The organism is uncultured Marixanthomonas sp., assembly GCF_963974425.1.
Taxonomy (GTDB): domain Bacteria; phylum Bacteroidota; class Bacteroidia; order Flavobacteriales; family Flavobacteriaceae; genus Marixanthomonas.
Genome location: NZ_CAXBCK010000022.1, coordinates 1 through 55,637 on the forward strand (window position 1 = coordinate 1; position 55,637 = coordinate 55,637).

A 55,637-nucleotide genomic window follows, 5' to 3' on the forward strand; every position below is an offset into this window, starting at 1 on the left:
GCAATGCGGAACGACCCTACGTAATGGGAGCATTGTACCACGGAAACCATAGGCCCAAGAGCTGGAAAACAGAAAAAAATGATATTAAAGCTATCCGTACACGGAGTGGGCATACTTTTGAAATGAATGATGCTAACGGCAGTGAGAGTATTACCATTACTGATAAAAACGGCAATGTAATTCGTATTGATACGGCCAATAACGATATTATGATTTCTGCTTTAGAAAACATGACGCTCAATGCCAAAAATATGCAGATTAACGTCGAAGAAAATATGGATGTTTCCGTAGGGAAAAATAAAACTGAAAGTATTACTGAAAATAGCTTTATTACAGCTAACAATGAAGATAAGCAAATTAGTGAGGAAATCAAGATTTTAAGCAGCACCTATAAGCAAGAAGCACAGGAAATTAAAACGGACGCCAGTGGCGAGATAAAAACCAACGCTGGCGGTAAAATCACCATTGCTAGTGCAGAAACCGTAAACTATGGTGAATAATCGTATCCTATCCATACAAAAAGCAATTGTATTTGTTTTCGCTATATTCTTGGGGACAACTTTGGGTATTTGCCAAGACAACAAAAAACAAGAAATACATATATCTGAAATAACAAACGGGAAAAAGTTTGAGTGGCGACCAACTGAAAGTGCCCCTAATCAATATCCTATCGAGATTCACCAAGGGATAATCACCTGCCAAGATGGAAGTATGGTTGAAATACCGAGTGGTGGCCGTACAGTACATAACGGATGGGGAGAAACAGGCTCTACCTATGTTGTAGGAGAAAACCTTAAGTCACTTCCAAAAAAATTAATGTTGAGCTGGCTGTCATTTACAGAAAGTACATTTTACAAAGGTGATTTTGAACTTCCCATAAATAAAATTAAAACCTTATTTGATAATGGATATGTAAATCATCTTGGTAGACAGGAAACATATTCAAATGTAGTTGTTGGTATGGCTCCAGGAGGCAATGTTTCCGTTTGGTTACTTGGTGCAGACAAATCGGTGGAAGTAGGTCATTACTTAGCCCATACAGCAGAAATTAGTATGGAAGAGTTTAATCCTAGCGGTATTCAGAATAGAAAAAAATACATAGCAGCAACTATAGACTATCTCCCTGAAAATATAAAAAATCAATTAAAGAAAGAAGGAGTAAATAAAGAGATATGGAATACTTACCGTAAACGATTTTCTTGGAAATTTAAAAATAAAAGTACTCCAGCAGAAATACGGACAAAATTTTACAATGGAGCACATTTTTATTTTAAAACTAACAATCCCGAAATAAGTGATTATGCTCAATTACCCATACCAAAACAAATAGGGTATAAATGGTACGACAAGGACAAAAATAAATTTGGTGCAGATATAATTTTTGATGAACAGGAGATTTTTCAAGCTTTTGAAGCTATTTTCAAAAATCCCAATAATAAAACAGTTAATCTTATTATCAAGGTCGGTGCATACAACAGTTCAGTGACTCTTTCCCTAGAATCGGAAAATGAAACCGTTGAACTTAATAAAGCAAAAGTTAACGTATATAAAACTTCAGATCAAATAAAATAGTTATGTTCAATACCGCATTAACATCTTCCCCTACAGGCGCAGAAAACTCCAAAAGTTTTCTCGATGAAATCGATTTGCAAACCGCACCCACCTTTGTGGAAGAATCCACCCATGAAAGCTTTGAAGAAACGGAATCAAAAAACGTGATGGTTGGTGTTTTTATAGATGGTACTTGGAACAACCGTAACAACACTGAAGCCCGTTTGGAATATGAGAAAGCTGATGATGATCCCTCAAAAAACTTTGAATTGGCCGCACGCTACATTAATGATGATGTGGCTAGTTTTGAAAATTATTACAGTAATATAGCTCGTATGGAGCCCTATTATGAAAACCTCAACACTGACAAACTTATAACGTTCAAGTTATACATAGAAGGCATCGGGACCGAAGATTTTGAAGAGGATTCTACACTTGGTGGAGGTTTTGGGACTGGAAGTACTGGGATTCGTGCTAAAGTAGAGAAAGCGTGTGAGCAAATCGTTAACATAACCAAAAAAAAGGGAGTCGAAAACATAAACACATTAACCATAGACGTTTTTGGTTTTAGCCGCGGTGCCGCCGCTGCAAGAAATTTGGTACATGAAGTAAGCAAACCTTTTCAAGCTGAAAAAGTAATGTACACTCACAATAGAACGGGAAGTGCTAGAAAAACCACCATTCCCGAAAAACCACGTCATGGCCATCTAGGAAAAGAATTAAAAAATAGTGGCATCCCTTTACGAATGTTAATCGTTCGTTTTGTAGGGATTTACGATACCGTTTCCTCACATGGTGCCGGGGTTGTCTTTAGTTATGACAACGATACCGAAGCTTTGGGGTTAGATGCCATTCGTAAAGCACAATTTACATTACACCTAACAGCAGCAGACGAACACCGAAAGAATTTTTCGCTTACTAATATACGTAGCGCATTACAATCCGGCAGAGGCAAAGAATTTTCACTGCCCGGCGTACATGGTGATTTAGGAGGTAGTTATAATAATGGAGAGGTAGAAAAACGAAGATTTGCGTATTATGAGCGTGACTTTGCTATTGATCAAGGTTGGTACAGCCCAGAGCAACTTGAAGTTGTACGATGGGATCGGAACGGAATGACCCCATCAGTTATTGAAGGTACGCGTACTTTACCAAATACTTATACGCATATCCCTCTTTCGGTCATGGCAAGTTTTACTGCACAAAAACATCTTCCTCTTAAAGCAGAACAATTAAAAAGTGCTTATGCGATTCCCCCTGCCCTTACTCCCTTAAAGAATAGGATTGATGAATATGTACTTAACAATGGAGAACCTTTGGATTTTGAAAATGATGAGGACAAGCTTCTACTGAAGCCTATACGCCATGATTTTTTACATTTTTCAGCACGATTTGGAAGTCTCACCATGGGACCACGTAGAAAATTTTGGAGCAGAGAACGTTACAGAAAAATAATTCCTGGATGAAAAATAAACTGAAAATAATACTTTTAATATGTTCTTGTTCCTTTCTTCAAGGTTCATGTCAACAAAAAAACACTGCTCAAATGAATAAATTTGAATGGCTACCAACTGAAACTGCGCCTAAAAACTACCCCGTTTATCTCTATAAAGCTTATTTTACTGCAGAAGATAACTCTTATATACGGATTCCAGATAAAAGAACTGTCTACTATGGATGGGGTGAAATCGGTTCTATACATATTTCTGGAGATGATTATAAAGCAGTACCCAAAAAGATGAATCTAATCTGGCTGGCTTATACTGAAAATAAATATTACAAAGCTGAAGTAGAACTTCCCTACAAGAAAATAGATAGCTTATTTCAACTGGAATTAAAAGATCCCAAAACTAAAAATATTCAGCATTTTGATTATATATCTGTTGGGATAGCTCCTGGTGGCATGATTACTTTATGGATGATTGGTACCGCCTATCAAATTGAAATAGGAACTTATTATGGCACTAAAACTGAAGTTGACTTTAAAGAAATGATACCCACAACAAATCTCAGCGAAAAGGAATTTATAAATTCCACACTGAAAGATGAAGTTTCAGATACCGTTTTAAAAGAAATAAAAACTGGAAATATACCTTTTGACCGTTGGAAGAATTACGGTAAAAAATACAATTGGAAAATAGTCTTGTCGCATAAAGAAGAATTTGTCCCCGGACAAGCAAAAATAACCATGGTCAATGGTGAACAGGACGTACAGTATTTTGACAATGACATCAAACCTATATTAGAGAGTTGGGCTTTACCAAGTTCTACTAGGATACAGTGGCAGGACAAAAATGGAAATCTTTTTGCCGCCAAGTTGTTATTCGATGAACAAGAAACCACCAAAGCTTTTAAAACTCTCCTTACAGAAAATAACAAAGAAGTTGTCTTAAAAGCCCATATAGGTACGTTTAATGATACTATTAAAACTACTTTAAGCAATAATGGAAATGAAATAGAACTAACGAAAACTCAAATAAAAGTATATTCTAAAACCGATTAATTTGTCAGAAAGCTATTCATATACAACCCCCAAACTAAAGCTTAACGGCCAGCTTGTTTCCCGTGACTACACGGTATTACTTAGTAATATAGAAACAAAGGGCAAGAAAATCATAGTCACAAAAATGGCTTGGGAGTTTAGTCTAGAGTTTTTTGGTCAAGATAACGAAGGTAACTTGCAATACACACTTACTAACCAACGCCGCTTTTTTTTAGATAAAAGAAACTTTCCTATAAAGAAGTTGAACAAAGCCCAAACCATTGCCTTGCAAGTAGCGAGTATTAATGATGAGCTAATGATAGTGGTAAGCAAGAATTACAAACTGTGTGAAGTAAAGAACACACAACAAATTCGCGATAAGTGGGAGGCAGTTAAAACAGAATTGTTAGACACCTACCCCGATCTAAAAGAAATGGCGGCCGATTTTGATTGGCAACTTCAGGAAAGTGAGATACAAAACGTGTTTTTAAACGATAATTTTTATAACTTTCTATTTGCCAATATCTTTTATCGGGAATTTGAAGGTGATTCTGCAATAAAAGATTCAAAAACACTGGCAAATGTGCTAGGGAATATAGATGTACCTATAAAAGAAGAAAAGAAAATCACCAAACAGGATATTACCTTTAGTGAAGTGACGATTGAGATTACCGGGGAATTGGACACCGAAGCAGATACGTTTCCCTTAGCAAAAATGAACGCTTTTTTGGGCAGCTTGCCTACCGAGCCTGGCTCACAGCACAATTTAGATTTTGAATACCACGGAAGCTATGAGCTACGTCCCGAATTGGGCTTGATTATTAATGGGAACTTAACTAACGCCATGAGTATAGGAAACCTTTATACAAAAGAAACAACGATAACCTTTAAACAGGAAGACGATGGGTAAAAAATATGTATTAGATGGAGCGATGCTACAATGCGATCAAGGTATGAAACCGGCAAAGCTTTTGGTCACGCAAAATAAAAAGGTGAAAATACAAGGCAAGTTCCAGGCGACCGATAAAGAAACCCAGGTTCCAGAAACTTTTGGACAGTGCAAACTAAAGCCTTCGGGCAGTAGTTATTTACCCTGTGTTCCTGCCTTACAACCATGGACCAAAACAGCCAAGAAATCTACCTTAGGCAGTAGCAAAAAGTTTTTGTTTGACGACAGTGAATGTATGTGTGCCACAGGCGGAAAAGTTACCGTGATACAACACGCCCAAATAAACAGTGCTGGTAGCGTAAAAGAAACCTTTAAAAACATTGCCATGATGATCCCCGGTGCTATGATGGGTAACGATAAAGCCCCAAAAGTAGTAGAGAGCTATTGGATGGATGAAGCTGGTAAAGAACGGATTGACAGTTCGGACTATGGAGATAAAACCCAGTTATTTGTGCTGACCGAAAATATGGATCCCGGAGAAACGGTGACTGTGAATGTAAAAGACAAAGACAAACAGGATTTTAAAGAAGGTGAAAAAAAGTTAAAATATACCGGTACCGTGCAGGCAGATGGCACCGCAGCAATGAAACTGGTAACCATAGACGAGAACTGGATAGAAACCGAAAAAGAAAAATAAATTATGGCACGTACGTTAGTAATTGATACCATTGAAGCTGCTGGACGGAGTTTTAGTTCTGGAGAAGAACTACTTATTGCTCCCCAGCTCAAGAAGTTCATGGTACATTTTAGGCGATCCACTGGTTATATGGGTGAGTATGGCTTCGACTGGTTACGTGATGAATATATACATCCTATAGTTACCGTAGTAAAAGATCATGATGGAAACCCTCATAATGCTAAGTTAGCACTCTGTGATGACGTCCCAGACTTAAAAAAAGAATACAAAACCACAGACGTCAAGAACCCTATTTCACCTTATGGTAAGGACTATTATCCTGCTTGGCTTACCATGTACCCAGATACGCCAGAAGCGCAGAACACTCATGGAAACCTAATTCAAACCTATGGCGTTAGTCTAAATTTAGAAATAGAAGAGCTTGAACCTTTGGTCGTAGATCCTACAGAACTCATATTCGAAGCAAGTAACCCAAATATTAAAATTGAACTAAAAACCCCTAAGTTATACCTGAAAAATATTATTTCCAACACTCCCACTGAAGTTAAATGGGATAGCAAAGTCCAAAAAAAAATATACACCGCCTCCTATATTCTCAAGATTAAATGCAAAGGAAATCTAACCCAACACGAAGAAATTAAAGTATTTGCTAAACTGAACGACCAAAAAGAAGAAGTGGGCAAGTTAATGGTATTTAAAAATGCCAATTACAAAGAACTGGAGTTTGATATCACCCCTGTACGAATCGTCCGGAAAGGTACGGTTGTTTCAGACCAGTCGGCCATAGAAAACTAGATGGACAAGGGTTTTGGCGATCCATCTAAGCCCATAACGGACGACCTTAAAAACCTCGAAACCTATTTAAACTCCCAAAGCTTAAACCAAGCACTCTTAAAAGCTAACATTGGCACTGTTTATGATGTTGAAATAGATGAAGCACAGTGGATTGCTGACGATTTAATCATTGCCGACACGAAAGTATTTAAAGGCAATCAACTCTTGGATAAATTCTATGAGGAGTTTAAAAAACAACATAAAAAGGCCGCCAACAAAAGAGGGATTATTGTCTATTTAGCACCGCTAAAGCATAGCAAAAGTGGTGGCCCCAAAGGTGCGGGCGGTTATGGAGATTTAGGCGATATCGATGCCAAACACTGTGTGATTTTTCAAACTAACCTGGACAACAAAGAAAGTTTTGCTCACGAAATTGCTCACGTAGCTGGATTAGAACACTCTTTTAAGGAGAAGGACGACTTGACTGATGAGCAAGTTTTTGGAATGAATGACTTTATTCTAAAAGTTGATGAACAAATGAACTATATGCTAAAAGGCAATTATTCAAAAGAAGAAATAGCTGAACTATGGATTCAATATAAAGATACTTATAAAAATTATAGAGAGCGTCTAAATATATATTATAGAAACTTACCAAAATTCATACAATCAGAAACAGAAAATTTTATGGATTATTACAACATCGAAAAATCATTTTGGAAGTTTCAATGGAGAGCATTACAAAATGATATTTTAAAATTTTATTCGAAATGATTATGAAACGTATTATAGTATTTTTGTTTGTAGTATTAATCAGCAACTTAGTGAACTCTCAGAAAAAAAAGATTGAGGCAATTACGATTCCAACAGAATCACATACCGTAGATATTGTTGTTGAACAAGGAAAATCTCGATTTCATAGAAAATCTGACAATCACTTTTTAGTTGGAGAACACATATTTATAAAAACCAAACTTAATAGGGATACTGATATTGCAAATAGTTATTATCCCACAGCTATCCGAAGCATAGGCACCTTCAAAGAGGGCTACAAAGACGGCCTTTGGAAAACCACCTACGAAAACAAACTGGTCAAGACCCAAAACTACAATAACGGCCTGGTGATAGGCCGTTACCGGGTATATAACACCAATGGCGATGTACTATACAATATAACTTTTGGTTCACAAGGAAACGGCAAATACAAGGATTATTATTACAATACGGGAACATTAAAAGAGGAAGGTCTATATGAAAACGGCAAAAAGCAAGGCGAATGGTGCCGTTTTGATGAAAAGGGCGATCTTGTGGAGACCATTCACTATGATGAGGGAATAGCTAAAGAAGAATAGGTGTCAACACATTCACTTCAAAGCAAAAAGATACTATCACTAAGAGTTGTTTGTCTTATATTTTTAGCGTTATTGATTGGGTGTAAGTCTAAATCACAAATAGAACCCCCAATTTTACAACCAGAGAATATAAAAATTGTAGTCAATTCACAAAAATATGATTCAGTTTTATACTGGTTCATAGATGATTATAAAATTGATGATAACGGTCTAGAATTTAAAAAAGAAAGACTATCGGATATAAAAAAATTATTTGATAAAACAAGGAAAAATATTCTATAGGAATACACTCTTGGACAGAGTGAAGGTAAACTATACAATTAATAAAGATCTGAATAAAAGCATTATCATAGAAAACGGACTGCCTTCATGTGATTATGAGTATAATATTGAGAGTATACCTCCGTATCTTTTTGATGATTCTGGAGGAACACTTTCGATGAACAATTTATTGAATATCTTTAAGAAGGGCAATGGAGATTGGATTGAATATTATTTAGTTGATTATTATAAAGATAAAAAATATGAAGTAGATGAAATAGCAGTTATCAAGGAAAAAGGCCAAGTAAAAAACAACTTTAAATATGGTAAATGGACTTATTATAATAAGCAAGGAAAAGTAGATAGCACCAAAATTTACAAGCTACAAGATTCAGTTGATATTCGGTTTCCACATTGTCTTTTTAATAAAAATGATCCGTGTTATTAAATACTTTTAGCTTTTAATATTTTTACAAATGGCAATGAGATATATTAAGAACTGATCGAAGTTTAACTCAATCATATTAATCATGAAAATACGTGTATTATTTTCAGCCATGCTGATACTATTTACTGCTTGCAAAAAAACGCTACAAAAGAGCGAAATAAGTATAGTGGCATCCGAGAAAACTTCAGTTGAACAAACCAAATATCTTATATTTGGTTTCACCGAAGCTTATCCTGAATTCTACTCCGAGGTTCTCTTTAAGCTGAACAGTAATAATGAACTAATTCTATTTTCTTGTAATTCAAAAAACAATCCTAAATTAGACTGTGACAAGATAGGGTCATATTCTGATACGCTAAAAAATGGCGATATTATATTAAACATACCCAAGCAAATAAAGGTTAGTGAACAGAAAAGCTTATTGCAGTTAAATGATGAAGCGTTCTATGTCCTTAAATTTAAAAACGCTAATGGGGCAGATGAAAAGGAGGTTTTCGTTAGTTCAGACTTTTCAAACTTAAAAAAAGATACAAAAGCTTATATGATCCAGCTTGCAAGAACCATCGATAGCTTGGAGCTTGAACTGGGTGTTCGTTATTGACTAGATTGGTTTTTAATCCCAATGACGCTAATAAAACTCTATGCAAAAAGTCTCAGCATTAAAACCGAATACAAAACTTCACAAGACAAAAGACATTTTTATATCTATTAGTCGATGCCCACAGCAACAATACCGACAAAGCTGCAAACCCTACCATGTTACACGAGATTGGGCATTCTTTGGGGTTAAAGCATACGTTTGATGAAAAAAATTTAGGGAACTATGTAATTAGAGAATCTGATAAGATATACAAAGAAGATTTAGATGAAGAAATTGAAAAGTTAGAAAAAACATTAAGCTTTAAAAACGATCAAAAGAAATCGATCGAACAAGGACAGTAAACACGTATTTTAACTTTCTTATATGAGCAAATTGAAAAAGTCACAAAAAACAAAGCTTGGTATTGCGATAACTTTGCTACAATAAAACTAGTTTTTTAAATAATGTTGATGAAGCAAAAAAATCTGAAAACAATCTATTGTCTAATAATCAAGACACACAATCAACTTTAAATAAATTAAATATTGATATCAATAAAATAAATAACAACATTAGAATTAAGAAAACACAAAAAAAGACTGCCGAAAAAAGAAATGATTTCCCCAAATACAAAGACCAATCTAAAACCGATGAAAACTATATGGATTATAACCAAGACACTAACGGAAAGTTTGTGGTTATTTACGATGGCTTTGATGAAATGGTATTGGTACATGAAGTGTTACACTGTATGAGCCTAAAACACAGTTTTGGCAGTGTTAGGGAGCATAGTTTTAAAGCCTTAAAGACCGAGAATATAATGGACTATAATATTGAAGGCACTTCGGACAGAAGAGAAAGCCTCTGGAAATGGCAATGGGAAAAATTGTGGGAATGGCACCAAAATAAATAATTATGAAAAAGATTTTAGGAATTTTCTTGAGTGTACTCGTTCTAAGTTGTGGAGCGCAAAATTATATAGTTAAGGATAATTTAAATAACTGTACGGAAAATGGTATCTCAAAAAACAAATATAATTTTGATATTCAAGGTTTTCAACAAAAGCTGGAAGAGCCAGAATCTTATCAGGTAGAAATAAACACAGATAATTCCAAGGTGTTGTTAATGGAAACTTTCCCAGATGAAATTGAAAAGAAATACACACTATATCTAACCTCAAAAACAAATAAACTAAACTCCGTATTTACATATGACCGTATAGGTAGGTTAATAAGAAAATATAACAACCATACAAACACTAAAGTTGGCGAAGAAATAAAATTCAAGTACAGCGATGACAAATCCACCACTCCCATAGAAACCTACCGAGTAAACTACGACACCATTTACCCTGTGTGTTGGAAAGAGGCATTGCAGATTGCAACTAAAAAGGGCGTCGATCCACGTGAAGCAGAGGTAAACATCGAAATGCCATTAAAGGGATGGGAACCAGAAAAACCAATGGTCTGGAAAATATTCGACAGAAAAAAAGTAGTGCTCGTAGATGCCTATACCGGTAAAGTGGTATTGGTCGGAAAACCCACACCATTTTCCCAATATTGATTTACTTAGCCTCGATAGATTTCTTCATTCCTAAATCCCTAAAGCTTTAAACAGAGGGTCTGTGGTTATTTATGAAGGGTTCGAAGAGATGGTTTTGGTTCACGAAGTTTTACACTGTATGAGCCTTTCGCATAGTTTTTGCAATGTTAGGGAACATAGTTTTAAAGCCTTAAAGACCGATAACATAATGGATTATGTAAATCAGGCTGGTACTTCAAATAGAAATCCTTTTGAGGCCAATGATAAAATAAACAACTTCTATAAATGGCAATGGGAAATAATGCGGAAAGACCGCAGCTTAATCTTAACTTACTAAATATGAAACTATTAAAATTTTGCGCAATTGTTTTGCTTTTCTCATCTTGCTTGGGCCAAAATAATGGAGAAAACAAAACAATAATAGACAATGGCAAAAATAAGCTCGAAATCACTTGTTTTATGGTGAGTCTTGATGGAGAAAAAAAGATCTATCAGATTAAGAATGACACAATTTTTTGGTTTGGTTCAAAAGAACAAATAAATAAAAATATGTATCATCGGTTAAAGGATTTTCCAAAAGGTATTTTAGAAAAAGATAATCAAATTGGTTGTGGTACTTGTTTAGATGAAGTTGATTATAAGTTTATTTTAAAGATAAATGGAGAAAAAAGTACTTGGTTAATCCAGCCTGGGCAAGAGATTCCTCAAGAATATAAACCCTATTTTCAATTATTGATAGGTTACTACGAGCAGGCGATAACGAAGAAATAGATTTTAATTCCAGCTATGTCCTCTTAAATCTTTTAAAACTATTCTGTCACAACTATAAATGGGTATTACTGTTTAAATATTCCAACCAAACTTTGGGCAATCATTATGTAATATTTAATTCTGGACTGTCCAGTAAAAGGACAGTTGTACATGAATGTAGTCATTCATTTAGCCTACTACATATCTTTTCAGCCAATCTAAGTTCATTTGATTTGTATCAAGGTTATAGTGATAATTACATGGATTATAATTGGCAAAAAGGATCTCCAGCACCTGAAGGTGGCTACTACGGCTCGAGAGATAATGTATACAAGGGGAAAATGTATTCACTTTATAAATGGCAATGGGAAAAATTGTGGGAATGGCATAAAAACAAATAATTATGATAAAGATTTTAAGTATACTTTTTATAGCAGCACTGGCAAGTTGTTCAGTACAAAAATATATAGAACATGATAATTTAGAAAATTGTAGTATTTCGAAAATTCCAAAAGAATTTTTTTTTCTCGACATCCCTGATTTAAAAGAAAATATAAAAAAAATAAATACCGATAGAGTTGTAAAAGAGAACGATTCAATTAAAATTACAACAATAGCTTTATCAGCTTATAATAAAAATACCGAATACTATTCTGTTTTAAAAACCTTGAAAAATAATAGCGAAACTTTTTTTGTCTATGATAGCTTGGGAAGGTTAGCTAGAAAATACGACACTCATACAGGAACAAACATAGGCGAAGAAATAAAATTCAAGTACAGCGATATCAAATCCGCCACGCCCATAGAAACCTATCGAGTAAACTACGACACCATTTACCCTGTGTGTTGGAAAGAGGCTTTGCAACTTGCAACTAAAAAAGGAGTCGATCCAAGTAAGGCAGAAGTAAACATTGTAATGCCTCTTAAAGGGTGGGAACCAGAAAAACCAATGGTCTGGAAAATATTTGACAGAAAAAAAGTAGTGCACGTAGATGCTTACACTGGCAAAGTTGTATTGGTCGGAAAACCGACTCCATTCTCCCAATATTAATCTATTTCGAACCCATACATTTTTTCGCTATTAAAATTTTTGTCAGTTTTGATGAAATGGTATTGGTACACGAGGTGTTACACTGTATGAGCCTAAAACACAGTTTTGGCAGTATTAGGGAGCATAGTTTTAAAGCCTTAAAGACCGAGAATATAATGGACTATAATGTTGAAGGCACTTCGGACAGAAGAGAAAGCCTCTGGAAATGGCAATGGGAAAAATTGTGGGATTGGCACCAAAATAAATAATTATGAAAAAACTTTTAAATACTCTTTTAGTATTCATTCTCCTAAGTTGTGGAGCACAAAGTTATCTTGAAAATAACAATTTAGGTTTTTGTACAGATACAGTTATCCCTAAAGACAAATATTTATTTGATATAAATAATTACAAAAAATTAGCTGAAACAGAGGGCTATAAAAATGTAGTTGTAGATTCAGATACTACGAAAACGCTTTTAAGAGAGGATATTTCTTATGAGAAACAAAAAAAATATTACAAGGATATAAAAACAAAAAAAAATAACTTTCATACAGTTTATACCTATGATAGTATTGGTAGGCTCATCGAGAAATATAATGACCATAGTGGTACAGAAATCGGCGAAGAAATAAAATTCAAGTACAGCGATGCTACATCCACCACGCCCATAGAGACGTACCGTGTAAACTACGATACCATTTACCCTGTGTGCTGGAAAGAGGCTTTGCGCATTGCAACAAAAAAAGGTATAAAACCTCAAGAAGTACATATGGACATTCAATACCCCCTTAACTATTGGGACGAAAAAAAACCAATGGAATGGACAATCTATGATTATGAGCATATTATGTATATTGATGCCTTTACCGGTAAAGCAACCAACCTCCGTAAAAAGGGGAGCGGCCTGCCCACCAATTGATAATACCAAAAAAGCTTTTGGAGTGTAGCGCTAAATCGTTCTTTGATAATCCTTCACATTACTAAAATAAATCATTTAGGAAAGCAAATCACTTGGCACAAATATAAATGCCTCTGCGATTTCTAAATTAAAAATTGAAATTGAAGGAATAAAAAAATCAATTGACGAAAAGAAAATTCAAAAAAGAACAGCGATAAAAAGAGATGATTTTCCCAAATACAGAGACCAGTCAAAAACCGAAGAGAATTATATGGATTATAACCAAGATACTAATGGGAATGAAAATAAAAATATGGAGCGTAAGGTTTTTTACAAATGGCAATGAGATGAAATGTGTAAGACAGGAATTGAGGGGAATTATTTACAAAAAGAAAATTAAAAGATTATGAAAAAACTAATTTTATTATTAATTATAGTACTCTTATTTTCTTCTAGCAAAAGCATTTACTACGAATATTCTAATAATGGAAAATACGCTACTTTGGAAATAAAAGATGAGCTTTTAACAATATATCGAAGCAATAATTTTAAATATATTTACACTAAAAACGCTACAATATATCCTAAAACTGATACAACAAGCTACATCGTATTCAGTATGCCGTTATCATTGTATTATATTGAAGAGAATCAAACAAAATTTAACCTCTGTGGTTTCATATATAAAACAGGTGAAGAAATATTTACTTCAGATTTGACATATTTAAAAATTAATGAAGACAGCATAATTTCAATAAGCAAATTAGATAGTGTTTAATCTTATAATAGTCAAACACTATCAGTTGGTGCCATTCAGAAGACAGTTAATTCTTCAAGAAAAGGAGAATTCCCTAAACAGGTAAACAAGTTTAAGTTTCCAGATAAATACGAAATATTGTTTAAAGAACGTGGTTGGAGTGTAGAAGAAAACGAAATGATTTACTCGGACAAGCCTGAAAACTCAGAAAAACAATTAAGCGGGAAGAAGATTAAGTAAAAAATTCGTGAAGGATTTGACAGTTCATCATATAAGAAAAAATTGAAATGCAAACCGCTAGAGCCAATTGTTAAAGCGGCTAAAGACGAAGACTTTCAAGTGATTCAGATCCAAGAACATAATAGACCGACTAGTTAAAGTTTTAAAGCTTAAACCAAGCACTCTTAAAAGCTAACATTGGCACTGTTTATGATGTTGAAATAGATGAAGCACAGTGGATTGCTGACGATTTAATCATTGCCGACACGAAAGTATTTAAAGGCAATCAACTCTTGGATAAATTCTATGAGGAGTTTAAAAAACAACATAAAAAGGCCGCCAACAAAAGAGGGATTATTGTCTATTTAGCACCGCTAAAGCATAGCAAAAGTGGTGGCCCCAAAGGTGCGGGCGGTTATGGAGATTTAGGCGATATCGATGCCAAACACTGTGTGATTTTTCAAACTAACCTGGACAACAAAGAAAGTTTTGCTCACGAAATTGCAGCTCTTTTCTAAAATTTGATTTCCTTTTTGTTTGTCATACTTTTTCCAAATATCCGTTTTATTATCGCTTTTGGAGGAACCTTCCTAATATCTTTACACCTGCAGAGGTATATTTTTCATAGGGTCCAATTAATTTACTCTCAACATACGTTTCTATCTCATTCTCTTAACCATTCTGGTATTCACAATTTCGACAAAAGCTGGAAAAGCCGAAGTATGTTCAGGTGAAAACAACTTTAACATACTTATGAAACAACAGTGTTTTCCTACACTCACAGAAATATAAGCGTAACACACATTATATTTAAACTTTAGTTAACAGCCTATTACAATTGATTTTTATAGCTTTACAATGTATTTATATATTTATAAGGCACTAATGCCATTTTTTAACTTAAAGTAAATTATTATGTCATTCAAAGCAAAATTAAGCCTAAACGGCAAAGAGTACAATGTATTAAACAGCAGTTATGACCTGTTCCAAGAAACTGATGCAACAGGGAGACCTTCTTCCGTAACCCGAGGGGGTCGCATCAAATTAACTGTTGAAGCCACTGCAGACACTAGCTTGGCAGAATGGATGTTCAATAACTTCGAACGCCGCGACGGTTCAGTAAAATTTTTAAAAAGAGACAACGAAGCCACAGCCAAAGAGCTTAAATTCTCTGAAGGCTATATGGTAAAATACGTTGAAAACTTCGACCATACAGGGGACAACCCAATGAGCGAGTCAATTATTATCTCTGCACGTTCTATTACCATGGGTACAGGACAGCATGTGAACGATTGGCCAATGTAATTCTTGCTTATAGCATTGAATTAAAATGCAATAAACCCATACAAGGGAGTGTTCATTGCACTCCCTTTTTTTATCCCATTTTTATGGGCAACCCTATAATACATAAAATTCTATGTCATTTCTCTCAACACTCATTTTAGATGATGAGGAGCTCAACTTGTTGGACTGCTCTTTTACCTTTACTCAAGGTACCGATTACACGGGTCGCCCAAGCGAAAAACCTCGTGGCGGACAAATACGTCTACTCATTGAAGGCACTGCAAAAACTGATTTTTTAGAATGGATGATCTCCCCTAACCTAACCAAAAAGGGTTCCATTACTTTTTACCGGCGCGACACCATGGCTGGTTTAAAAAAAGTAGAATTTACCGAAGCTCATTGCATTGAGTATAATGAGTCCTTCAATTCAACAGATAACGAGCCCTTAAAAATATTCCTTATCATTTCAGCAAAAGAAATTAAAGTGAAGGGTACTACGTTTACCAATAACTGGCCAAGTAAGGTTTAAAAATTAAAACATACATGGATTCATACTTTGGCTATATTGAACAAATTGATGATGGCGGTTGGCTTACCATAAAATTTGATGACGGTTTAATATGGTCATTACCAGAATACACCCAAGTTCATGTGAAATCTTCTAATGGCCGAGAAACATTTGAAGTATTAGAAGGAAGGTTTTTTGGAAAAAAAGCTTCTGTGAAGAAAAAAGGATGGCGTTGGGACCAATGGGACATAGATCGCTCTTATTTTGAAGAAGAAGTACATTTAAAAGAAGGATGTATACATACCGATGCTGCACAATTAAGGTTCTATAAAAAATCTAAAATTTTGGAAGTAACCGGACTGGGAAGCTTTAAAGCAATGACTGATCCTAAAAATCCGATCCCCGATGGCACTTATGATATTGAACTCCCCTACAAGCCGCATAAATCGAGTTTTAGATATGAAGCTCGAGCCAACTATTATCGAACTTGGTTTCGGGTAGGCAATTCGGGAGATCGGTTTTTACACTGCGGAAATATTTCTGCAGGTTGTTTAACCGTTACCGATATTGATAAATGGGATGCTATTTATAAGCATTTAATTATTTCAAGAAACGATTTTAACAGCATAGGAACTGTAAAGGTTTTAAATTTATGAAATATCAAGTAATATCTATTTTAACCTGTTTTATACTTTTTTTAGGATGCAATTCTAAAAAAGATAGCGACAATAAAAGTGAAAAAACTTTTGGGGTAAGCTTACTTAATTTTTCTCCCGAAGAAGAAGTTGCTTTAACAAACAAATTAGAAAACAAGTCCTTTCAATTTAACAATGGTGAAATTTCACAGCAAAAAGGAGATCAAACGGGGCACAAATTTTATATAAATAAAAAAGAATCAGATTTCAATACCATTATAAAAGTTAAAAAAATAAGAGAAGTCCAAGACTCATTAAAGGTCAATATTATTTTTTTTGAACGTGATGGAAATAGTTTAAAACAATATTTTAATCCCGGAAATTTCAACATAAAAACGAACACCCTAGAAGATAAAGCAGATCAATTACAACAATTGATCGTAAAACTTACATTTAAATAGATATACATATCATTTACAGAAAAGTCACTAAATTGAAAGAAAGAACATTAAAATAAGTAAATATGGCCTTACACAGCGACATACAGATATACATTGGGGGCGCTCCGGTACCTACATTTAAACGCCTTACCCTGCACCAAGAAATTGATGATCATCACACCCTGCAAGTATTTTGCCGTATGGATGTGCTAGACGGTCTTACTGGTGAATTAGCCGGACAAACCAAAAATTATCTTGGTGAGTCTATTACTTTACAAATACGATCGCTCGGCGAGATTGCCAATTATAGTAGTTTGGAGTTCAAAGGTGTTGTCACGGCCATAGACAGCACAAAGGGATTTCAGCAAAGCAGCGGTGATTTTATTGTAATTTCGGCAAAAGCGGGAACCATTATAACAGATGACGGCCCACATTACGCTTCACATAACGATATATCCCTACAAGATATTCTGGATACTACCTTCTCTAGCTACGACAAGTCAAAACTTGAGATGGCATTTACTCCAGAATTTAGCCAACCCCTCCACTACTCTGTACAGAATAGAGAAAGTTCATGGCAGTATGCCAGTAGACTAGCAGCACAGTACAGCGAGTGGTTTTACTACGATGGTAAAAAATTGGTTTTTGGCAAGCCCGAGGATAAAGATCCCATAAAGTTACAATATGGATTGGATCTTCAGGAGTTTTCCATGAAACTGAACCCCCAGCCCAACAAATTCAATTATTTTACCAATGATTACCTAACAAATGGAGAACATAAAAAAAGCACCAACGAAGTAGGAGCACCCGGAGGCTACAACGGTTTCGTTAGTGGCAAGGCGGACAAGCTTTATACCAAGGAGACCAATGTGTTTGTCAATAGCTATAACGACCCACAAAGCAAAAGCCGTATGGACCGGCAGGTAGAGCAACACAAAAAAATGGTAGATCAGCAGCAGGTAATCCTAAAAGGAGCTAGTGATAACCCAGGCGTGGGCCTTGGCAAGGTCATTAAAGTTATGGGAGAAGAGGAAAATTATGGCAGCTACCGAGTAACGTCTATAACTCATACCGCCAATGAGAATGGTCGTTATCAAAACCGTTTTCAAGGTGTGAGTACCGAAGCAGATGTGTATCCGCAGACCAACATTAATGCCTTTCCACGAAGTGAAACCCAAACCGCTGTAGTGACCGAAAATGCCGACCCGGAAGGGATAGGCCGTATAAAAGTACAGTTCCCTTGGCAAAAAATGATGGGCGAAATGACACCGTGGTTGCGTATCGTTACCCCCCATTCCGGTGGCGACAAAGGCTTCCACTTTATCCCGGAACTTGAAGAAGAAGTACTCATAGGTTTTGAAGGCGGCAATGCGGAGCGACCTTATGTAATGGGATCACTGTATCACGGTAACCATAGACCCCAAAGTTGGAAAACACAGAAAAACGATATCAAGGCCATGCGAACCCGCAGTGGGCATACATTAGAGTTTAATGATGCCGATGGAGCCGAAAGCATAACCCTTACCGATAAGAAGGGAAATGTGATTCATATTGATACTGCCAATAACAATATTGAGATTTCTGCATTAGAAAATATGACTCTGAATGCTAAAAACATTAATATTAAGGCACAAGAAAATATTGATATGTCAGCTGGAAAGAATTTCACTAAAAGTGTTGCCGAAAATTATCAAGTAATGTCAAAGAACACAAGTTTAATAACGGAAGATGAACATTTAACGGATGCAAAAAAACAACAACACGTAGCCGATGAAATAACCATAAGTAGTAACAAAGAAAATCTAACCCTTGCATCAGGTAAGACCGTTGATGTACAGAGTGAGGAAAAAGTGAAATTATTTTAATTAGATAGTTGATTTGATTATATTATGAAAAGACAATTTCTCATTCCAGATATAGAAACTCAGGAAACTGGCTCCTTAACCCCTATCTCACTTAAATCTAATACCGAGCGGCAAATAACATATGGTTGCCATATAATTTTTGAAAATAAAGAGGCCAAGACAAAGAATGAGATTCGCTATAAGATGGATATTGAAATTGTGAAAAATGGAGAACGATATATTGACTACATCATAAAACGACACGATTCTTTTTATCTAAATGACGAAGTCCCATCTAACACCAGTGATCTATGCTTATTTGAAGCAGGTCAATTCATCTACCCCTTGAAATTACGTGCTAATAAAAGTGGAAAGGCACTGAGAATTACAAACTTCGACGAAATAAAAAATCGGTGGACGGTAAATCATAAAACCGATATACTTGAAAAATATGGATTGGAAATTGCGAATGGATATGTTACAGGAGTAAACAGCATTTTATCCTCAGAAGATATTTTTGTGAAATATATTTTAAATGAATGGTTTTTGTGTTTATACTTTAATAATTTGTATGGAGATTATTCGGAGAATTTTATAAATACTTTGGATCGATTATATCCTTTGTTACCGAAAACAAAACCAGTTAGCTTTCACTCTAAGGCCAAAATAAAAAATGATGGCACTTATGACCGAGTTTTTTTCAAAGGAAAAATTAATGATGATAGATGTTATGAAGATTTATCTCAAAAACTGAAGACACCCTATTTTTCTTTAATAAATCCTGATGCAAAACAAGCTGAAGCAGATTTTAAGCTACAATATCTTATGGAAATGGGATCTGGGTTAATATTAGGTTTAGATGCCTTATTTAATCATAATATAAATGGAGAACAGACTATTGGAGTTGGGATGTACAAAATTGGTGAAGTAGAGAACGGTGAGGCAAAACCAAAAAATATTGAAAAAGACAAAAAAGGGATTTTCGCAAGAATTTTCAAATAATAATAAAAATTATGAGTAAGCGATTTGTTTTAGTTCAAGGGGCACAGTGCACTTGCCAGTTTGGAGACACACCAGATATATTAAAAGTCTTATCCCATAGTAAATACTATGCTAGTGATGCATCTGCAGCAGATAAGTTAATAGGTACAACAATGGAATTAGGTGGGGCAACATTTGAAAAGAATACATTTGGCCAATGCAAATTACAACCAACAGGAAGCAGTTTTAAGCCTTGTCAAATTGTGGTTTCCAAATGGGATTTACCTTATGAAAACCTAAACTTAGGGAATGGCGGACAAGTACTTACCGAAACAAGCAAAGCCGTCTGTCCTATCGCAGGTAGCCCTTGTATAAGCGTGATTAAACACGGTCAAACTACCGAAGGTAGTGTTTCTGGTAACGAGGATGAAAATGTTCAAAACCAATTAAATCCTATTACCGAACCACAGAAAGAAAAAAGTCAACAGGAACAAGTTAAATTCATATAATCTATGGCTACAGGCATTAAGCATATTGAATTTGCGGATCCTTCTGACATCAATTGGGATAATTTTTTGAGTTTTGGTAATTCAAATCCTAACACCAATTTCATCATACGAGCTAACAAATCCATAAAATTAAGGGCGGTATATGAGAATGAAACACCCTTGGTACAACGCAATGCAGCAATGTGGATAAAAGGCCCCAAAACAGAATGTGGATACACCAAAGATGACCGTACGGATAAAATTGGCGACGAAGGCTTTCTATTAATAGAGCCCAAATTCTGTGGACCACAAGAGTTTATTATAGAAGCTTTTTTAGACCAACCTACTAATAGATATCCAAAGCAACTCACGTTTAGAGGTTATGCTCCAGAAAAAATTATTAGTACCAAATGGAGTTTCACAAAAGGAGGGAACGACATTCGGGGAAGTAAGATTAAATATGGCGATAAAGTCTGGTTAAACATACAAGCTGAGGGACTTAATGGTGCTCAAGTTACAATAGAAGTATATGATACTGATGGCCTTGATGATAAAGTGAGCACCCAACAATCTCTATGTATTGAAGGAGAAATTAATATTGAGTTTAATGACACTTTTAATTGGAAAAGCAGCTTTCAATTTGGTGAAGATAAGTTTTACATAAAAATCAACAAAAGAGGTGGCAACTATATAATAGATGATTACGACGATGATGAACACGCTCGGTTTCTCACGATTAAAAATGAAGAAAGTAGTAGAGAAGTTGCATCTTCAACTACTGAAAGACCGCTGGTCATTGAGCAAAACCAAGTCAATTTTGAGCGGTATGAGCTATGTCGATTTGAAAAGATAACGGTTACAGATCAGGGTGATGATGTCATTCTCTTTGATCAAGAAAAACTACAATTAGACTTAAGTGGAAAAAAGAGTGAGTTTCAGGTATCAGAAACCATTCACTTTGACCTTGACCGTTCGGCAATAAGGGCCGATGCAAAAGTAGTTTTAGGCGGTATTGCTCGATTATTGATGGACAACCCCAAAGTACCTGTGCGCTTAGGGGCGCATTGCGATATACGGGCAGATCATGCCTACAACGATCAATTGTCCCTACAACGAGCCCAAGCAGCAGTTTCTTGTTTAGTTGGCCAAGGTATAGATAACGACCGCATAAGTTCCTACGGCTATGGCAAAAGGCGCTTGCTAATAGAAGGCGAGGATATCTCTGAAGAAGAGCACGAGATTAACCGACGGGTGACCATTGAGTTTTTAATTTTTGGTTCAAATGCAGAAAGTATTGTTTTTGACACTATTTCTGGAGACACTAATAATAGAACAACGCTTGAGTTTAGCGTTGAAAATCACGAGGTTGGGCCCTGTATCGGGAAAGGAGTCGAGAATGCTCAACACACTAAAGATGTCGAATCTAAGATTTTAACAGTGGATTCCAACATACAGAATTCAGAAAATTTAGGAGATTCAAGTTCTTTTTCTTCAAGGGTTTTTAGTGATATGAGTGGTATAAAATTGAATCCTTTTAAATACTTTTGGCCACATAAGGCGCCCTACAACCAGTTTCAATACCATATACACAGTTGTCGATACTATTCTTTTACAAACATTCCAACTGTATTGGCAAACGTTTATCCCGATATTAAATGGGACTTCCATTTCTTCGCAAAATTAAACAATCCTTTAGCTGTGAGTTGGCAGGGACTGAATGGAACAAGTTTAGACAGAATGAGTTCGGTAAATGGGAAAGTTGCCGCTGAGTCCAGATGGAAACAATCGGAAGCAGCATTTGGAGCTGTCTTAAAAGCAAGCTGGAACAAGATAAGCGATAATAGATTTAATGAAGACTTTGAGTTAACGGCTAAATATGAAGATCATTTTAAGTGGCTCTATAAAGTTTTTCGTTCAATCAGAGAATTATCACAAGGAATTACTAAAGATACAAAAGGTGTGGCTTCAAAGAAACTCGGAAGCAAACAACCATTTACTGTAGAAGTTGTTCCACCAAATTTTTGCTTGGGCGTTGAGTGGGAGCTGGCACGAGGTGAGCTAAAAGAAGAGGCAATTAAAGAAATAGGAACAAAATATAAGGTCTATTTACATGCTGACCAGTTAATAGGAGCGAGTATTATAATAGATTTGCTTGGAGGCGCTTTAAAAGCAGCCTCAGTGGCTACAACCGGCAATACGGTTGCAGCCGATATTGTTTTGAAAATCAGAGAATGGGCACAAAAAGGTTATGAAAGCGAAAATGTTGAAATTAATTTCAGGGTTTGGTTCGACCTTATAATCACTGGTGAAATATATGGTGAAGTCGATGTAGAGAACAATACAGCATCTGACAGGACATTGGTCGAAACGGAGCTAGGCACAAAGCTCTCCGTCGAACTTACAGCAGGCGTTGAACTTACTGCAAAAGTGGTGATAGTAAAGGTGGGCTCGGCATCAATTGAAGGCAATGCAAGCGCAGGTGCCAAATTAGAAATAATCTCAGGTCATCAAATAGCCTACGATTCTTATAAAGGCTTATATTACAAACCAAAGCTCACGCTTCCTCCTTGTGTCGCGCAGGTAGTGGTTTACATAGAGGTGGGACTATCTTACAAGGTTGTAAGCGCAGACTGGAGGCCCATAGATTACAATAAAAGAAGAAAATTTTGGAAGAAAGAAATTGATATTATAAAAAATTTAGAAGATATTTCAGGACGTAAAGCAGAAATTGAATTAATTAAAAATTAAAATGAAAAAATTAAAAACTTTAACATCGTTAGTTTTAGTAATAATATCTTGTCAAAGTCAAACTGAATTTGACTTGGCAACAATAAGCTTACCACTCTCATTTGAAGATATTGAAAAAGATGAGAGTACTATGGAAAAGGATGAGGGCCTTAGCAATAATGAATTTGAAGTATATAAATCAACTAATGTGAACTTTTTCAGGTTTAGAAACATTGTTTTTGATCAAAACTTCTCGGATGAGTTTTGGAGTCCGACAACTATACGGTTTTTTATGGACAGTCATACAAATAATTTAGAATTGTTACATTTTGAAACTCTTGATAAAGAAAACAGCAAAAGCTTGTACGAGGCATCTTTAGAGGTTTTTGGAACTCCAGACTATTATAATAAAGACAATGATTTCTTTGAGGCTCTTTGGGAGCAAGATGGATACTTTATTTCTTTAGTTCAAAATCACACTACACGAATCGGTGAGAAAAGAACTACATCAAGTTCACTTAAATACTTTGGAAACAACTTGAACAGTTTGACTGATTACTTTTTCAAGCCTCACTTTGCTTACTATCTTGACTATTTAGAAGTAAGGAAGTCAAAGCAAACAAAAGGATATAATTATGAAGATTTTGCGAAAGATAAGGCAGAGGAAATGTTTGGGGATAGCCAATACTTGGATGATATTAACGACAACGATCCATTATAAATAAGATGATAAGTAAACCATACTACCAAATAACCCTCAAAGCAGTAGATTGCAGGTTCTCATTGACCGTAAACGACCAGTTTGTCTTTCAGATGAATGTCGAGGATGGACAAATCTCAACGCAAATCCCAATAAACCACACCATCGTAAATAGTGGCTATACGGACATATCTGTATCGGTAAACCCCCAGTTCGGCCAAAAGAAATTTGCAGACACGTCAGAGTTCGTCTATGAGTGCCATTTGTATGATATAAAAAATGGTTTCACGCATATTGAATCCTTTGGTGAAAATCGTACTCCAGACTTTAGTGAGAAGGAAAGACCGCTTAATGCATTTGCACATACCCAGAAACTGGAAGTTACTGTACCCTACCAGCTAAATGATGCCTGGAAGTCTGGTAAGGACTTGAAAGAAATTGATGATTTCGAAGAAAAATTAAGAGGTGCCTATCGAGAGGTTGGACAAATTATTAAGAATAAACAGTTTGAAGTTTTAAGAGAGCGGTTATCCCGCCGTGAAGAAAACATAGCCAAAGCTATGTACTTGTCACCCGTAGATTCCCGAGCGAGACTAAATGGCCTAATTAACGACTTTGAGGATGGTTTTACAGAAATGGAACTTCCCCAACAGGCAATGGTGATCTATTCGGCAAAAGATAGAAAGGCAAGTTTGAGAAGGCTTACTGGTGAGCCAGCCTTGAGTTTTAACAAAAAAGAACCTTTTGAACAGTTGTTTTTGGATTTGGAGTTTTACTGGCCGGTCGAGTCCAATAAGATGGAGGTGATCTAAATTCCTAAAAATTTAAAAGACCTTTAGGTATTTCATACACAGTTGCCGTTTTTATGCTTTCCCAGATATCGCCACGGTAATTACCAAAGTGTATCCGGACATCAAATGGGATTTTCATTTTTTCCTGAACCTAAGTAATGAGGCATCGGTTAAATGGCAAAAGCTATCCGCCAAAAAGCATCAGGACATGCAGAGCGAGGCAGGAAAAATAGGTGCTGAAAAAAGATGGAAACAAACGAATATCGATTTTGGGGTGCTCGTCCAGTCCAATTGGAACAAGCAAGGAGAAAATAGCTATAACAACGAGTTCAAGCTCACAACAACCTTTGAGACTAAAATAAAAACGCTGTACGAGGTATTTGCGGCATTGAAGGAGATCTCTAAATACATTACTGGAGAAACAAAGGGTAAAGTAGCTGAAAGCAGGGTTGGTAAGGACTTACCCTTTTCAGTGGTCATGAAGCCACCAAATATGTGTCTTGGTGCGGAATGGTTATGCTCCAGAGGAAAAAAGATGATAATCCTATCAAAGAAATAGGGACTGAGACCACTTTTTACCTCAAACTACAGCCTCTTATTCGCTTGGAGATTGTCATCGACCTTCTTGACTTGGCTGTAAACGCGGCTTTAGCCGTAGGTACAGGAGGAGCGGCAGCAAACCCAGTCGCCCGTCGATTGGTCAATGAAATTGGAGAATGGCTGTCAGACGATGATAACCCTGTTTCAGTTGACATGTATATTGAGTTGGTCCTATTTGGTGAAATTAAAACCGAAACCGAAATTGTGCATCATACCAAGGCTCCTAATAAGGGAGAGATAAAATTAGATGCAACAGTTGGAATAATTTTTAGGGCGGGTCTAACCATAAAAGCTGCGTTTGGTGCTTATGGAGTAGAATTTTATGCCTTGGGAGAGGCTACTGTAAAGGGTGAAGGCTCAATAACCTTTGGACACGAGCTAAAATACAACCAAGCGGCAGGAGGCTCTCTAAACTACCTACCAAAACTATTGTTTGATGGCATCGTAGTTACAGCTACCGTCAAGGCCGAGGTTGGAATGACCATTCGTAAATCCTGGTTTAACTTTGAGACAAACAAAAAACTGGCAGATTTCGAGTATGAGGAAAGATTGGTAGCGCCATTTGATATTTTACGAAAAATAGCTGGTCGTGATGTTTCAGTTACCCTAATAGAAAATGAATAAACCCAAAAATATAATATGAAGATTAAAAATGTAATTTTAACTATAGTTGTATCTTCTACGTTTTACAACTGTAAACCACAGGAACCAAAGATAGATTTAAATAAAGACGTCTTGGGAAAACAGATTTCTGAAGTACAAAAAAATAAGGCAAAATTTGCTGACTCTGATTTTATCCCAAACTATAATTATGGGGGGAAGCAAATATATCTACAAAATATATTTGGATTTGACGGTCTCAATTTTTCTGGTTCCGTGAAAGAAGAAAAAAAATTAGGTAAAAATAAGGTAAACTTCATTTACAGTAAGGCGGATAGCGTTGTTTCGATGTTTCAGCTTTCCGTTTACCAAACGGATAAAACAAAACTACTTGAAAACCATCTAAATGAATTATTGGGGGAGCCGAGTTTTACGGGATTTTCACTTTCTGACGGCAAGTTGGATACCTTGAACTATAGCCATAAGGTTTGGGAAGACCAGAAAAATAATAGAACCTATTTTTTTGAAGTGAAAAGAAACACAGTCATTTATCAAACCGAGGTTGAAACTGCGAGTGTTACAGTAATCGACAATTCTGAAGAATTCCTGATAGACTGGTATGCTTCGGCTGGTTTTGCCTATTGGGGAGATTTTTTAGATTACAGGAAACGATTTAAAACTTCAGAATATACTTATAAAGAATTTCTAAACGAACCTAGAGCAGCTTCAGATTATCATAAACAAACGACTCAATAAACATTATAGAACTAAAGATATTCTATTTAATAACAGGAAGATATGATCCCACAACCGTATTACGTTATCGATTTTGTGTTTATCACCGGGCTATTTGAAGTACGGGTCAATGATATTCCCGTCATAATGCTTTCTTTGGACAAGCAGCAAATGTCCACTGAGGTACCTATAAACCACGGCATCCATCAATCAGGCCCTTTTGAGGTGTCCGTAAAACTGTTGCCCGTTCCCGGTGAAACCCAGCTTAGCCAAGAGGCTGCCTTGAGATACAAGGTGTACCTTTACGATGTATCAAACGGGTTCAAGTTTCAAGAGGACCTCGGTGGTTGGAAAAGCCCCAAAGTCGATAAAGAAAATCCAGAAGCCTTATTTACCAACAGCAAATTTTTTGAAGCCGAAGTACCTTATAGCGTAAACGCCCTTTGGACGGATGGAAAACAGATAAAAAAGGTTAAAGAAGCCCGTGAGAAGCTTATTCACAAGTATTCGGAAATTTCAAGACTATTGAAAAATGGGAAGTACGATACCTACCAAAATATGATCTCCGTTCGCGAGCAGAATATTGCCAAGGCGATGTACTTGACCCCGAGCGAATCCCAAGCGCGTTTCAGAAGGTTAAAACGCGACCTGCAAAGTGGTTTCGACAAGGTGGAGTACCCAAAGGAGTCAGTTGTTTTAGTGCCTTCGGCATACGGCAAAAAAGCTTCGTTGCGAAGGCCGAATGGCGATCCCGCACTTAGCTTTGTGAATCCAGAACTTGGAGAACAGCAAATGCTTGACATAGAATTCTATTTCGATAAAAAGGTTAAAGAGTTCAAAATTATTTAATTCTCCTAATTGTAAATTTATACATCTTTTACTTTGCAACTAACCTTTCAGGAGCAGATACCCTCTTTTGTTGATATCAGTGAGATGGGAAAGGTTATGAAAACGAAAATGTCGAAATTAATTTCAGGGTTTGGTTCGACCTTATAATCACTGGTGAAATATATGGTGAAGTCGATGTAGAGAACAATACAGCATCTGACAGGACATTGGTCGAAACGGAGCTAGGCACAAAGCTCTCCGTCGAACTTACAGCAGGCGTTGAACTTACTGCAAAAGTGGTGATAGTAAAGGTGGGCTCGGCATCAATTGAAGGCAATGCAAGCGCAGGTGCCAAATTAGAAATAATCTCAGGTCATCAAATAGCCTACGATTCTTATAAAGGCTTATATTACAAACCAAAGCTCACGCTTCCTCCTTGTGTCGCGCAGGTAGTGGTTTACATAGAGGTGGGACTATCTTACAAGGTTGTAAGCGCAGACTGGAGGCCCATAGATTACAATAAAAGAAGAAAATTTTGGAAGAAAGAAATTGATATTATAAAAAATTTAGAAGATATTTCAGGACGTAAAGCAGAAATTGAATTAATTAAAAATTAAAATGAAAAAATTAAAAACTTTAACATCGTTAGTTTTAGTAATAATATCTTGTCAAAGTCAAACTGAATTTGACTTGGCAACAATAAGCTTACCACTCTCATTTGAAGATATTGAAAAAGATGAGAGTACTATGGAAAAGGATGAGGGCCTTAGCAATAATGAATTTGAAGTATATAAATCAACTAATGTGAACTTTTTCAGGTTTAGAAACATTGTTTTTGATCAAAACTTCTCGGATGAGTTTTGGAGTCCGACAACTATACGGTTTTTTATGGACAGTCATACAAATAATTTAGAATTGTTACATTTTGAAACTCTTGATAAAGAAAACAGCAAAAGCTTGTACGAGGCATCTTTAGAGGTTTTTGGAACTCCAGACTATTATAATAAAGACAATGATTTCTTTGAGGCTCTTTGGGAGCAAGATGGATACTTTATTTCTTTAGTTCAAAATCACACTACACGAATCGGTGAGAAAAGAACTACATCAAGTTCACTTAAATACTTTGGAAACAACTTGAACAGTTTGACTGATTACTTTTTCAAGCCTCACTTTGCTTACTATCTTGACTATTTAGAAGTAAGGAAGTCAAAGCAAACAAAAGGATATAATTATGAAGATTTTGCGAAAGATAAGGCAGAGGAAATGTTTGGGGATAGCCAATACTTGGATGATATTAACGACAACGATCCATTATAAATAAGATGATAAGTAAACCATACTACCAAATAACCCTCAAAGCAGTAGATTGCAGGTTCTCATTGACCGTAAACGACCAGTTTGTCTTTCAGATGAATGTCGAAAATGGGTTTGTTCAGATGGAGCTTCCAGAAAAATCAGTTGTAATCTTTTCAGCACTTGATAAAAAAGCGAGTTTGAGGAGACTAACTGGTGAACCAGCATGGAGTTTCAATAAAGAAGAACCTTTTGAACAATTATTTTTAGACTTGGAGTTTTATTGGTCAATTGATTCAGATAAGCTGAAGGTGATCTAACCTTTTTTGAAATTAAACGGTCGTATCTCAAGTCAGGATTATTTGCCGATCTTTTTCGAGCAAATATTCATCCATTCAACTATATATGGCCGGCAAAGTCATTAACTATGCAATTCAAGTATTTAATACACAGTTACAGATATTATGATTTCCCAGATATTGCCACAGTGGTTGCTAAAGTATATCCAGACATCAAGTGGGTCTTCCATTTATTCCTGAACCTTAGCAATAAAGCATCAGTTAAATGGCAGAAGCTATCTGCCAAAAAACATCGAGATATGCAAAGTGAGGCCGGCAATATGACGGAGACTTCGGATAATCGCCAAGATTTTATTGACAATGATTTCAGTAGGCAGTCCAAGACTTCTGATGAATATGCAAACGAGATGAAGTTATTTAGCGCAGAAGAAAAATTGACCATTCAAAGTTCTAAAACAGTAAACATTAACAGTGCAGAAAAGAGCAAACTATTTTAATTATGGCCATAACACGACAAGCAAAAAATTATAAAGTAATAGCCAAAAACCAATATCAATCCATCATTGGAGGTAAGCTAGAAAAATATGCAGACCATATTTTTATAGATGCTACCGATGAGAATATAGATTTGGCCAGTGGCAAAAAAGTGATTAACAATGGCGGCTGCTAAGGTACAATTTGCTCAATATAATCCAAGAAAGCGAGATGAAAGCTTAAAAGATACGTATCTCGTTTTATACGGAAGTGGCTATTTAGCTCTTGGAGAAGGAAGGCACAATGCTGGTAGTGCATTCAAACTAGTGGCCGAGGGAAGACATGCCATTAATAAGAAAAAACAAATAGATCAAAATTGTGTCATTCCTTTTTGTCCAACAGACAAGGATTTTTTCTTGAAAATAAAACTGAACAAAAGAATAAAACGCCTCGACATTTATTCCCACGCCTGGCAACACGGAATCAATTTGGGAGGATTTACCGGAAAAAGAACAATTGACGGAAAGGAATATGACGGAGACTCACTTGATTGGACAGATGACGTACAAGATGGAGGTCGCGATTTGAGAAGAGTGGAGATTCACGAAGATCAATATATCACTGGAAGTTCTCAAACAACCGAATTGGGAAATCTAGAATCTGACTCTTTTGTAGCAGATTGTGAAGTTTACTTTTGGGGTTGTAATGCTGGCGGACAGCTTACTTCAAGCGGTAAACACGTAACAAGTAATGAGCCATACATAGAAGAACCTAAAGAAACCTTTGCTCAAGAATTTGCTTTGAAAATGGGGAAAGGAAGTGTTTATGCATTAGTGGGTAAAGGTATTGGTGCTGGTTCTATGTTTAAAACAGATAAAAATGGCAAAAACATATACAGTGATGGAGAAATGCTACCTGCAAATATTGCTTTAAACCATAGCAACAAAAATACCGTCAAATTGGATGCTATGAATTACATGAAAAAATTCCCGCTATGAAAAAGATATGTATTGCAATCATTTTATTTTTGGCAATCTTGTCTTGCAAAAACACTATTATAGAAGATTCTGCGCGAAAAAAAAACCAAGATAATACCAATTCAAATTTTGTTGAAAAGACCGTAGATAGCTTGCAATACTTTACAATGTTGCCCGCAAAGTTCAATGAATATTACAAAGGGAGCAAGTTGGAGGTGAAAAACAAAAAATTTATGACCTCTTACCTAAATAGGACAACTAAAAAAGACATTCCTTATTTAGTAGAAGCAATACCTGACACCACAAAAACACAAGTAATTTATGCAGATCTTGCAACATTGAGAAAAGGTGATATTGCATTAAACTTACTAACTACACTAGACAAGGATTTAAATTTACAGAAAATCGTAGAAAACGAATTTAACAATCCTGGAGACCCAACGATCATTTATGATCCTGACCAAGTTTTTATCACGCTTTTTTTCAAGGGTAAAGGTTATTCTTCGGCATATTATAAAAACAGATTGCGCCTTTACGAGGCTTTAAAGTTTCATTACAATAAAAAGTAACCAACAACAATGAGCCCTAAAGTACAATTTGCACAATATCAACCTAAAGAACGTCCTGTTGAAGAAACTGAGGATTTTGATTTGACAATCAAGATTGGAGGGGACGATACTTTTGTGCCAATGGGAATCCCTTCTTATGGTGTTGGTACTGAGAATGATATCCTAAAGTTTGAGGTAGAAGTTAAGGAACACTTTATAGACCAATTGAAGATTGAAGTTATGCGTGAAGGTACAGTCGTTTACACAAAAGAATTCACGCAAACATTACCTGTGGGTTCCTACACTATCCCTTGGGACGGTTTTGACAATAACGGTGTTTACGACAGCTCCGGTTTTGTGGATGGAACTTTTAAAATAAAAGCCACAGGGTATTTAAGCGGAAAACAAAGAACAGTAGATAGTGAAGAGATTACTTTTGAATATGACGAAGTGGAATGGGTAGATGTGAAGATTGATAAAAATAATAAGCAGGTTGATGTTACGCTAAGAGTAAACTTAAAAGATGGGGGCGCCAAAGGATTAAACCGAACAGGAAGAATACCTCAATCAGACTTGGTTCCAAATCATTCTCCGATAACAACAAATATTAGAAGTTTTGAGGATTTGGAAAAATTAGCACTTGAAGGTATTAATTATCATTGGGGAAGAAATAAGGGACATCAAATTGCAATGTATGTCGAGATTAAAGGAGAGCGATATGAAATATGTATGAATGCTATCAATACTCAAGAAAATGCTATGGATGATGTTGATTTAATCTTTAATACTAATAGAAAATGGATGCGTTCAGGAAACCCAGGAACAGTTGAAGGTTTGATTTCATTGATCGGTAATCTCATTTCAAGGGAGGCAGTTTGTTATAATGGAGGATATATTTTACATTCTGATGGTTGGGGTTATAGAAACTTGGCTAATGAAGACATTGAATTTAAATTTACTACTGCGCATGAGATTGATCATACAATTTTAAAAGCATATGGTAATACCACATATTCTTACGGTCATAAAGGAAGTGTAAATGTGATTTTTCAAAATAGAAAGTCTTCAGCACCGAAATACGAAACACTAAAAGAAATTGATATTATGCCATATTACCCTACTGATCCTCCCTTAAGCCTATACGGTAGTTATGTTGCTTCGGAAAAAGATAGTATCAGTTTAATCTGGTTAACCAAGCTAAATATAAAATAATGAAACTAATCACAGCTATATTTTTTCTTTCTTTAATTCAATGTGGTAGCCATATTGATTTTTACCAAGGTCATGTTCTTAATAAGACAAAAAAACCAATTGTTAATTTGAAAGTTTATGAAAAATATAAACCTTCAAATTTTACCTATACAGATAAAGATGGTTATTTTAAGCTTCTTAAAAATAAAGAAGGGATAAGCCAATTTTTAATTATTGAGTCATCAGATAAAAAAATCTTAGATTCCATGCAAGTAATAAGAACTTCTGGAGGAGAAAAAATAAACTATCATTTTGTTCAAGGTAGAAATGATACACTTAAACTAAACAAATAACCCCAATTTCACTAACAAACCTTGCTACCCATCTACCGCACATATCAAGTAAAACCAAAAGACACGCTAGCGTCCATTGCTAAAGCACATGAATTGGACATGGAGGAGCTTAAAGCTTATCATAATGAGCGGGCCTGTCCAAGACCAGATACAACTGCGGTTGCCACCCTATCTAAAAGAATTTATCTTGCCTCCAGAAGGTTTTATTTTAAAAATGGAAAAGAGATATGGGCAAACATTGCTCTAATTAAAAACACATAATCTTATGAATATTTTAAAAATTTTTTCAATGCTTATGTTTTTGGTTTCATGTCAGTCGAATACCAATTTATCAAAACTTATTTTAAAGGAAGATGTAGATTCATTAATTACAGACAGAAATGACTTTTATAGAGAGGATGTAGAACCAGCTTCAGGGTTGGCTTCAATTTACACCTACAAAATTGATGGATTTAGTTTTGGTGAGTATGACCTGCTTGATAACTCTGAAACTGCAATAGCAAATAAAAATAGTTTGACTTTCTATTTAGAAAAACCATTTCAAAAATCAAACAATCAGATTGTTGGTTTTTTTATTAAGGTCAACAACAGTGAAAGTACGTTATTCAATGTAGTAGAGAATCTTTATGGAAAACTAGAAGAACTATCCCAAAAACCTACCTCAACTTACGAGGAAATTCTTTACGGTTCAGAATCTTGGTTATGGAAAGATCAAGAAATGACAATTATAGTTTCAAAATCCTATGGTTCGCGTAATGATAAACAGGTAATCGACGAATCACTATATCTTGTAAGAAATGATGTTATGGAGCGTGGAAACCCAAATCGAACCGCTGCAAACCGACTTATAGAAACTTTTAAAAATTAGAAAATGAGCATAAAACCTTATTACATGATAGACTTCAGTGCTGTAGCCTGTTTTTTTGAGATACGTGTAAATGATTACCCCGTTATTACCCAAAACATAGAAGGTCAAGTTGCTTCTATGATTCCCATAAATCAAGCTATTCTGGAATCGGGAAAAGCAACAATCACAGCAACGGTTCTTCCTATAGCTGGAACCACCGAGCTACATCCTGGCGCCTACCTACGATTTAAGATCATGCTTTTTGATGTTACCAACGATTTTGTGTTCCAAGAGCAATACGAACAATACGAGACCGATCCTGTAGGCGACCAAAAACTACCCATAATGGCATTGGCTGGCAATTTTATGGTAAATGTTCCATACATTCAAGATGCTTGGCAAGATGGTAGAAATCTTAAGGATGTGGAAGACCTCGCCCCAAAATTGCATTCCGCATACAAAAATATTTCAAGTATAATCAACGAAAAAAATTATGAACAATTCAAACAGTTAATAGCCAGAAGGGAAAACAACATTGCCAAAGCAATGTACTTGTCATCTGTTGAGGCAAGATCCAGGGCTGAAGATGTTATTACGGACATGCAATCAGGATTTACGCTAATGCCGATACCGAAAGATGCTATTTTACAACTTTACGCAAACAATAAAGTGGCGGCTTTAAAAAAATTAAATGGGGAATCTGCTCTATATTTATTTAACAAAAAAACGAATGAAGAGCTAATGCTAGATCTTACTTTCTACATCCCGGAAGGAAAAACCGAATTTGAGGTTATATAACCGCTTTACCAACCAACTAGCATACAATTCATGGCTTTAAATATTAAATTTACCACCTTAAGTTTTTTACTTCTTTGCGCTTACACGCTCAATGCTCAAAAAACCTATGAGTTAAGTAAGCTTTTAAATGGAGTGGGCCTCAACACCGTCATTAGCCAATCTAAAGACTACAAAGTTCAAGAGCGAGTTAAAAATGAGGATACATTAAGAGGGTATGCTCTAAACAATGATAGTTTTACCTTTTTAGGAAATCCTATTGGGCAGATTGAAGTTCATGAAACAAACGGAATGGTTCAGTTCATAGGGTTTGTAATTGAAGAAAAGCAATTGGACGGTTCTCATATTTTTGACGATATAGATAAGACAATCGAAACAGAAAGTGATGAAATAATGGAGGGAGCTTCCGAAGTAGACACTACAGATCCTACTGCAATTTCAGAAGTCAGTGAAGCTGAAAACAAAAAAAGGAATAACCGAAAACAAGCTTTTGTCAATTTTGTAAATAAAAATAGCCCTATCACCCAGCAAGCCAGAGCGTATCTAAATGAAAACTTCGAATTTGTTTCCTCAGAACCTCTTTGCCAATTTAATTGCTGGGATAAATGGAGGTCTGATTATGCTGAAATAGGAATTGAAAAAAACAATTTTATAGAAGATGTGGCAGATGGTAAGGAAGCAGTTTATATAGAACAGACGCTGATTATTAAAACTAATTTAAATAATTAGTAAATTGCTAATAATACAGTTTTAGGGTTATTAATCTAAATATTCAATAAACTTCTTACGGTCCAAATACCCTTTAGTTCCATTTTTTGAAATGTAATAAAAGGAATTGGTTTGTTGTTGTATGCTGTCATAAACTGTCTCTTCCTGTTGTGGGTAAAGCCCTACTTTGCCTTCATGGTATAAATAAACTTGTTGTTCTTTAGCGTTAAAGACAATGGAATCAAAACCTATAGGAAGAACTTCTTTCACTTTTATAGAACCTTCTTTTATTCGGAGAGATGGTATTTCTATACTGTCACCATTCGCAAAAACATCATACTCGGGTTTTGGTTTATGTAGTTTCGCTTTTTCTAGGTTATAACTAACAAGACCAAACTTTCCCTCTTCTTCTACTTTTAATATATTCCCAGGCATATTATTATTGAAGCTAAAGCCAGAATTGCTATCTGTATTTTCAGAAATTGAATTATCTAAAAAAGTGACTTTTTGATTTTTATTGAGTCCTTTAAGATATAAAAAGCTTTCAAACCCAGTGCCACCAAAGTGTCCTTCTTCAAGAATAAGTCTATGAGGGTTCTTATTGTTTTCTTTAGCAACCAATTTATAATTCTTAAAAGGTACAGTGCCACAATATAAAGTAACAGCTCTAGGAAATTGTTCGATTTTTTCCAGTTTGTAATTGTAATAATGTGCACCGTTTTTTTCTAATACTTCTAAGCCACTTCGGTATAAATAAGCGCTTTTTATACTATCGAATTTCACTTTCTCCAAATTAGCCTTGTAAATGGTGTACGTTTCGGCTTCCTTCCCTACTATAAAATATCGGTTATAATTAATAGAGTCGAAACTTTGTTTTAGCACAGGATCGCCAAATGAATTAACGAGGAAACTTTTTCCATCATCTCCTTTTTTCGGTTGAAAAAAATTCATGGCATTAAAATAGTCAAGGATTAATTTTTCAGGTATTCGAGCAAGTGAATCAGAAGGATTTAATTTTTTGGTTGTTATTGACTCAAACACATTATTTAAAGCTACTTCGTTATTTTTTAAAGGGATAAAAATACCTTTATCGTTGTTAGAATCATTTAATAAAGCAACATACGTATTTGGGTCGATTTCCAAATAAACGATATTTAAAAATTTAACATCATAGGGTCGCCATTTTTTCACATGGTCATCTGGGCTTTCTTCATAGGTAGAACCAAAACCGCCCGACCTGGCATAACCATATCTAAGTTCAGCGAGGCTCAGTAAACTAGGATTTATGGTTTTAAAAATCACAGGTGATTCTTTATCGTTTCTTTTACTCATAACCTGCCAAGTGTTTTGACTTAAATAGGATTTAAAATCTGATAAGCTCTGTTTTTTCAATTCACTTTTTAAAATAACTTGATAATTCTCTTTAATTTTTTCAAGTGTTGAGGGATTATCCTTATCAATTTCAATTGAGGTTGCACTCGCTAAATTATACTTTTCTTGAAAAAAGCTGTTTGTAAGCTCTAAGTGAATTCTATTATACGCATTCTCTTCTTGTTTTTGATAGAAAATATAATTTCCACGAGAATCATAGGCAATCAGGTCTATCTGTGGGACTTTAACGATAGTTTGTGCCGAGGTTTGGAATGCACTCATCAAAAATAGGAAGACAAAACAAAGATGTAGATAAAGTTTCATGATGTTGCTTTTGTATTATTAGAAATCAAACTTCGTTCCTAAAAATTAGTACTTCTTTAAAACTCAACTTTATCTCGCTTACAATACCAAAGCGCCTGGCAATATTCATCGAACTCACAACCTCCCAATGCAATTTTACCTTTATCAGCTTTATCCAATAAGTCCTGGCTGGGTTCACCGTAAACAATTTTAACCACCGTATCTTCCTTATTGCAATCGGGGCAAATTCCGGTTTTATTTTCCGCTGTGTGATATGGGCATTTTTCGGGAAGTAATAATTCTAGACTCTTGCTTTGCTTATTACATGTATTCACGAAAAATTCTCTGTACCTCGTCCCAATTTCCTTAAACACAAACCGTATTTTCAAATTAAAATCTGCTTTGGGCAATGCGTCTATTTTAAAATACCCTTTCGAATTGGTCTTGGTGGTAATCGGGATGTTGGAAAGTCTTTCTTGATTAAAAGGGTTTGTAGCTATCAGCTCTACTTCTGTATTCTCTAGCGGTTCACAGGTTCGAGAATCCTTTACATAGCCAGAAATTGATTCTGTTTGTCCATAACTTATAGTATATGGGGCAATAAAAAGCAATAATAACGAAAAATAGCAGTAAACTTTCATTTCAAAATATTTAATAAAAAAACCATCATAACAAGATATAAAGAAGTCTCTCTTCAGTAGTTAAGTAGCTTTTTAATTTTTATTGAAGTAAAAAACTATCCTTTTTATCTTCCCCAAATGCTCATTTTTTAGCTTTTTGGGCTCTTTTTAGTCGCATCTGGATGTGAAATCAAATGTGACTATCATCCCATCTCAACTTAATTAGGCAAATTTTAAGCAGAATAAAAGTAACAAAAGTATAGTAAAAGGTTGATGTCTGACTTTTAAAGAAAAGGGCGAAAAGCATATCTTTACAATTCACGTTGACTAATTAGAGATTAGATCACTGAAAGCAAGCAGCTTATTTTTAACATAGCAGAGCATGAAATGAACATTACTTATCGGTTTGACACGCTAGATTTTCATTATTTTAAACTCATTAAAACAAAATAATGGACGGCTCAGCATTCCACTTACTTGAAGATCTAGACTGGCCTATAGTCGGATTTATGATGTTTTTTTCATTGTTTGTGGCTATATTTTACACAGCTATCTTTTTTGTGATATTAAAGATCAAAGTAAGGCCAAAGTGGTTGTTTTTTATGTTACTGCCATCGATTATAGGAATTACCGCCCTTATTTACAAGCCCGCCGTAATTTTGGTATTTCTATGCATTTTTGGGATGACTTTCCTCTTGGGTATAGGCAGTATGGCTTACAGAGGAATTTCAGAATTTATTATCAATTTTAAAACAAAAAGTAAAAATAGCAAAAACAAAGCTCCATTGGCAATCACTATTTTAAAAAGTGCAGCCGGTTTGGCAATAGGAATCGCACTTCTACTAACAGGTCCCTACGCCTTTATATTGATTGTCTTGTATTTTATTTTTAGAAAACTAGTGCATAAGGATAATTCAGACCGCTTTTTAAGCCTTCAAACCACCCTACCTACCTCAAAAATACGATCTATTTCCATGGGATTAGTTGAGGTTAAAGGCAAAACAAATATGCTAGAACCTTTACTGTCTAAAATTGGAAATACAGAATGTATTGGCTATACCTATCACGTAGAGTCCATTTCTAGGGATAAAGATGGAGACGAACATTTCTCCACTATTTCTTTTATAACAGAATGTAATCCCTTTACTATAGAAGACGAAACGGGAACAGTAGTCGTTTCGCCAGTAGATTTAGAGCTTTTAGATATTCCAGAGGACAAATCATACCGCCGCAGCGGAAAACGTTATACCACCCACGTATTATTAGATAACACTGAAATTTTAGTAATTGGAAAAGCAAGTACTAAAAATCAGGAAACGATTATTGAGAAGGAAACAGTTAAAAATGTATTTGCCCTTTCCTCTACTGAAGCTGTAAACCGATGGAACAAATTTTCACCTCTCCGAAAATCGGCTATACGATATGCAACCGTTGCTGCATTTTTTATAGCTATGATATTATTGGCCAGTTTTGAATATGAAGATAATTTAGTAACCGTCCGCTTTATTGTAGGTACCGAATTTTTCACTAATTTATACCCTTTTAAATAAACCTATGGAAACTATCATTGCAATCGCAATCCTCATTTTAATTATTGTCGGTCTAGCAAGCGTACTCATTAGAACGTATAATCGATTGGTAATGCTCAAGTTTAATGTTGAAAAAGCATTTGCCAATATCGATGTGCTTTTAAAACAACGGGCAGACGAAATACCCAACCTTATCACCACGGTAAAGGAGCACGCTTCGTATGAAAAAGGAACACTCCAAAAATTAACCAATCTTAGAACGCAATTCCTCAATGCCCAAAACCCAAACGAAAAGGTTGAAAAATATAACGAAATCCAATCAACTATAACCAAGGTGTTAGCTGTTGCCGAAAATTACCCCGACTTAAAGGCAAACACTTCTTTTATAACTCTTCAAAACCGCGTTTCGGAATTAGAAGATCATATTGCAGACCGACGGGAATTTTTCAACGAAAGCGTAAATATGTATAATATTGGCATTAAAGAATTTCCTAATATATTGATTGCCGGCCCTATGGGTTATAAAGAAAAACATTTACTAGCAATCTCTGAAGCAGAAAAAAAATACGATGGAGTTCAGTTTTGAATATTTTGAAATTTTAAAGCAGGTCAACAAAACTCCTAGCTATACTGTGATGTGGGCTGCATTTGGAGTTCCCTTACTTATTGCTGTTTTCATGCTTTGCACGATAGTTATCCCGAACAAGGATATTAAATTAAAGGTAAATACTGCAATCATTAGTATTTTAGGTATCACTTGGATTTTGGGTTTTATAACCACCATCTTGTTTTTATTTACAGGTATTTCAGGAATAAAGCTTCTTGCAATTTGGTGTACGTTATTTGTTTCGGTTTCCATTTTTTATATTTTTCATTCCACCGAAATAGCAAAACTCTATGAAAATTTCCCCTTAAAAGAGTGACACGTTTATACTTTAACAAAAAGTTTACTTTTAGATATGTTAAAGTTGCAAGGAATTATAGTAGTTTTAAGGTTAAATAAAACTAGCACCATACAATTACACTTATGCAAACCCTTACATATCCCCTCTCTTCCTCTACTAAAGAATTATTACATATTGCGGAGGCCAACGCCAAAGGATATCATGCCGATCAATACAATGCTTCCCACTTATTACGGGCATTGTTGCATAAAGACATTGAGTTACGGTCATTAATAGAAGATGTTAGTGGTGATATATATTACATGGAAGAATGGGCAGATGTACGTATGGAAGCACTGCCAAGAGCAGCTAAAATACCCGACCAATTGAAAGGAGATGATAGTATTGAAGCCATTTTCAATGAAGCCGATATGGTAAAACTGAAATTGGGAAAAGAAGAAATCACTCCCGAATGTGTTTTAGTCGCTATCTGTACACCTGGGGTAGGCTTTACTTACGAGCAGTTAAAAACACTTCCAGTAAAAAGGGAAGACATTCTCTCGCAGTTTTCTGGTGGTGGTACTGCAAAAAATAATAGCAATACAACTAGCACAGCTGCAGGAACAAAACAAAAAGTAAGCACTGATGTCCTCAACAAATATTGTGTTGATAAATCTACACAAGCTCGCAATCAAGAACTTTCCAAAGTATATGGTCGCGATGCCGAGATTAAAATGATTACTGAGATTTTGGGTAGACACTCTAAACCTAACGTGCTTATAACAGGAGAGCCAGGTGTAGGTAAGTCTGCATTACTCAATGGTTTTACCAATGCAGTTACTAACGGTAGTGTACAAGAGTCGCTAAAGGAAGCGCAGATTTATGAACTTGACTTTATAGAGTTAGTCTCTAGCGCTAGTTATAATGGTGAAATTGAAGACCGGTTTAAAAAGATAATCAACGCCATCAAGCAATTTACAAGACCTATTTTATTAATAGATGAACTTGACAATTTATTGGATAAAAACAGTCAGCAAAAAGGATTAATAAACATCTTAAAGTCTGAGTTGGCAAAAGGCGATATTACCATTATTGGTAGTATGACCAATGACACCTTCAGAAAACAAGTGGAAAGTGACGATACGCTTTCAAGAAGATTCGAAATTATTAATTTGGAAGAACCTACCGAGCAAACAACTGCTCGGATGATTAACCATATTATTGAGAGTTATACACAACACCATAAACTAGAAATAGAACATCCAACCATTGAAGAAGCTATTAAACTTTCTAAACGTTTTAACAAGGAACGTAGCCTGCCAGATGCAGCCATCGATTTAATTGACAGGACGATGTCCGCCGGACGTTATATGATAGAGACTTCTGGGCCTGTTATTGAAAATCTTAAAGAAGAATTATCAGCTATTTCAGAAAATGAAAATCATTCCGAAGAACAAAAAAAGCAAGAATTAGAATGGTTTTATAAGGACTTAGGAAATAGGGTAAGTTATCTACTTTTCGTAGCATTAAAAGAAGACGATCATCCAACATTTGATAGCAATACGACCTCAAAAGAAATTTCAGAAAAAATTGAAACTATTCTCAACCTTTTACTGAAAGAAGCAGAAACAGAAAAAAATACCATTGCCAAAAAAGACGTGACGGCAACCATTTCGAATAAAACAGGAATACCTGTAGGCGATCTCTTGGCAGATGAAAAAGAACGATTGCTCTCTATGGAAGAAGAGCTTAAAAAACGGGTTGTTGGCCAAGATCATGCTGTAAAAACTATTACAGCTGCCGTGCACGAATCACGGTCTGGATTAAGTAAACCAGGGCTACCAACAGGTTCTTTCTTTTTTACAGGACCAACTGGTACTGGTAAAACTGAATTGGCGAAAGCATTGGCTGAGTTTTTATTTCAAACCGAAGATGCAATTATTCGTTTTGATATGTCCGAATTTAAAGAGGAACATTCCGCAGCATTGCTTTACGGAGCGCCTCCAGGATATGTGGGGTATGAAGAGGGCGGACTTTTAGTTAATAAAATAAGACAAAAGCCCTATTCTATTGTACTTTTTGATGAAATTGAAAAGGCGCACCCTTCTGTTTTCGATATATTTCTTCAAATATTAGACGAAGGGAAGTTGCATGACCGGTTGGGTAAAACGGGTGATTTTTCACACGCTGTTGTTTTATTCACTTCTAATGTAGGGAGCAAGCACGTAGTGAAATCTTTTGAAGCGGGTGAAATTCCGAAATCTACAGACTTAATGGAAATAATGGGTGGCCACTTTAGACCTGAATTTTTAGGAAGGCTTACAGAGATTGTTCCTTTCAGTCCTATTACAAAAGAAAACATTATTAAAATATTTAAAATTCAGCTAAAAGATTTATTAAAAGCACTAGAAAAACAAGAGATAAGCCTTGAATTAACAGATGAAGTATACGAACACCTTTCCAACAAAGGGTTTACACCACAATATGGAGCACGTCCACTTAGAGGGGTAATACGTACCGATTTAAGAGGACCTTTATCTAGAATGTTGATTACAGGAAAGATACAAAAAGGTGATACTGTAAAGGTAAGCCTACAAAATGAGACCTTAAAGTGGGGTATAAACGAGTAAAATTATAATAAAATTCCTATATTTATTTTTCAAACCATTAAATAACAAACCATGAGCGATAAAACATACGGCATTGGCGGTACAGAAGTAAGGCAAGAAGCTGCGGAAGCATTGCAAGAAATTCCCCAAAACAGAACCTTATTGATAGAGAAGCTAACCCATAATCAACCAGTAAAAGCAGAAATGATTAAGGGACTTAAAAAAATTGACGATGTTTTTGACCATTATCAACCCAATGTTGAAATGGAGTTTTCTAATAAAGATGGTGTACAATCTAAAGAGACACTTAACTTTACTAACTTAGGTGACTTTGGAAGAAATGGTATTATAAATCAAAGTGATTTCCTTAAAGATCTCGACACTGAAAAAGAACAGTACGTTAAAATTGTAAAGCAACTTAAGACTAATAAAATTTTAAAAGCTGCATTAACAGACCCTGAGGCAAAGGAAGCTTTGTTAACCTCAATACAAACTTTAATCTCCGAACTTGAATCCAATAAATAATTATGGCCAAATCAGAAAAAATCCAACAGCAATCATCCCCTCAAAGCCCCTCCAAACAACTGGAGCAAAGCAGTGAAAAGCTAGCAAAATATGGTGGGTTTGACCTTTTAGAAGCAACCATAGATGGGGTTCAAAATATGAACCCAGACAGAAAAGCTCGTAAAAAGATTTTTCTAACCGAAAGCACTAAAGAAAAGGAACGCAAAAAAGTAAAGAAAACCCTAGAAATGTGGTCTTCAATACTTTCCGGATCTGAAGACATTTCGGAAATGGTCGAAGAGTCTGAAAAAAGATCTCAAGTAGCAGACCAAACCCTTAAAGCGAATGTTGGGGAAGCGATAAAAGAAACCCATGACTTAGAACGCTCTTATCGCTCTATGGCATTGTTCTTTAAAAACACCGAAGAAGATAAGCTAAGGAACGTCACTCTGGTAAACGCCGATTTAGAACAACTTAAAGATTTAGATAACACTCGTTTTATAGATGCTATTTCAGCAGAACTTAAAGACAGTTATGACCGTCTAGACCTTAGAGATAATTATGGTCTTATGGTAATTCCTGGATATTTAGGTAGTAATGCCGTAGTTGAAAAATGGGCTAAGATTGCTTATGAAAATAAAGTAATGCTAGTTACCGATTTTGAACATTTGGATGAGCCGGATGATGTCATGGAAATGTTTGAAGCTGCTAACTTAACAGGAGGTGAAAACCACCGCTCAAATGTTATTATGACGTGTAATTGGTTAGTAGGAAGAGGCAAAGAAGATGAAGTTGGCGAAGAAGATGACCTTTTTGTTCCTCCAGCCGGAGCCCTAGCAGGAAAAATATATAAAACATTAATGTCTCAAGTTACCGCAGGTAAAAAACACGGTGGTATTAATGAAATTAGTGGTGTTCGCTTTGACTTAAAGAAAAGTGAAATAGCCAACTTAGAAAAACTTGGTTTGGTACCTATGGTAAACGAATATGGAAAGGTTATGGCATTTTCGGCTAAAACCCTCTTTAATGGTGATAACTTAGGGCTACAAACCTACTCTGTGGTACGTGTGTTCGATTATGTAGCAAAAGTACTTATGGATTTCTTAAACAGAAGAGCTTTTGAAAATTTCAACGCCCGAACTCGTAAAGAGCTAATGGGGCAAATTGTAAAGTTCTTGGATAATATATCTGGTCCGGATAAATTAATTGAAGATTTTTCAATCAAACGTTTTGAACAAGATCCAAACCAAAAGGATCGAATTTACTTAGATATCCACATGAAACCTTATTTCCCAGCTAAAAACTTCCTAATAAAACTGGATGGACAAAAAGGAGATGATGGTCACGATTGGGATGCTGAGTACGAGCAGCAAAAATAAAGCATATTCAAACTACTACTTTAAACAGGCTATTACATTAAATAATAGCCTGTTTTTTATATAAAAGCTTTTAAGAAATTTAATAATAGCTTATTCAATAAGTAAAAGAAAATCAACTTTAAGTGTAACTTGAGTTTTTAATAAAAAACTCAATACATTTCTTCTCTTCTTTTCTCGTAGTCTCTCCCAGAATTGAATTTGTATCTATAATTTAGGAAACTTCTATTCTATCCATTTAACTAGGAGGGCGATTGTCTTTCAAAATTATTATTACTTTTTTTTATCCCAATACACATAGGCGCCAAAAGCAACTAAACAGACTAAGGAGCCCCATAGTAATCCATTTTTTAAGCTATCGGTGTTTTGACCCACAATAGCTATAAAAATAGTTAATGGAGTGATGCCTAACATCGTGGCACCAATAAACCGCCAATAACCCATACTCAATATCCCTCCTACAAAGCTTATAGCATCGTTAGATAAAAAGGGATTAATACGCGTTACCACTACAGCCCAAAAACCATAATCTTCAATAAAATCTTCTATTTTTTTTTCAGTCTTACTTCCGATTATTTTTTCAACTAAAATTTCTCCAAAATAACTACCAATAACATACCCAACTGAAGATGCTGTAAATACGGAGAGTAAAATAATTAAACTTCCCCAAATAGGTCCATAGGCCAACACCGAAACTACCATAAGCGCAACAGAGGGAATTACAATTAAAAACATTTGGGCTATCATCGCCAAGACAAGTACGACTGGCCCTAACCAACCAAAGCCGGAAACCCATTTTTCTATTCGTTTTTCATCATTACTGGTAAGAACATTCCATGCTTCGGTAAAAAACTGTTCAACAGAAGGAATTGTAAAGTAACAGATAACCAACGTAACCACCAATGCAATTGATACATACAAAGGCAAGCGTCCTTTGGTTTTTGAAGAATCGGTGTCGTTATTGCTCATATATCCTGTTGAATTATTATTTCAATTCTACTTTTAAAATACTAGGCACGCCGCCTGTTGCTTCATTTGATATGTATAACGTCCCATCTGGAGAAAAAGTAATCCCCTCTGGTTGATAAAACACTTTGTTATTTAATGGGTATTCTTGTTTAGCAACACCATCTGGACTTACAATAATAATGCGTGGTTTAGTACCTTGGAGGACATAAATTTCTTTAGTTTTAGGATGAATAGCGATATCTGAAGGGCGAATTTTTTTCAACGTCTTCTGTATCTCGGCATCTCTAGAGGTAACTAGCAATACCGGTTTTTCTAGTAGGTTTTTTGTCTCTAAATCATAGCCATAAATACCTCTGCCGTCATTATCAAAAGGCTCATGATCTTTAGCCATTAACAAGAGTCTGTTGTTTTTTTCATCAGCCAATAGCGTTTCGATGTTGTGTTTTTCTGAAAGAGGGAGCTCATATTGGTTAAAGACAGGATCTTCACCTAAAAAATCTAATAATTCAAAAATTTCCCCGTCACTACGAACCACATACATATTTTTGCCCATTAAGGCCAATCCTTCATAATCGCCATCGCCAGCAAATTTAACTTGACCGTCGAGTTTCTTCGTTTTTAGATTGTAAAAAAATACAATTCCTACCTCATCTTGAATACAAGCAATCCGACCATCTTCCAACCAAACGATTCCGGAAATTTCATCTAGGATACTAGGTAATTCCCAGCTTTCAACCACTTCTTGTGTAGAATCTAATGCAACCCGCTTTTCCTCAATCCGGCTTTTATAAAAATGATAAAATAAAAAAGATACAGCTATGATTATAATAGCCAGAACAGCTACTATTTTATTCATGTGTTTAGACAACCCATTCATATTTTAATTACGTTTAGAAGAAAATCAAAAATACGTATTAAAATACACCTATTAGCCTAATGAATTGTTATAAAACTAATTGCAGAAATAAACAAAAAAGCCTCTCTGAAAACAGAAAGGCTTTTTGCTCCTCCACTTGGACTCGAACCAAGGACACCCTGATTAACAGTCAGGTGCTCTAACCAACTGAGCTATGGAGGAATTTAATTTTTATGTCTTTTTTGAACGTTTGCCTACACAACTCTTCAATAGATATCGTTAGGCGGGTGCAAATATACCCAATTTTTAATTTCATCAAAATAAATCTGAAATTTTTTTTAATGAATTTTGCAATTATTTCGAACTTGTAAGATATCCAAATTCTGTTTCTTAGATCTCCATAAAAAAATGCTTCAGAATTTCTTCCAAAGCATTTTGTATATTTTACTTTCTTTCAATAAATTATTCGAACAGCCAACGGTAAATATCGTTTCCGTTTGCGAACAATACTAATGCTATTAATAAGAAGAAACCAACCATTTGTGCATACTCCATAAACTTATCTCCTGGTTTGCGACCACTTACCATTTCATATAATAAAAACATTACGTGACCCCCATCTAATGCAGGAATTGGGAGAATATTCATAAACGCTAGTATAATTGAAATTAAGGCTGTAGTTTCCCAGAAACTTAACCAATCCCACGTATCAGGGAACAAGCTTCCTATTGCTCCAAATCCACCAACTTGTGTAGCGCCTTTTGCGGTGAAAACATATTTAAATTGTGTAACGTAATCTGTTAAAACATTATAACCGTAGCTTATTCCTCCAGTAATACTTTCACCTAAACCATACGTTATTTTGGTACCGTTACCTACCAGCTCTTTAGCGTAATTGTTCACCCCTATTTGTCCCGTTTCGTTTGGAGTGACGGTAAGGGTTTCCAGTGTATTATTTCTTGAAACCACTATTGTGTTTTCTTTATCTTTATTTGCTTTTACCAATGAAGTAAACTGGTGCCAATGCCCCACTTTAGTTCCATTTACAGACACAATGCTATCGCCATTTTTAAAACCTGCTGCAATAGCTGGATAATCGGCTGCTACGGTATCGATTACTGCATTTCGCATAGGGTTAAATGGACGTAAAACATCTTGCTTAAACATTCTTGTCCCGATATCTTCAGGCATTGCAATTGTTTCTGTTGTTCCATCGCTGTGTTCAACAGTAATGTTTTGAACATCCCTTAAAAATAAATGCTTGTTTATTAAAGTAACGTCTTCAAATTCTTTTCCATTTACTTGTAAAATATGATCGCCATCTTCAAAACCCATTTCCTTAAAAGTCTCAGCTACTGCAAAACCTTTAGGAATATCATCGTTTGTAATAATTGTAGTTCCGTTGAAAAATAAAATCCCCATATATATTACAAAACCAACGATAATATTTACGGTAACTCCACCCAACATAATGATTAATCGTTGCCATGTCGGTTTACTTCTAAACTCCCATGGTTCAGGCGGCTTGGACATTTGCTCTTTGTCCATGCTCTCATCGATCATCCCAGATATTTTAACGTATCCGCCTAATGGCAACCAACCAATACCATAAACGGTATCACCGATTTTCTTTTTAAAAAGGGCAAATTTTACATCAAAAAAGAGAAAAAACTTCTCAACACGGGTTTTAAATAACTTCGCTGGGATAAAATGCCCCAATTCGTGCAATACGATCAATATAGATAAGCTTAATAATAGCTGAATTGCTTTAACGGCAAATGGACTCATATACTTTATAAAATTAGCGTACAAAAGTAATCTTTTATAACCGCTTACAAAAATTAATACAAAACTACTAAGAGCATCTTGTAAAACTTTTAACGCTTACATCTTTACCATTTGTTTATTAGGCAGTAATTTTGCACAAATCGATATAGAATATGCTTCAATTTTTTGCAAAGTATAAGTTTTTTGGCATCGTGATGCTTGTTCTTTCTGCCATTATTATCACAATTATTTATAATGTCTACACTATTGATGACGGGAAAACCTTACCCATTTATCAGCCTAATGACGTGACAGCTGAGCTAGTTGATACCACAGTTCAACACGTAAAAAAATACCACAAGATCGCCGACTTTTCATTGACCAATCAAAACGGGCAAACTATTACCCAAAAGGATTACAAAGATAAAATATATGTAGCCGATTTCTTTTTTACTACCTGTCAAACCATTTGCCCAATAATGACGGATCATATGGTTAAAATTCAGGAAAAAGTAAAAAACGACCCTGAAATTATGCTACTTTCACATTCGGTTACCCCAAAAGTAGATACCGTGGCACAGCTTAAAAAATATGCTTTGGAAAAAGGAGTAAACGATAAAAAATGGAACTTAGTTACTGGTGACAAAAAAGAAATCTACGATTTGGCTCGAAAATCTTACCTCGCCGCCAAAGACATGCCATATAATGAGTACGATTTAATCCACACTGAAAACTTTGTATTGGTTGATAAAAAGAAGCGCATTCGCGGATTTTATGATGGTACAGACCCCGAAGCCATTGAAGAACTAATGGGCGATATTAAAATTTTAGAAAAAGAAAAATAACGCATTCATTTAAACCGCTTCCAAAAGAATACTTTATCACTTTAAAACCTTGCAAAGCAATCCTAATTCCCTTATTTTTGCGTTGTTTAAAATCAATCTAAATAAAGATAATGAACACAATCGCCACACTTAAAAAAGGGCAACGGGCTATCATTAAAGAGTTTTCGGTAGAACACGTCCCTTTAAAATTGCTCGAAATGGGCTGCTTGCCCGGCAATGAAGTGGCATTGGTACAATCAGCTCCTTTTCAAGACCCAATGTATCTCAACATTAATGGAAGCCATTTAGCTATTAGGAAAGAAACTGCTGCACTTATTGAAATTGAATTATTGTAATCTATGGCTAGGCAAATTAATGTAGCACTTATTGGGAACCCGAATACAGGAAAAACCTCTGTTTTTAATCGTCTTACGGGTTTAAATCAAAAAGTAGGGAATTATCCAGGTATCACCGTTGAAAAAAAACAAGGGCTTTGTAAGTTGGATCGTGGTTTAAAAGCTCATATTATTGATCTTCCCGGAACTTATAGTTTAAATGCTTCTTCGGTTGATGAAAATGTAGTGATTGAGTTACTGCTCAACAAAAATGACAAAGATTTTCCAGATGTAGCAGTAGTCGTAGCCGATATAGAAAATTTAAAAAGAAACCTTCTTCTCTTTACCCAAATAAAAGATTTAGGTATTCCAGCTATTCTTGCCATTAATATGGCCGATAGAATGAAACGTAAAGCCATTTCTTTAGACATTGAAGCGCTTGAACAAAAACTGGAAACCAAAATCGCTCTAGTAAGTTCGCGTAAAAACGAAGGGTTTAACAACCTTAAAGAGCTTATTACAAATTATGGACAGCTTTCTACAAAACCCTGTGTAAATGCTTCTAGAATTGCACCTGAATACTTTGAAAGGCTTCGGAAAGCATTCCCTAATCAAGAATTATATAAGCTATGGTTGGTCATTACCCAAGATGTTAACTTCGGAACATTAACTAGAAATGAACTAAAGGGGGTTACTAATTTTCAGACCGAATCGAAAAGCAATCTAAAAAGACTTCAGCAAAAAGAAACCATTGCCCGCTATCAATTTATAAACAGCGTGTTAAAAGAAACGCTTACTGTTGATACGGCTAATGCGAAAGATTTTAGAAGCCGAATGGATCGCATTCTTACTCATAAAGTTTGGGGCTACGTTATTTTCTTTGCAATCCTCATGCTTATTTTCCAAGCAATTTTTGATTGGAGTAGTTACCCAATGGATTTTATTGATAGCACTTTCGCTTCTTTAAGCGAATGGATAAAAAATTCGCTTCCACCAGGTGATTTTACCAATTTAATAGCTGAAGGAATCATTCCAGGAATAGGTGGTATCGTGATTTTTATTCCACAGATTGCCTTTTTATTCCTCTTTATTTCCATTTTAGAAGAAACCGGATATATGAGCCGTGTCGTCTTTTTAATGGATCGAATTATGCGCCGTTTTGGGTTGAGCGGTAAGAGTGTCGTTCCTTTAGTTTCGGGTACCGCTTGTGCTATTCCGGCGATTATGGCAACCCGAAACATTGAAAACTGGAAAGAACGATTAATCACTATTTTGGTTACGCCTTTTACTACCTGTTCAGCTCGGTTACCGGTATATCTAATTATAATTGCTTTGGTAATTCCCGACGAACGTGTGTTGGGAATATTCAGCCTACAAGGAATTACATTAATGATTATGTACTTAATAGGCTTTGGCGCTGCAATTGGCTCGGCTTGGTTGTTGGACAAATTTCTTAGAATACCAGGACGTTCGTTTTTTGTTATTGAAATGCCTAACTACAAAATTCCGCTTCCAAAAAATGTATTGATTACCGTAATTGAAAAGACAAAATCGTTCGTTTTAGGTGCAGGAAAAATCATTTTAGCCATTTCTATTATATTATGGGTGTTGGCTTCCTATGGTCCGGGAGATTTTAATCAAGCTGAAGAAATTGTAACTGCAGAGAATGTAGAACAAGACCTTACGCAACAAGAGTTAGAAACTAAGATCGCATCCTTTAAGTTAGAAAATTCATACATTGGTATTATGGGTAAAGGTATTGAACCTGCCGTGCGACCGTTAGGATATGACTGGAAAATAGGAATCGCCATTGTAAGTTCGTTTGCCGCACGTGAAGTATTTGTGGGTACACTTGCCACTATTTATAGTGTAGGTAGTGAAGAGGAAGAAACTATTAAAAATCGTATGGCAGCCGAAACAAACCCTGTTTTAGGCACTCCGTTATTCAATTTTGCTAGTGGTGTATCATTGTTGCTGTTTTATGCATTTGCTATGCAGTGTATGAGTACTTTGGCAATTGTTAAGCGAGAAACTAATAGTTGGAAATGGCCTACTTATCAATTGTTTATTATGAGTGGTATTGCTTATGTACTAGCATTGGCGGCCTATCAATTATTAAAATAAATGAAGTTATAACCTAGCGTTAGGTTATAAAAGAGATTTCGACCAAAAAATACTATTAGAAATTAAAAAACAAAAAGATTATGCAGACGATATTGGTACTTATAACATTTTTAATCGCATCAGGTTATGTGCTAAAGAAATTTGTTTGGAACCCATTAACTGAAAAAAGAAGAAAAACTACTGCTGGTACCATTGATGGTGGAAACACTAAATGTGGTAAAAACGATTGTGGTTGCCATTAATTTTTATACACACAAATTAAAAGCGTATATCCGTTTTCATTTTTCTCTTTTTCGGTATTAGGATAAGGCATTACTTTCATTCCCTCAAGTTTTATTGCTTCCGAAAAGAAAAATGTGTGATTTTTGTTCTCCCCTGATTTCGTAGCCCCAAAAATTAATTTTTCCGTCTTGGCATCTACCCCTTCTGCTTCGACCTTAACTTTTACCTTTACTCGACCTTCCCAAATACAAGTAACGTTTGTTGGACAACGGGAGTCTTCTGATACTTCAAGAAAAGTTATGGAATAACCATTGGTTTTAACTGTTTTTCCTAAAGCTATTTTCATTGCAATTTTTGGAACCTCTATAGGCTTATCTACGTTTTGCTGTGAAAAAACCGTTGTTGAAATGGTTAAAAGCAATAAAGCAACTATCTTTTTCATACTGATCCTGTTTTTCAAGTTTAAAGATAAAGAAATATTGCCAAACAGATTATCCAAGTCCAACGTCTAGCGTCATCATTATTATAAATCCTCCAATAAAACCAAGTGTTGCGATATCTGCATTACCAGCGCGTTGTGTTTCAGGTACCACCTCTTCAATAACCACAAAAATCATTGCACCTGCTGCAAAAGCCAATGCATATGGTAAAATAGGTTGGAACGTTAATACTGCCCAGGCTCCAAGAACCGCTGCGATAGGCTCTACAATAGCGGAAGCTTGACCGTACATAAAACTTTTCCTTCTACTCATGCCCATTCCGCGTAGTGGCATGGAAACAGCAATTCCTTCAGGGAAATTTTGCAAACCAATACCCATCGCTAAAGCAACAGCGCCCCCAATAGTAGCCCCATCAAACCCAGCAGCCACTCCACCAAATAATACTCCTACAGCAAGTCCTTCTGGAATGTTGTGCAAGGTAATAGCCAAAGTTAATAAGGTCGTTTTATGCCAAGGGGTTTTAATCCCTTCCTTTTCAGACTCTTTAAAGTTTATGTGTAAATGTGGTAAAACCTTATCCAAGCCAAACAAAAATAAAGCTCCCAATAAAAATCCTACAGCCGCAGGTATCACTTTTACAAACCCTTCGCCAGGACTCATTTCAATACCAGGAGCTAATAAACTCCAAAAACTCGCCGCCACCATGACACCACCTGTAAAACCTAACATTCCATCTAATGCCGTACGGTTCATGTTCTTAAAAAAGAACACCAAAGCAGCTCCTAATGCCGTTAAACCCCAAGTAAACAAAGTAGCGTATAAAGCCGCTAAAATGGGATCTATTGATTGAAAATATTCTATTATTGATTCCATATATTAATTCGTTTGTACATATAAATTTTCAGCTGTCTTTTTCGATATAAAGGATTGGTCTTTGCCTACCTGAATAACCATAGAGCCATCGAAAAATTCTTTTCCTAAAACGTGGATTTTAGTACCTATTGTAATTTTCTTTTTATCTAAATACTGAAGAAACTCAGGACTCGATTCTTTCACTCCTACACAAACCCCACCTTGGTTTTTCTTTAAATCTGATAAAAGTTTTTTCTCAGTACGTTTTATATTTCCATCTTTATCAGGAATTGGATCTCCGTGTGGGTCAAAATCCGGTTCGCCTAAAAATTTATCAAGCCTAGATATTAGTTCTTCAGAATGAATGTGCTCTAATTGTTCGGCAATTTCATGGACTTGATCCCAATGAAAATTCAGTTTATCAACTAAAAAAACTTCCCACAGACGGTGTTTACGAATAATAGTCAAAGCAGTTTTCCTACCTCTTTCAGTTAAGGTAACTCCCTGATACTTCACATAGTTTACCAGCTCTTTCTCCGAAAGCTTTTTTACCATATCGGTTACAGAGGAAGGTTTGGTCTCCATTTGCTCAGCAATAGCATTTGTGGCAACTCCTGTTGCGGCGATTTTTTCTAAATGATATATCGCTTTTAAATAATTTTCTTCAGAAAGGCTGTATTTCATTTGACAAAAATACATTTTTAAATTTAATAAACAATATTTTAGACTTATCTAAAATTTAATTTAATTTTGCGGAAAATAAAATTAGCCAATATGAAAATAGTGATCTATTTAACCGTATTTATTATTTCTTTCAGTAGTTTATCACAAACCGAAACTTTAAAAGGGACAATTAATACTGGAAATGAGCCCCTTTCTTTTGCAACAATTCAACTGGAAGGCCTAGAAACAAAAGGAGTCAATGCAAAGGAAAATGGAACGTATTCCATAAAACTTAAGAAGGGATTTTATCAAATAACTATTTCATCAGTTGGATATAAAACCATTTCTAAACAGATTCATATTTCAGAAGGTATCAACGAAATGTCTTTTACGCTTACAGAAGACCTACTAGGTTTAGAGCAAATTGTAGTAAGTGCCACTCGAAACAGAGTAAACCGCAAAAAAGCCCCAGTTGTTGTATCTACATTGAACCCTAAATTATTAAAAGCGACCCAGTCGTTATCACTTGCCGATGGTTTAAACTATGCACCAGGCGTACGCGTAGAAACAAACTGCCAAAACTGTGGGTTTACGCAGGTTCGCCTTAATGGATTAGACGGTGGTTATACGCAAATATTAGTGAACAGCCGAGCTATATTCACCTCTCTTTTGGGAGTTTATGGACTGGAACAAATTCCAACAAACACCATTGAGCGTGTAGAAATTGTTAGAAGTGGCGGTTCAGCTCTGTTTGGATCCAATGCGATTGCCGGGACGGTAAATGTTATTACTAAAGACCCGGTTTTAAACACTTGGGAGATTGGAAGCTCCCTATCACTCATCAATGGCGAACAACCCGATCGTGTTGTTAGTTTTAATACTTCGGTAGTGGCAGACGATTTAAATAGCGGTATCACCCTTTTCGGAAATTACAGAAGCCGCGATGCGTATGATGCGAATGACGATGGTTTTACAGAAATTACAAAGCTTACCAATAACACCGTAGGTGCCAAAGCTTTTATTAAACCCTCGGACCGAAGCAGATTAACTGTAGATTTAACCGCGATCAGAGAGTTTAGAAGAGGCGGAAATAAATTAGACTTAGCCCCTCAATTTACCGACATTACCGAACAATTAGACCACGATACTTTTACAGGCGGTGCTGAATATGAGTTAAATAGTAAAGATTACACTAATAAATATGCTATCTACACCTCAGCATCCTATACGCAACGCGATAGTTATTACGGTGGTTTAGGTGGTGGAAGAACCAAGCAAGACAGTATTCTAGCTAATAATGCCTTCGGAAATACTACAGATTTGGCAATTATTAACGGAATTCAACATACCAAAACGTTTAAAAATGACGACGTTTTAACTTCGGGTGCTGAATACAACTATAGCACAACCGAAGATGTTATCGCTGGTTATAATCGATTAATTGACCAATCCGTTGGCAGTATAGGCATTTACAGTCAATACGAATGGAAGCCTACCGATAAATTCACCACGTTATTGGGTGCTAGATTTGACAACGTTGCCGTAGATGGGACCTACCAAGTTAACACCATTGAACGAAATGTAAACCTCAGTCAATCTTCCTTAAGCCCACGGTTAACGATAGCCTATCAATTTACAGACGAATTAAAGTTTAGAGGTGGTTACGCTCGTGGATTTCGAGCCCCGCAAGCTTTTAATGAAGATTTGCATATTTCATCCGTGGGTGGTGAGCCCCAATTTGTTATCCTTTCTGAAAACCTGGAAACCGAATATTCCAATGCGTATACAGCATCCTTAAATTATTCAAAAGACTTTAATAAAGTACAAACCGATTTTTTACTGGAAGGCTTTTACACAGACTTAAAAGACCCTTTTACCATTGTAAGCACAGGAACGCCTTTGCCTAATGGTTCTATTTTAGAAGAAGTACGAAATGGATCAGGTGCTGAAGTATTTGGGGCCAATTTTGAAGTAGGGCTTTCCCCTTCAAAAAAGTGGCAGTTTCAATTGGGGGGAACGGTTCAAGAATCTAAATACAAAAAACCACAACTTTTATTTGAAAGTGACGGCACTGCAGGCGAAAATGATATTATAATTAATGAGTTTGTTCGAAACCCAAACGTGTATGGGTACGCCAATGCATCTTGGATTCCTTCTGAAATGTTTAGACTAGATATTACTGGAAATTACACTGGAGCCATGACGGTGCCCCGCGTAATAAGTAATACTGGATTTTTAAAATTTAATGAGGTACATCCTTTTCTTGATATGAATATCAAGTTTGACACACATATAGATTTTTCTGAAGATTTTCAAACCACCTTTTCGGCCGGGATAAAAAACATTTTTAATAGCTATCAAGATGATTTTGATAAAGGCCCCACGCGAGATTCAGATTATATCTATGGTCCTAATGCGCCTAGAACTTTTTTTATCGGTATCACCTTCGGAAAATTGCATTAAAATGAAACAGTTGATATGTATACTATCGCTATTTGTGCTCCTTTTTT

Annotated in this window: 67 protein-coding genes, 1 tRNA gene and 1 pseudogene; 59 read left to right on the forward strand and 10 right to left on the reverse strand. The window is 35.6% G+C overall.

What is annotated here, in order from left to right; all coding sequences use genetic code 11:
• From AACZ92_RS07925 to AACZ92_RS08165, 49 genes and pseudogenes are all read left to right on the forward strand, one after another.
• Positions 1-500: pseudogene (locus AACZ92_RS07925) on the forward strand (type IV secretion protein Rhs); the annotation flags it as partial.
• Positions 490-1,572, forward strand: a complete 1,083-nt coding sequence (locus AACZ92_RS07930; RefSeq protein WP_339699433.1) for a DUF2931 family protein — start codon at positions 490-492, stop codon at positions 1,570-1,572. The pseudogene AACZ92_RS07925 and the gene AACZ92_RS07930, both read left to right, overlap by 11 nt.
• Before the next feature lie 2 nt (positions 1,573-1,574).
• Entirely contained in the window at positions 1,575-3,017 is a 1,443-nt protein-coding gene (locus AACZ92_RS07935; RefSeq protein WP_339699435.1) for a DUF2235 domain-containing protein, read from the forward strand.
• Positions 3,014-4,054 carry a DUF2931 family protein gene (locus AACZ92_RS07940; RefSeq protein ID WP_339699437.1) on the forward strand — a complete coding sequence of 347 codons (1,041 nt, stop codon included), beginning with the start codon at positions 3,014-3,016 and terminating at the stop codon, positions 4,052-4,054. Before AACZ92_RS07935 ends, AACZ92_RS07940 begins: the two co-directional genes overlap by 4 nt.
• A 1-nt stretch (position 4,055) precedes the next feature.
• A complete protein-coding gene (locus tag AACZ92_RS07945) occupies positions 4,056-4,943 on the forward strand; it encodes a hypothetical protein (RefSeq protein WP_339699440.1) in 888 nt (295 codons plus the stop codon).
• Positions 4,936-5,619, forward strand: coding sequence for a DUF4280 domain-containing protein (locus tag AACZ92_RS07950; protein ID WP_339699443.1), 684 nt, complete (start codon positions 4,936-4,938; stop codon positions 5,617-5,619). The genes AACZ92_RS07945 and AACZ92_RS07950 overlap by 8 nt, the downstream gene beginning before the upstream one ends.
• A 3-nt stretch (positions 5,620-5,622) precedes the next feature.
• Complete coding sequence (locus tag AACZ92_RS07955) at positions 5,623-6,414, forward strand: hypothetical protein (RefSeq protein ID WP_339699445.1); 792 nt, start codon at positions 5,623-5,625, stop codon at positions 6,412-6,414.
• Positions 6,415-7,167 carry a hypothetical protein gene (locus AACZ92_RS07960; RefSeq protein WP_339699449.1) on the forward strand — a complete coding sequence of 251 codons (753 nt, stop codon included), beginning with the start codon at positions 6,415-6,417 and terminating at the stop codon, positions 7,165-7,167.
• Between the two features lie 2 nt (positions 7,168-7,169).
• A complete protein-coding gene (locus tag AACZ92_RS07965) occupies positions 7,170-7,745 on the forward strand; it encodes a hypothetical protein (protein ID WP_339699452.1) in 576 nt (191 codons plus the stop codon).
• A 253-nt stretch (positions 7,746-7,998) separates the two neighbouring features.
• On the forward strand, positions 7,999-8,454 hold the full coding sequence (locus tag AACZ92_RS07970) for a hypothetical protein (protein ID WP_339699454.1): 456 nt from the start codon (positions 7,999-8,001) through the stop codon (positions 8,452-8,454).
• Positions 8,455-8,536: 82 nt separating this feature from the next.
• The gene (locus AACZ92_RS07975; RefSeq protein WP_339699457.1) at positions 8,537-9,055 is read left to right on the forward strand and encodes a hypothetical protein; all 519 of its coding nucleotides are present in this window, start codon (positions 8,537-8,539) and stop codon (positions 9,053-9,055) included.
• A gap of 155 nt (positions 9,056-9,210) precedes the next feature.
• On the forward strand, positions 9,211-9,396 hold the full coding sequence (locus tag AACZ92_RS07980; RefSeq protein WP_339699460.1) for a hypothetical protein: 186 nt from the start codon (positions 9,211-9,213) through the stop codon (positions 9,394-9,396).
• A 137-nt stretch (positions 9,397-9,533) separates the two neighbouring features.
• Positions 9,534-9,947, forward strand: a complete 414-nt coding sequence (locus AACZ92_RS07985) for a hypothetical protein (RefSeq protein ID WP_339699463.1) — start codon at positions 9,534-9,536, stop codon at positions 9,945-9,947.
• Positions 9,948-9,949: 2 nt separating this feature from the next.
• The gene (locus AACZ92_RS07990) at positions 9,950-10,597 is read left to right on the forward strand and encodes a hypothetical protein (protein ID WP_339699466.1); all 648 of its coding nucleotides are present in this window, start codon (positions 9,950-9,952) and stop codon (positions 10,595-10,597) included.
• Positions 10,598-10,658: 61 nt separating this feature from the next.
• Positions 10,659-10,913, forward strand: coding sequence for a hypothetical protein (locus AACZ92_RS07995; protein WP_339699469.1), 255 nt, complete (start codon positions 10,659-10,661; stop codon positions 10,911-10,913).
• A 2-nt stretch (positions 10,914-10,915) separates the two neighbouring features.
• Entirely contained in the window at positions 10,916-11,347 is a 432-nt protein-coding gene (locus AACZ92_RS08000) for a hypothetical protein (protein WP_339699472.1), read from the forward strand.
• Positions 11,348-11,439: 92 nt separating this feature from the next.
• The gene (locus AACZ92_RS08005) at positions 11,440-11,727 is read left to right on the forward strand and encodes a hypothetical protein (protein ID WP_339699475.1); all 288 of its coding nucleotides are present in this window, start codon (positions 11,440-11,442) and stop codon (positions 11,725-11,727) included.
• A gap of 2 nt (positions 11,728-11,729) precedes the next feature.
• Positions 11,730-12,377 carry a hypothetical protein gene (locus tag AACZ92_RS08010; RefSeq protein ID WP_339699478.1) on the forward strand — a complete coding sequence of 216 codons (648 nt, stop codon included), beginning with the start codon at positions 11,730-11,732 and terminating at the stop codon, positions 12,375-12,377.
• An 86-nt stretch (positions 12,378-12,463) separates the two neighbouring features.
• A complete protein-coding gene (locus AACZ92_RS08015; protein ID WP_339699481.1) occupies positions 12,464-12,625 on the forward strand; it encodes a hypothetical protein in 162 nt (53 codons plus the stop codon).
• 2 nt (positions 12,626-12,627) lie between these two features.
• The gene (locus AACZ92_RS08020) at positions 12,628-13,278 is read left to right on the forward strand and encodes a hypothetical protein (RefSeq protein ID WP_339699484.1); all 651 of its coding nucleotides are present in this window, start codon (positions 12,628-12,630) and stop codon (positions 13,276-13,278) included.
• Between the two features lie 385 nt (positions 13,279-13,663).
• Positions 13,664-14,035 carry a hypothetical protein gene (locus AACZ92_RS08025; RefSeq protein WP_339699487.1) on the forward strand — a complete coding sequence of 124 codons (372 nt, stop codon included), beginning with the start codon at positions 13,664-13,666 and terminating at the stop codon, positions 14,033-14,035.
• Between the two features lie 491 nt (positions 14,036-14,526).
• The gene (locus AACZ92_RS08030) at positions 14,527-14,751 is read left to right on the forward strand and encodes a hypothetical protein (protein WP_339699490.1); all 225 of its coding nucleotides are present in this window, start codon (positions 14,527-14,529) and stop codon (positions 14,749-14,751) included.
• A 397-nt stretch (positions 14,752-15,148) separates the two neighbouring features.
• Positions 15,149-15,538 carry a type VI secretion system tube protein TssD gene (gene tssD / locus AACZ92_RS08035; RefSeq protein ID WP_339699493.1) on the forward strand — a complete coding sequence of 130 codons (390 nt, stop codon included), beginning with the start codon at positions 15,149-15,151 and terminating at the stop codon, positions 15,536-15,538.
• Between the two features lie 112 nt (positions 15,539-15,650).
• Positions 15,651-16,046, forward strand: coding sequence for a type VI secretion system tube protein TssD (gene tssD, locus AACZ92_RS08040; protein WP_339699496.1), 396 nt, complete (start codon positions 15,651-15,653; stop codon positions 16,044-16,046).
• Between the two features lie 14 nt (positions 16,047-16,060).
• Positions 16,061-16,681 carry a hypothetical protein gene (locus AACZ92_RS08045; protein WP_339699499.1) on the forward strand — a complete coding sequence of 207 codons (621 nt, stop codon included), beginning with the start codon at positions 16,061-16,063 and terminating at the stop codon, positions 16,679-16,681.
• Positions 16,678-17,121 (forward strand): hypothetical protein, encoded by a 444-nt coding sequence (locus AACZ92_RS08050; RefSeq protein WP_339699502.1) that lies wholly within the window; start codon positions 16,678-16,680, stop codon positions 17,119-17,121. The genes AACZ92_RS08045 and AACZ92_RS08050 overlap by 4 nt, the downstream gene beginning before the upstream one ends.
• Positions 17,122-17,183: 62 nt before the next feature.
• Positions 17,184-18,965, forward strand: coding sequence for a phage baseplate assembly protein V (locus tag AACZ92_RS08055; RefSeq protein WP_339699505.1), 1,782 nt, complete (start codon positions 17,184-17,186; stop codon positions 18,963-18,965).
• Between the two features lie 24 nt (positions 18,966-18,989).
• On the forward strand, positions 18,990-19,946 hold the full coding sequence (locus AACZ92_RS08060; protein WP_339699508.1) for a hypothetical protein: 957 nt from the start codon (positions 18,990-18,992) through the stop codon (positions 19,944-19,946).
• Positions 19,947-19,957: 11 nt separating this feature from the next.
• Positions 19,958-20,434 carry a PAAR-like protein gene (locus tag AACZ92_RS08065; RefSeq protein ID WP_339699511.1) on the forward strand — a complete coding sequence of 159 codons (477 nt, stop codon included), beginning with the start codon at positions 19,958-19,960 and terminating at the stop codon, positions 20,432-20,434.
• 3 nt (positions 20,435-20,437) lie between these two features.
• Positions 20,438-23,161, forward strand: coding sequence for an OmpA family protein (locus AACZ92_RS08070; RefSeq protein WP_339699514.1), 2,724 nt, complete (start codon positions 20,438-20,440; stop codon positions 23,159-23,161).
• A 73-nt stretch (positions 23,162-23,234) separates the two neighbouring features.
• Positions 23,235-23,861 (forward strand): hypothetical protein, encoded by a 627-nt coding sequence (locus AACZ92_RS08075; protein WP_339699517.1) that lies wholly within the window; start codon positions 23,235-23,237, stop codon positions 23,859-23,861.
• Positions 23,862-23,866: 5 nt separating this feature from the next.
• Positions 23,867-24,652 (forward strand): hypothetical protein, encoded by a 786-nt coding sequence (locus AACZ92_RS08080; RefSeq protein ID WP_339699519.1) that lies wholly within the window; start codon positions 23,867-23,869, stop codon positions 24,650-24,652.
• Positions 24,653-24,839: 187 nt separating this feature from the next.
• Positions 24,840-25,190 (forward strand): hypothetical protein, encoded by a 351-nt coding sequence (locus AACZ92_RS08085; RefSeq protein ID WP_339699521.1) that lies wholly within the window; start codon positions 24,840-24,842, stop codon positions 25,188-25,190.
• A complete protein-coding gene (locus AACZ92_RS08090; RefSeq protein WP_339699524.1) occupies positions 25,148-25,855 on the forward strand; it encodes a hypothetical protein in 708 nt (235 codons plus the stop codon). Before AACZ92_RS08085 ends, AACZ92_RS08090 begins: the two co-directional genes overlap by 43 nt.
• A 15-nt stretch (positions 25,856-25,870) precedes the next feature.
• A complete protein-coding gene (locus tag AACZ92_RS08095; protein WP_339699526.1) occupies positions 25,871-26,587 on the forward strand; it encodes a hypothetical protein in 717 nt (238 codons plus the stop codon).
• 42 nt (positions 26,588-26,629) lie between these two features.
• Entirely contained in the window at positions 26,630-27,415 is a 786-nt protein-coding gene (locus tag AACZ92_RS08100; RefSeq protein WP_339699528.1) for a hypothetical protein, read from the forward strand.
• Positions 27,416-27,621: 206 nt separating this feature from the next.
• Positions 27,622-28,011 (forward strand): hypothetical protein, encoded by a 390-nt coding sequence (locus AACZ92_RS08105; protein ID WP_339699531.1) that lies wholly within the window; start codon positions 27,622-27,624, stop codon positions 28,009-28,011.
• Between the two features lie 73 nt (positions 28,012-28,084).
• On the forward strand, positions 28,085-28,711 hold the full coding sequence (locus AACZ92_RS08110) for a hypothetical protein (RefSeq protein WP_339699517.1): 627 nt from the start codon (positions 28,085-28,087) through the stop codon (positions 28,709-28,711).
• Positions 28,712-28,716: 5 nt separating this feature from the next.
• Complete coding sequence (locus AACZ92_RS08115) at positions 28,717-29,007, forward strand: hypothetical protein (protein WP_339699534.1); 291 nt, start codon at positions 28,717-28,719, stop codon at positions 29,005-29,007.
• A gap of 107 nt (positions 29,008-29,114) precedes the next feature.
• The gene (locus AACZ92_RS08120) at positions 29,115-29,483 is read left to right on the forward strand and encodes a hypothetical protein (protein WP_339699537.1); all 369 of its coding nucleotides are present in this window, start codon (positions 29,115-29,117) and stop codon (positions 29,481-29,483) included.
• A gap of 2 nt (positions 29,484-29,485) precedes the next feature.
• Positions 29,486-29,656, forward strand: a complete 171-nt coding sequence (locus tag AACZ92_RS08125) for a hypothetical protein (RefSeq protein WP_339699540.1) — start codon at positions 29,486-29,488, stop codon at positions 29,654-29,656.
• Entirely contained in the window at positions 29,643-30,458 is an 816-nt protein-coding gene (locus AACZ92_RS08130; RefSeq protein ID WP_339699543.1) for a hypothetical protein, read from the forward strand. Before AACZ92_RS08125 ends, AACZ92_RS08130 begins: the two co-directional genes overlap by 14 nt.
• Entirely contained in the window at positions 30,455-31,006 is a 552-nt protein-coding gene (locus AACZ92_RS08135) for a hypothetical protein (RefSeq protein WP_339699546.1), read from the forward strand. The genes AACZ92_RS08130 and AACZ92_RS08135 overlap by 4 nt, the downstream gene beginning before the upstream one ends.
• Before the next feature lie 9 nt (positions 31,007-31,015).
• The gene (locus tag AACZ92_RS08140; RefSeq protein ID WP_339699549.1) at positions 31,016-32,197 is read left to right on the forward strand and encodes a hypothetical protein; all 1,182 of its coding nucleotides are present in this window, start codon (positions 31,016-31,018) and stop codon (positions 32,195-32,197) included.
• Complete coding sequence (locus AACZ92_RS08145) at positions 32,197-32,529, forward strand: hypothetical protein (protein WP_339699552.1); 333 nt, start codon at positions 32,197-32,199, stop codon at positions 32,527-32,529. Before AACZ92_RS08140 ends, AACZ92_RS08145 begins: the two co-directional genes overlap by 1 nt.
• 21 nt (positions 32,530-32,550) lie before the next feature.
• Positions 32,551-32,790, forward strand: a complete 240-nt coding sequence (locus tag AACZ92_RS08150; protein ID WP_339699555.1) for a LysM domain-containing protein — start codon at positions 32,551-32,553, stop codon at positions 32,788-32,790.
• A gap of 4 nt (positions 32,791-32,794) precedes the next feature.
• Entirely contained in the window at positions 32,795-33,397 is a 603-nt protein-coding gene (locus AACZ92_RS08155) for a hypothetical protein (RefSeq protein WP_339699558.1), read from the forward strand.
• Between the two features lie 3 nt (positions 33,398-33,400).
• On the forward strand, positions 33,401-34,174 hold the full coding sequence (locus AACZ92_RS08160) for a hypothetical protein (protein WP_339699561.1): 774 nt from the start codon (positions 33,401-33,403) through the stop codon (positions 34,172-34,174).
• A gap of 30 nt (positions 34,175-34,204) precedes the next feature.
• A complete protein-coding gene (locus AACZ92_RS08165; RefSeq protein ID WP_339699563.1) occupies positions 34,205-34,900 on the forward strand; it encodes a hypothetical protein in 696 nt (231 codons plus the stop codon).
• Positions 34,901-34,930: 30 nt separating this feature from the next.
• Here the strand turns inward: AACZ92_RS08165 and AACZ92_RS08170 are convergent, their stop codons facing one another.
• Positions 34,931-36,574, reverse strand: coding sequence for a hypothetical protein (locus tag AACZ92_RS08170; protein WP_339699565.1), 1,644 nt, complete (start codon positions 36,572-36,574; stop codon positions 34,931-34,933).
• Between the two features lie 56 nt (positions 36,575-36,630).
• Positions 36,631-37,194, reverse strand: coding sequence for a hypothetical protein (locus tag AACZ92_RS08175; protein ID WP_339699567.1), 564 nt, complete (start codon positions 37,192-37,194; stop codon positions 36,631-36,633).
• A 431-nt stretch (positions 37,195-37,625) separates the two neighbouring features.
• Here AACZ92_RS08175 and AACZ92_RS08180 point away from each other — a divergent pair, with 431 nt between their 5' ends.
• Together AACZ92_RS08180 and AACZ92_RS08185 are read left to right on the forward strand one after the other, a co-directional pair.
• Positions 37,626-38,723: a hypothetical protein gene (locus AACZ92_RS08180; RefSeq protein ID WP_339699569.1), complete on the forward strand. Its 1,098-nt coding sequence runs from the start codon at positions 37,626-37,628 to the stop codon at positions 38,721-38,723.
• A gap of 4 nt (positions 38,724-38,727) precedes the next feature.
• Entirely contained in the window at positions 38,728-39,288 is a 561-nt protein-coding gene (locus AACZ92_RS08185; RefSeq protein WP_339699572.1) for a LemA family protein, read from the forward strand.
• 39 nt (positions 39,289-39,327) lie between these two features.
• Here the strand turns inward: AACZ92_RS08185 and AACZ92_RS08190 are convergent, their stop codons facing one another.
• Positions 39,328-39,561 carry a hypothetical protein gene (locus tag AACZ92_RS08190; RefSeq protein ID WP_339699575.1) on the reverse strand — a complete coding sequence of 78 codons (234 nt, stop codon included), beginning with the start codon at positions 39,559-39,561 and terminating at the stop codon, positions 39,328-39,330.
• Between the two features lie 168 nt (positions 39,562-39,729).
• On the opposite strand from AACZ92_RS08190, the gene AACZ92_RS08195 reads away from it, so the two are divergent.
• The 3 genes from AACZ92_RS08195 to AACZ92_RS08205 are packed head-to-tail and all read left to right on the forward strand — an operon-like array spanning position 39,730 to position 44,078.
• Complete coding sequence (locus AACZ92_RS08195) at positions 39,730-42,216, forward strand: ATP-dependent Clp protease ATP-binding subunit (protein WP_339699578.1); 2,487 nt, start codon at positions 39,730-39,732, stop codon at positions 42,214-42,216.
• Between the two features lie 51 nt (positions 42,217-42,267).
• Positions 42,268-42,720, forward strand: a complete 453-nt coding sequence (locus AACZ92_RS08200) for a hypothetical protein (RefSeq protein ID WP_339699581.1) — start codon at positions 42,268-42,270, stop codon at positions 42,718-42,720.
• 2 nt (positions 42,721-42,722) lie between these two features.
• Entirely contained in the window at positions 42,723-44,078 is a 1,356-nt protein-coding gene (locus AACZ92_RS08205) for a DUF5458 family protein (RefSeq protein WP_339699584.1), read from the forward strand.
• 270 nt (positions 44,079-44,348) lie between these two features.
• Here the strand turns inward: AACZ92_RS08205 and AACZ92_RS08210 are convergent, their stop codons facing one another.
• The 4 genes from AACZ92_RS08210 to rseP all read right to left on the reverse strand — a co-directional run bounded on the left by AACZ92_RS08210 (position 44,349) and on the right by rseP (position 47,688).
• Positions 44,349-45,044 (reverse strand): TVP38/TMEM64 family protein, encoded by a 696-nt coding sequence (locus AACZ92_RS08210; RefSeq protein WP_339699587.1) that lies wholly within the window; start codon positions 45,042-45,044, stop codon positions 44,349-44,351.
• 16 nt (positions 45,045-45,060) lie between these two features.
• A complete protein-coding gene (locus AACZ92_RS08215) occupies positions 45,061-45,921 on the reverse strand; it encodes an SdiA-regulated domain-containing protein (protein WP_339699590.1) in 861 nt (286 codons plus the stop codon).
• Positions 45,922-46,048: 127 nt separating this feature from the next.
• Positions 46,049-46,122, reverse strand: a tRNA-Asn gene (locus AACZ92_RS08220).
• Positions 46,123-46,362: 240 nt separating this feature from the next.
• Positions 46,363-47,688, reverse strand: a complete 1,326-nt coding sequence (rseP, locus tag AACZ92_RS08225) for an RIP metalloprotease RseP (RefSeq protein ID WP_339699593.1) — start codon at positions 47,686-47,688, stop codon at positions 46,363-46,365.
• Between the two features lie 152 nt (positions 47,689-47,840).
• Between rseP and AACZ92_RS08230 the strand changes: the two genes are divergently transcribed.
• From AACZ92_RS08230 to AACZ92_RS08245, 4 genes are all read left to right on the forward strand, one after another.
• A complete protein-coding gene (locus AACZ92_RS08230) occupies positions 47,841-48,512 on the forward strand; it encodes an SCO family protein (protein WP_339699596.1) in 672 nt (223 codons plus the stop codon).
• Between the two features lie 107 nt (positions 48,513-48,619).
• Positions 48,620-48,847, forward strand: coding sequence for a FeoA family protein (locus tag AACZ92_RS08235; RefSeq protein ID WP_117158065.1), 228 nt, complete (start codon positions 48,620-48,622; stop codon positions 48,845-48,847).
• Between the two features lie 3 nt (positions 48,848-48,850).
• Positions 48,851-50,950, forward strand: coding sequence for a ferrous iron transport protein B (feoB, locus tag AACZ92_RS08240; protein WP_339699599.1), 2,100 nt, complete (start codon positions 48,851-48,853; stop codon positions 50,948-50,950).
• Positions 50,951-51,030: 80 nt separating this feature from the next.
• On the forward strand, positions 51,031-51,192 hold the full coding sequence (locus AACZ92_RS08245) for a hypothetical protein (RefSeq protein WP_339699602.1): 162 nt from the start codon (positions 51,031-51,033) through the stop codon (positions 51,190-51,192).
• Here AACZ92_RS08245 and AACZ92_RS08250 read toward each other — a convergent pair.
• From AACZ92_RS08250 to AACZ92_RS08260, 3 genes are read right to left on the reverse strand one after another with little or no spacing between them, the layout of a single operon-like run.
• Positions 51,189-51,614: a hypothetical protein gene (locus AACZ92_RS08250; protein ID WP_339699605.1), complete on the reverse strand. Its 426-nt coding sequence runs from the start codon at positions 51,612-51,614 to the stop codon at positions 51,189-51,191. The two genes, AACZ92_RS08245 and AACZ92_RS08250, sit on opposite strands and share 4 nt — an antisense overlap.
• Before the next feature lie 49 nt (positions 51,615-51,663).
• The gene (locus AACZ92_RS08255; protein ID WP_339699608.1) at positions 51,664-52,485 is read right to left on the reverse strand and encodes a ZIP family metal transporter; all 822 of its coding nucleotides are present in this window, start codon (positions 52,483-52,485) and stop codon (positions 51,664-51,666) included.
• Between the two features lie 3 nt (positions 52,486-52,488).
• Positions 52,489-53,148 (reverse strand): metal-dependent transcriptional regulator, encoded by a 660-nt coding sequence (locus AACZ92_RS08260; protein ID WP_339699611.1) that lies wholly within the window; start codon positions 53,146-53,148, stop codon positions 52,489-52,491.
• Positions 53,149-53,238: 90 nt separating this feature from the next.
• On the opposite strand from AACZ92_RS08260, the gene AACZ92_RS08265 reads away from it, so the two are divergent.
• Positions 53,239-55,590, forward strand: coding sequence for a TonB-dependent receptor (locus AACZ92_RS08265; RefSeq protein ID WP_339699614.1), 2,352 nt, complete (start codon positions 53,239-53,241; stop codon positions 55,588-55,590).
• The last annotated feature ends 47 nt before the right edge of the window (positions 55,591-55,637 follow it).

Excerpts from the sequence above, each read along its gene's own strand:
- AACZ92_RS07940 (WP_339699437.1), top strand. The coding sequence starts at position 3,014 with ATGAAAAATAAACTGAAAATAATACTTTTAATATGTTCTTGTTCCTTT.
- AACZ92_RS07990 (WP_339699466.1), top strand. The coding sequence starts at position 9,950 with ATGAAAAAGATTTTAGGAATTTTCTTGAGTGTACTCGTTCTAAGTTGT.
- AACZ92_RS08215 (WP_339699590.1), bottom strand. The coding sequence starts at position 45,921 with ATGAATGGGTTGTCTAAACACATGAATAAAATAGTAGCTGTTCTGGCT.
- AACZ92_RS08205 (WP_339699584.1), top strand. The coding sequence starts at position 42,723 with ATGGCCAAATCAGAAAAAATCCAACAGCAATCATCCCCTCAAAGCCCC.
- AACZ92_RS08170 (WP_339699565.1), bottom strand. The coding sequence starts at position 36,574 with ATGAAACTTTATCTACATCTTTGTTTTGTCTTCCTATTTTTGATGAGT.
- AACZ92_RS08135 (WP_339699546.1), top strand. The coding sequence starts at position 30,455 with ATGAAAAAGATATGTATTGCAATCATTTTATTTTTGGCAATCTTGTCT.
- AACZ92_RS08050 (WP_339699502.1), top strand. The coding sequence starts at position 16,678 with ATGAAATATCAAGTAATATCTATTTTAACCTGTTTTATACTTTTTTTA.
- AACZ92_RS08125 (WP_339699540.1), top strand. The coding sequence starts at position 29,486 with ATGGCCATAACACGACAAGCAAAAAATTATAAAGTAATAGCCAAAAAC.
- AACZ92_RS08010 (WP_339699478.1), top strand. The coding sequence starts at position 11,730 with ATGATAAAGATTTTAAGTATACTTTTTATAGCAGCACTGGCAAGTTGT.
- AACZ92_RS07975 (WP_339699457.1), top strand. The coding sequence starts at position 8,537 with ATGAAAATACGTGTATTATTTTCAGCCATGCTGATACTATTTACTGCT.
- AACZ92_RS08120 (WP_339699537.1), top strand. The coding sequence starts at position 29,115 with ATGCAATTCAAGTATTTAATACACAGTTACAGATATTATGATTTCCCA.
- AACZ92_RS08195 (WP_339699578.1), top strand. The coding sequence starts at position 39,730 with ATGCAAACCCTTACATATCCCCTCTCTTCCTCTACTAAAGAATTATTA.
- AACZ92_RS08155 (WP_339699558.1), top strand. The coding sequence starts at position 32,795 with ATGAATATTTTAAAAATTTTTTCAATGCTTATGTTTTTGGTTTCATGT.
- AACZ92_RS07965 (WP_339699452.1), top strand. The coding sequence starts at position 7,170 with ATGAAACGTATTATAGTATTTTTGTTTGTAGTATTAATCAGCAACTTA.
- AACZ92_RS08255 (WP_339699608.1), bottom strand. The coding sequence starts at position 52,485 with ATGGAATCAATAATAGAATATTTTCAATCAATAGATCCCATTTTAGCG.
- AACZ92_RS07935 (WP_339699435.1), top strand. The coding sequence starts at position 1,575 with ATGTTCAATACCGCATTAACATCTTCCCCTACAGGCGCAGAAAACTCC.
- AACZ92_RS08070 (WP_339699514.1), top strand. The coding sequence starts at position 20,438 with ATGGCTACAGGCATTAAGCATATTGAATTTGCGGATCCTTCTGACATC.
- AACZ92_RS08180 (WP_339699569.1), top strand. The coding sequence starts at position 37,626 with ATGGACGGCTCAGCATTCCACTTACTTGAAGATCTAGACTGGCCTATA.
- AACZ92_RS08130 (WP_339699543.1), top strand. The coding sequence starts at position 29,643 with ATGGCGGCTGCTAAGGTACAATTTGCTCAATATAATCCAAGAAAGCGA.
- AACZ92_RS08230 (WP_339699596.1), top strand. The coding sequence starts at position 47,841 with ATGCTTCAATTTTTTGCAAAGTATAAGTTTTTTGGCATCGTGATGCTT.
- AACZ92_RS08100 (WP_339699528.1), top strand. The coding sequence starts at position 26,630 with ATGATCCCACAACCGTATTACGTTATCGATTTTGTGTTTATCACCGGG.
- feoB (WP_339699599.1), top strand. The coding sequence starts at position 48,851 with ATGGCTAGGCAAATTAATGTAGCACTTATTGGGAACCCGAATACAGGA.
- AACZ92_RS08020 (WP_339699484.1), top strand. The coding sequence starts at position 12,628 with ATGAAAAAACTTTTAAATACTCTTTTAGTATTCATTCTCCTAAGTTGT.
- AACZ92_RS08055 (WP_339699505.1), top strand. The coding sequence starts at position 17,184 with ATGGCCTTACACAGCGACATACAGATATACATTGGGGGCGCTCCGGTA.
- AACZ92_RS08065 (WP_339699511.1), top strand. The coding sequence starts at position 19,958 with ATGAGTAAGCGATTTGTTTTAGTTCAAGGGGCACAGTGCACTTGCCAG.
- AACZ92_RS08250 (WP_339699605.1), bottom strand. The coding sequence starts at position 51,614 with ATGAAAAAGATAGTTGCTTTATTGCTTTTAACCATTTCAACAACGGTT.
- AACZ92_RS08260 (WP_339699611.1), bottom strand. The coding sequence starts at position 53,148 with ATGAAATACAGCCTTTCTGAAGAAAATTATTTAAAAGCGATATATCAT.
- AACZ92_RS08145 (WP_339699552.1), top strand. The coding sequence starts at position 32,197 with ATGAAACTAATCACAGCTATATTTTTTCTTTCTTTAATTCAATGTGGT.
- AACZ92_RS07955 (WP_339699445.1), top strand. The coding sequence starts at position 5,623 with ATGGCACGTACGTTAGTAATTGATACCATTGAAGCTGCTGGACGGAGT.
- AACZ92_RS08025 (WP_339699487.1), top strand. The coding sequence starts at position 13,664 with ATGAAAAAACTAATTTTATTATTAATTATAGTACTCTTATTTTCTTCT.
- rseP (WP_339699593.1), bottom strand. The coding sequence starts at position 47,688 with ATGAGTCCATTTGCCGTTAAAGCAATTCAGCTATTATTAAGCTTATCT.
- AACZ92_RS07980 (WP_339699460.1), top strand. The coding sequence starts at position 9,211 with ATGTTACACGAGATTGGGCATTCTTTGGGGTTAAAGCATACGTTTGAT.
- AACZ92_RS07960 (WP_339699449.1), top strand. The coding sequence starts at position 6,415 with ATGGACAAGGGTTTTGGCGATCCATCTAAGCCCATAACGGACGACCTT.
- AACZ92_RS08085 (WP_339699521.1), top strand. The coding sequence starts at position 24,840 with ATGCAGAGCGAGGCAGGAAAAATAGGTGCTGAAAAAAGATGGAAACAA.
- AACZ92_RS08210 (WP_339699587.1), bottom strand. The coding sequence starts at position 45,044 with ATGAGCAATAACGACACCGATTCTTCAAAAACCAAAGGACGCTTGCCT.
- AACZ92_RS08060 (WP_339699508.1), top strand. The coding sequence starts at position 18,990 with ATGAAAAGACAATTTCTCATTCCAGATATAGAAACTCAGGAAACTGGC.
- tssD (WP_339699496.1), top strand. The coding sequence starts at position 15,651 with ATGTCATTTCTCTCAACACTCATTTTAGATGATGAGGAGCTCAACTTG.
- tssD (WP_339699493.1), top strand. The coding sequence starts at position 15,149 with ATGTCATTCAAAGCAAAATTAAGCCTAAACGGCAAAGAGTACAATGTA.
- AACZ92_RS08095 (WP_339699526.1), top strand. The coding sequence starts at position 25,871 with ATGAAGATTAAAAATGTAATTTTAACTATAGTTGTATCTTCTACGTTT.
- AACZ92_RS08045 (WP_339699499.1), top strand. The coding sequence starts at position 16,061 with ATGGATTCATACTTTGGCTATATTGAACAAATTGATGATGGCGGTTGG.
- AACZ92_RS07930 (WP_339699433.1), top strand. The coding sequence starts at position 490 with ATGGTGAATAATCGTATCCTATCCATACAAAAAGCAATTGTATTTGTT.
- AACZ92_RS08200 (WP_339699581.1), top strand. The coding sequence starts at position 42,268 with ATGAGCGATAAAACATACGGCATTGGCGGTACAGAAGTAAGGCAAGAA.
- AACZ92_RS08175 (WP_339699567.1), bottom strand. The coding sequence starts at position 37,194 with ATGAAAGTTTACTGCTATTTTTCGTTATTATTGCTTTTTATTGCCCCA.
- AACZ92_RS08140 (WP_339699549.1), top strand. The coding sequence starts at position 31,016 with ATGAGCCCTAAAGTACAATTTGCACAATATCAACCTAAAGAACGTCCT.
- AACZ92_RS08160 (WP_339699561.1), top strand. The coding sequence starts at position 33,401 with ATGAGCATAAAACCTTATTACATGATAGACTTCAGTGCTGTAGCCTGT.
- AACZ92_RS08090 (WP_339699524.1), top strand. The coding sequence starts at position 25,148 with ATGCTCCAGAGGAAAAAAGATGATAATCCTATCAAAGAAATAGGGACT.
- AACZ92_RS08190 (WP_339699575.1), bottom strand. The coding sequence starts at position 39,561 with ATGGAAACCGAAACAAATAACGTACACCAAATTGCAAGAAGCTTTATT.
- AACZ92_RS08015 (WP_339699481.1), top strand. The coding sequence starts at position 12,464 with ATGAGCCTAAAACACAGTTTTGGCAGTATTAGGGAGCATAGTTTTAAA.
- AACZ92_RS07950 (WP_339699443.1), top strand. The coding sequence starts at position 4,936 with ATGGGTAAAAAATATGTATTAGATGGAGCGATGCTACAATGCGATCAA.
- AACZ92_RS08080 (WP_339699519.1), top strand. The coding sequence starts at position 23,867 with ATGATAAGTAAACCATACTACCAAATAACCCTCAAAGCAGTAGATTGC.
- AACZ92_RS08245 (WP_339699602.1), top strand. The coding sequence starts at position 51,031 with ATGCAGACGATATTGGTACTTATAACATTTTTAATCGCATCAGGTTAT.
- AACZ92_RS08165 (WP_339699563.1), top strand. The coding sequence starts at position 34,205 with ATGGCTTTAAATATTAAATTTACCACCTTAAGTTTTTTACTTCTTTGC.
- AACZ92_RS08000 (WP_339699472.1), top strand. The coding sequence starts at position 10,916 with ATGAAACTATTAAAATTTTGCGCAATTGTTTTGCTTTTCTCATCTTGC.
- AACZ92_RS08265 (WP_339699614.1), top strand. The coding sequence starts at position 53,239 with ATGAAAATAGTGATCTATTTAACCGTATTTATTATTTCTTTCAGTAGT.
- AACZ92_RS08185 (WP_339699572.1), top strand. The coding sequence starts at position 38,728 with ATGGAAACTATCATTGCAATCGCAATCCTCATTTTAATTATTGTCGGT.
- AACZ92_RS08115 (WP_339699534.1), top strand. The coding sequence starts at position 28,717 with ATGATAAGTAAACCATACTACCAAATAACCCTCAAAGCAGTAGATTGC.